This window comes from Tangfeifania diversioriginum (assembly GCF_900141875.1).
In the GTDB taxonomy this organism is placed as follows: Bacteria; Bacteroidota; Bacteroidia; order Bacteroidales; family Prolixibacteraceae; genus Tangfeifania; species Tangfeifania diversioriginum.
In genome coordinates this window covers 57,672-115,342 of the sequence record NZ_FQZE01000012.1, presented here as the reverse complement: position 1 = coordinate 115,342, position 57,671 = coordinate 57,672, and the positions used below count along the sequence as shown (strand labels likewise).

The 57,671-nt window shown below is 42.3% G+C and carries 47 protein-coding genes and 1 tRNA gene (2 of these 48 cut by a window edge); 23 read left to right on the top strand and 25 right to left on the bottom strand.

Annotated elements, in window-relative coordinates:
- From BUC07_RS09580 to BUC07_RS09555, 6 genes are all read left to right on the top strand, one after another.
- A protein-coding gene (locus BUC07_RS09580) for a response regulator transcription factor (protein ID WP_073168802.1) crosses the window boundary here: on the top strand, positions 1-623 show its 3' portion. The gene continues 19 nt to the left of window position 1, outside the view; only the last 623 of its 642 coding nucleotides appear in the window; its start codon lies beyond the left edge, outside the window; it ends in the stop codon at positions 621-623.
- A gap of 110 nt (positions 624-733) precedes the next feature.
- Positions 734-2,047: an alginate export family protein gene (locus tag BUC07_RS09575; RefSeq protein WP_073168801.1), complete on the top strand. Its 1,314-nt coding sequence runs from the start codon at positions 734-736 to the stop codon at positions 2,045-2,047.
- Between the two features lie 123 nt (positions 2,048-2,170).
- On the top strand, positions 2,171-3,112 hold the full coding sequence (locus BUC07_RS09570) for a PstS family phosphate ABC transporter substrate-binding protein (RefSeq protein ID WP_073168799.1): 942 nt from the start codon (positions 2,171-2,173) through the stop codon (positions 3,110-3,112).
- Positions 3,113-3,156: 44 nt separating this feature from the next.
- Complete coding sequence (pstC, locus tag BUC07_RS09565) at positions 3,157-4,044, top strand: phosphate ABC transporter permease subunit PstC (protein ID WP_245792682.1); 888 nt, start codon at positions 3,157-3,159, stop codon at positions 4,042-4,044.
- The gene (locus tag BUC07_RS09560; protein WP_073168797.1) at positions 4,041-4,895 is read left to right on the top strand and encodes a PstA family ABC transporter permease; all 855 of its coding nucleotides are present in this window, start codon (positions 4,041-4,043) and stop codon (positions 4,893-4,895) included. Before pstC ends, BUC07_RS09560 begins: the two co-directional genes overlap by 4 nt.
- Entirely contained in the window at positions 4,892-5,734 is an 843-nt protein-coding gene (locus tag BUC07_RS09555) for a phosphate ABC transporter ATP-binding protein (protein WP_245792681.1), read from the top strand. The genes BUC07_RS09560 and BUC07_RS09555 overlap by 4 nt, the downstream gene beginning before the upstream one ends.
- Before the next feature lie 308 nt (positions 5,735-6,042).
- Here the strand turns inward: BUC07_RS09555 and BUC07_RS09550 are convergent, their stop codons facing one another.
- Positions 6,043-6,315 carry a type II toxin-antitoxin system RelE/ParE family toxin gene (locus BUC07_RS09550; RefSeq protein WP_139279528.1) on the bottom strand — a complete coding sequence of 91 codons (273 nt, stop codon included), beginning with the start codon at positions 6,313-6,315 and terminating at the stop codon, positions 6,043-6,045.
- A gap of 2 nt (positions 6,316-6,317) precedes the next feature.
- Positions 6,318-6,518, bottom strand: coding sequence for a hypothetical protein (locus BUC07_RS09545; protein WP_073168795.1), 201 nt, complete (start codon positions 6,516-6,518; stop codon positions 6,318-6,320).
- 540 nt (positions 6,519-7,058) lie between these two features.
- Between BUC07_RS09545 and BUC07_RS09540 the strand changes: the two genes are divergently transcribed.
- The 7 genes from BUC07_RS09540 (at position 7,059) to BUC07_RS09510 (ending at position 12,188) form a co-directional block, all read left to right on the top strand.
- Positions 7,059-8,453 carry a tyrosine-type recombinase/integrase gene (locus BUC07_RS09540; RefSeq protein WP_073168793.1) on the top strand — a complete coding sequence of 465 codons (1,395 nt, stop codon included), beginning with the start codon at positions 7,059-7,061 and terminating at the stop codon, positions 8,451-8,453.
- Between the two features lies 1 nt (position 8,454).
- On the top strand, positions 8,455-9,225 hold the full coding sequence (locus tag BUC07_RS09535; protein WP_073168791.1) for a hypothetical protein: 771 nt from the start codon (positions 8,455-8,457) through the stop codon (positions 9,223-9,225).
- A gap of 112 nt (positions 9,226-9,337) precedes the next feature.
- On the top strand, positions 9,338-9,631 hold the full coding sequence (locus tag BUC07_RS09530) for a helix-turn-helix domain-containing protein (protein WP_073168790.1): 294 nt from the start codon (positions 9,338-9,340) through the stop codon (positions 9,629-9,631).
- Between the two features lie 6 nt (positions 9,632-9,637).
- Entirely contained in the window at positions 9,638-10,993 is a 1,356-nt protein-coding gene (locus BUC07_RS09525) for a hypothetical protein (protein WP_073168788.1), read from the top strand.
- Positions 10,983-11,297: a hypothetical protein gene (locus tag BUC07_RS09520; RefSeq protein ID WP_073168786.1), complete on the top strand. Its 315-nt coding sequence runs from the start codon at positions 10,983-10,985 to the stop codon at positions 11,295-11,297. Before BUC07_RS09525 ends, BUC07_RS09520 begins: the two co-directional genes overlap by 11 nt.
- Entirely contained in the window at positions 11,284-11,526 is a 243-nt protein-coding gene (locus tag BUC07_RS09515; RefSeq protein WP_073168784.1) for a hypothetical protein, read from the top strand. The genes BUC07_RS09520 and BUC07_RS09515 overlap by 14 nt, the downstream gene beginning before the upstream one ends.
- Positions 11,527-11,549: 23 nt before the next feature.
- Positions 11,550-12,188, top strand: coding sequence for a hypothetical protein (locus tag BUC07_RS09510; RefSeq protein WP_073168783.1), 639 nt, complete (start codon positions 11,550-11,552; stop codon positions 12,186-12,188).
- Between the two features lie 153 nt (positions 12,189-12,341).
- Here BUC07_RS09510 and BUC07_RS09505 read toward each other — a convergent pair.
- A tRNA-Met gene (locus BUC07_RS09505) sits at positions 12,342-12,415 on the bottom strand.
- Between the two features lie 296 nt (positions 12,416-12,711).
- On the opposite strand from BUC07_RS09505, the gene BUC07_RS09500 reads away from it, so the two are divergent.
- From BUC07_RS09500 to BUC07_RS09475, 6 genes are all read left to right on the top strand, one after another.
- Positions 12,712-13,089: an START-like domain-containing protein gene (locus tag BUC07_RS09500; RefSeq protein ID WP_073168781.1), complete on the top strand. Its 378-nt coding sequence runs from the start codon at positions 12,712-12,714 to the stop codon at positions 13,087-13,089.
- 153 nt (positions 13,090-13,242) lie between these two features.
- Positions 13,243-14,739 (top strand): LptF/LptG family permease, encoded by a 1,497-nt coding sequence (locus BUC07_RS09495; RefSeq protein WP_073168779.1) that lies wholly within the window; start codon positions 13,243-13,245, stop codon positions 14,737-14,739.
- Positions 14,714-15,916, top strand: a complete 1,203-nt coding sequence (locus BUC07_RS09490; RefSeq protein WP_073168777.1) for a glycosyltransferase family 4 protein — start codon at positions 14,714-14,716, stop codon at positions 15,914-15,916. The genes BUC07_RS09495 and BUC07_RS09490 overlap by 26 nt, the downstream gene beginning before the upstream one ends.
- Complete coding sequence (locus tag BUC07_RS09485; protein WP_073168775.1) at positions 15,913-17,097, top strand: glycosyltransferase family 2 protein; 1,185 nt, start codon at positions 15,913-15,915, stop codon at positions 17,095-17,097. The genes BUC07_RS09490 and BUC07_RS09485 overlap by 4 nt, the downstream gene beginning before the upstream one ends.
- 103 nt (positions 17,098-17,200) lie before the next feature.
- Positions 17,201-18,430, top strand: coding sequence for a bifunctional 3,4-dihydroxy-2-butanone-4-phosphate synthase/GTP cyclohydrolase II (locus BUC07_RS09480; protein WP_073168773.1), 1,230 nt, complete (start codon positions 17,201-17,203; stop codon positions 18,428-18,430).
- A gap of 146 nt (positions 18,431-18,576) precedes the next feature.
- Positions 18,577-20,118, top strand: coding sequence for a sulfatase family protein (locus tag BUC07_RS09475; RefSeq protein WP_073168768.1), 1,542 nt, complete (start codon positions 18,577-18,579; stop codon positions 20,116-20,118).
- Between the two features lie 9 nt (positions 20,119-20,127).
- Here the strand turns inward: BUC07_RS09475 and BUC07_RS09470 are convergent, their stop codons facing one another.
- The 8 genes from BUC07_RS09470 to BUC07_RS09435 form a co-directional block, all read right to left on the bottom strand.
- A complete protein-coding gene (locus tag BUC07_RS09470; RefSeq protein WP_073168709.1) occupies positions 20,128-23,610 on the bottom strand; it encodes a discoidin domain-containing protein in 3,483 nt (1,160 codons plus the stop codon).
- Between the two features lie 293 nt (positions 23,611-23,903).
- Positions 23,904-27,218, bottom strand: coding sequence for a DUF5107 domain-containing protein (locus tag BUC07_RS09465; RefSeq protein WP_073168707.1), 3,315 nt, complete (start codon positions 27,216-27,218; stop codon positions 23,904-23,906).
- 14 nt (positions 27,219-27,232) lie between these two features.
- On the bottom strand, positions 27,233-28,624 hold the full coding sequence (locus tag BUC07_RS09460; protein ID WP_073168705.1) for a sugar porter family MFS transporter: 1,392 nt from the start codon (positions 28,622-28,624) through the stop codon (positions 27,233-27,235).
- Between the two features lie 148 nt (positions 28,625-28,772).
- Positions 28,773-30,926, bottom strand: a complete 2,154-nt coding sequence (locus BUC07_RS09455) for an alpha-galactosidase (RefSeq protein WP_073168844.1) — start codon at positions 30,924-30,926, stop codon at positions 28,773-28,775.
- A 27-nt stretch (positions 30,927-30,953) separates the two neighbouring features.
- Entirely contained in the window at positions 30,954-32,102 is a 1,149-nt protein-coding gene (locus tag BUC07_RS09450) for a DUF4998 domain-containing protein (protein ID WP_083578189.1), read from the bottom strand.
- A gap of 22 nt (positions 32,103-32,124) precedes the next feature.
- Positions 32,125-33,300 (bottom strand): DUF5000 domain-containing lipoprotein, encoded by a 1,176-nt coding sequence (locus BUC07_RS09445; RefSeq protein WP_175552507.1) that lies wholly within the window; start codon positions 33,298-33,300, stop codon positions 32,125-32,127.
- Positions 33,301-33,333: 33 nt separating this feature from the next.
- Positions 33,334-35,229, bottom strand: coding sequence for a RagB/SusD family nutrient uptake outer membrane protein (locus BUC07_RS09440; RefSeq protein WP_073168842.1), 1,896 nt, complete (start codon positions 35,227-35,229; stop codon positions 33,334-33,336).
- Between the two features lie 13 nt (positions 35,230-35,242).
- Positions 35,243-38,458, bottom strand: coding sequence for a SusC/RagA family TonB-linked outer membrane protein (locus tag BUC07_RS09435; RefSeq protein WP_083578188.1), 3,216 nt, complete (start codon positions 38,456-38,458; stop codon positions 35,243-35,245).
- A gap of 276 nt (positions 38,459-38,734) precedes the next feature.
- Between BUC07_RS09435 and BUC07_RS09430 the strand changes: the two genes are divergently transcribed.
- Positions 38,735-39,649: an AraC family transcriptional regulator gene (locus BUC07_RS09430; RefSeq protein WP_083578187.1), complete on the top strand. Its 915-nt coding sequence runs from the start codon at positions 38,735-38,737 to the stop codon at positions 39,647-39,649.
- A 155-nt stretch (positions 39,650-39,804) separates the two neighbouring features.
- Here the strand turns inward: BUC07_RS09430 and BUC07_RS09420 are convergent, their stop codons facing one another.
- The 3 genes from BUC07_RS09420 to dapB form a co-directional block, all read right to left on the bottom strand.
- The gene (locus BUC07_RS09420; protein WP_073168697.1) at positions 39,805-40,155 is read right to left on the bottom strand and encodes a lipopolysaccharide assembly protein LapA domain-containing protein; all 351 of its coding nucleotides are present in this window, start codon (positions 40,153-40,155) and stop codon (positions 39,805-39,807) included.
- A 79-nt stretch (positions 40,156-40,234) separates the two neighbouring features.
- Complete coding sequence (lepB, locus tag BUC07_RS09415; protein WP_073168696.1) at positions 40,235-41,578, bottom strand: signal peptidase I; 1,344 nt, start codon at positions 41,576-41,578, stop codon at positions 40,235-40,237.
- Positions 41,579-41,588: 10 nt separating this feature from the next.
- A complete protein-coding gene (gene dapB / locus BUC07_RS09410; protein ID WP_073168694.1) occupies positions 41,589-42,305 on the bottom strand; it encodes a 4-hydroxy-tetrahydrodipicolinate reductase in 717 nt (238 codons plus the stop codon).
- 499 nt (positions 42,306-42,804) lie between these two features.
- Here dapB and BUC07_RS09405 point away from each other — a divergent pair, with 499 nt between their 5' ends.
- The 3 genes from BUC07_RS09405 to BUC07_RS21300 all read left to right on the top strand — a co-directional run bounded on the left by BUC07_RS09405 (position 42,805) and on the right by BUC07_RS21300 (position 44,354).
- Entirely contained in the window at positions 42,805-43,260 is a 456-nt protein-coding gene (locus BUC07_RS09405; protein ID WP_073168692.1) for a hypothetical protein, read from the top strand.
- A 77-nt stretch (positions 43,261-43,337) separates the two neighbouring features.
- On the top strand, positions 43,338-43,670 hold the full coding sequence (locus BUC07_RS09400) for a PadR family transcriptional regulator (RefSeq protein WP_073168690.1): 333 nt from the start codon (positions 43,338-43,340) through the stop codon (positions 43,668-43,670).
- 42 nt (positions 43,671-43,712) lie between these two features.
- The gene (locus BUC07_RS21300) at positions 43,713-44,354 is read left to right on the top strand and encodes a PspC domain-containing protein (protein ID WP_073168688.1); all 642 of its coding nucleotides are present in this window, start codon (positions 43,713-43,715) and stop codon (positions 44,352-44,354) included.
- Positions 44,355-44,415: 61 nt separating this feature from the next.
- Here BUC07_RS21300 and BUC07_RS09390 read toward each other — a convergent pair whose 3' ends face one another.
- The 11 genes from BUC07_RS09390 to BUC07_RS09340 all read right to left on the bottom strand — a co-directional run.
- On the bottom strand, positions 44,416-45,081 hold the full coding sequence (locus BUC07_RS09390; RefSeq protein WP_073168687.1) for a BON domain-containing protein: 666 nt from the start codon (positions 45,079-45,081) through the stop codon (positions 44,416-44,418).
- A gap of 41 nt (positions 45,082-45,122) precedes the next feature.
- Positions 45,123-45,830, bottom strand: coding sequence for an SDR family NAD(P)-dependent oxidoreductase (locus tag BUC07_RS09385; RefSeq protein WP_073168685.1), 708 nt, complete (start codon positions 45,828-45,830; stop codon positions 45,123-45,125).
- Positions 45,831-45,899: 69 nt separating this feature from the next.
- A complete protein-coding gene (locus tag BUC07_RS09380) occupies positions 45,900-46,421 on the bottom strand; it encodes an HdeD family acid-resistance protein (protein ID WP_073168683.1) in 522 nt (173 codons plus the stop codon).
- 119 nt (positions 46,422-46,540) lie between these two features.
- On the bottom strand, positions 46,541-47,320 hold the full coding sequence (gene otsB, locus BUC07_RS09375) for a trehalose-phosphatase (RefSeq protein ID WP_073168682.1): 780 nt from the start codon (positions 47,318-47,320) through the stop codon (positions 46,541-46,543).
- A gap of 166 nt (positions 47,321-47,486) precedes the next feature.
- The gene (locus tag BUC07_RS09370; RefSeq protein WP_073168680.1) at positions 47,487-48,773 is read right to left on the bottom strand and encodes an outer membrane protein assembly factor BamB family protein; all 1,287 of its coding nucleotides are present in this window, start codon (positions 48,771-48,773) and stop codon (positions 47,487-47,489) included.
- 168 nt (positions 48,774-48,941) lie between these two features.
- Positions 48,942-50,972: a transketolase family protein gene (locus BUC07_RS09365; protein ID WP_073168678.1), complete on the bottom strand. Its 2,031-nt coding sequence runs from the start codon at positions 50,970-50,972 to the stop codon at positions 48,942-48,944.
- Positions 50,973-51,073: 101 nt separating this feature from the next.
- Entirely contained in the window at positions 51,074-52,246 is a 1,173-nt protein-coding gene (locus BUC07_RS09360; RefSeq protein ID WP_073168676.1) for a phosphoglycerate dehydrogenase, read from the bottom strand.
- A gap of 274 nt (positions 52,247-52,520) precedes the next feature.
- Entirely contained in the window at positions 52,521-53,354 is an 834-nt protein-coding gene (locus BUC07_RS09355) for an endonuclease/exonuclease/phosphatase family protein (protein ID WP_073168675.1), read from the bottom strand.
- Entirely contained in the window at positions 53,351-54,307 is a 957-nt protein-coding gene (locus BUC07_RS09350) for an alpha/beta hydrolase (RefSeq protein ID WP_139279527.1), read from the bottom strand. The genes BUC07_RS09355 and BUC07_RS09350 overlap by 4 nt, the downstream gene beginning before the upstream one ends.
- 375 nt (positions 54,308-54,682) lie before the next feature.
- Entirely contained in the window at positions 54,683-56,473 is a 1,791-nt protein-coding gene (locus tag BUC07_RS09345) for an NADH-dependent [FeFe] hydrogenase, group A6 (RefSeq protein WP_073168671.1), read from the bottom strand.
- A 19-nt stretch (positions 56,474-56,492) separates the two neighbouring features.
- A protein-coding gene (locus BUC07_RS09340) for a complex I 51 kDa subunit family protein (protein ID WP_073168669.1) crosses the window boundary here: on the bottom strand, positions 56,493-57,671 show its 3' portion. The gene runs 6 nt beyond the window's last position; 1,179 of the gene's 1,185 nt are visible here — the last part of the coding sequence; its start codon lies off the right edge, out of view; the stop codon is at positions 56,493-56,495.

Here is a 57,671-nt window from a genome sequence, read left to right as displayed (position 1 = left end):
ACCTGGTTGATGACCATTCCCTTTTTAGGGAAGGTTTAAAATTATTGCTTTCAAACCTCGATTTTATTGGGAAAATATTCGAAGCAAACAATGGGGAAGAATTTATACAGGGACTAAAAGACAATCCTGTTGATATTGCTTTGCTCGATATTGAAATGCCGGTTATGAACGGAATTGAAGCGGCAAAAAAAGCCAGGCAAATTCAGCCGTCAGTTAAAATACTTGCGTTATCCATGTATTCTGACAAAAATTATTACCTGAGTATGATTGATGCCGGAGCTTGTGGCTTTTTGCTCAAAAATTCCAATTTTGAAGAAGTGGAAAAAGCCATTACCGATGTTTGTAATGATAAAAGTTATATATCCATAGAAATCCTGAACGACATTCTGAAACACCCGGATAGAGCCAGTTTTAACGTATTTGATAGTGAATTAACCGAGCGGGAAACAGAGATTTTACTTTTAATTTGCAGGGGGTTTACCAATAGCGAAATTGCCGCGCGGCTATTTTTAAGTAAAAGAACTGTTGACAAACACCGTGAAAATCTTTTACAAAAAACACAATCGAAAAATACGGCCAACCTGGTAATTTACGCCATAAAAAACGGGTTGCTGCAAATTTGAAAAATAGTTTCCTACGTTTTTAAACGTAGTTTGTAATTTACGTTTTTTGACTGTTTATTTATCGATTAAGCCAAAATACTTTTGTAACGTAAGTTTATAATGCAAAAGTTATGTTTGGCATCAATAATCGTTTCGGGGTAATATCCGGTTCAGGAAAAGCAAAATCAAGTTCAAATAGCAGCTATATTTTTACCTTATTAATAGTCTGTTTACTATCAAAAGGCGGATTTGCCCAATTTACAATTGATGCTCAATACCGAAACCGTTTTGAACTGCGCGATGGGTATAAAAAACTTGCTGCTGAAGGAAGCACCCCGGCAGCATTCATCTCTCAACGCACACGCATTTCATTCATTTTCGAAAATGAAAACTTAAAATTAAAGTTTACCCCTCAGAATGTAAGGGTTTGGGGCGATGAACAATTGAGCAGTTCTACGGGAGTTTTTGGCGATTACGCTTCGCTCGATTTGTTTGAGGCATTTGTTCAGCTTAAAACTGGGCAAAACGGCTGGTTATCTGTTGGCAGGCAGCAACTGGTTTACGACAATCAACGTATTTTTGCGGCCCGAAACTGGAATCAAAACGGAATTGCATACGATGCGGTAGTTTACAAGTTGAAAACTGAAAGCATTGAATTTCATGCAGGGAGTAGTTGGAATTCGACCGGTGAAAACGCTTCTGATAACTTCTATAATCCAAATCGCATTAAATCACTAAACTTTATTTGGGCAAAGCACCAGTTGACAGAAAACTGGAACCTTTCTTATTCGCATGTAGCTTCCGGGGTAACAAAGTCGGAAACTGAAAACAAACTGTTTTTTCGGCAAACAACCGGAGTTTATTCAACCTACAAACAAGATGGATTAACAATTTCAGGAAACCTTTACTATCAATTCGGGAAAAACAACACCGGTAAAAAAGTGAGCGCCTGGCTGGCCGATGCCGATTTTTCCTACACAATTGGAAAGATTACCCCGGGAATTGGAGTAAGCTATCTTTCGGGAAATAAACACATAAACGGGAAAACCGACCATCTGTTCGATGTTTTATATGGTGGCCGCCACCGGTTTTTTGGAGGGATTGATTACTTCAGCAGTTTTAATTCTCATACCAAGCAGGGAGGTCTGGCTGATTATTATTTCTATTTTAACTGGAAACTAAGTGCAAAAATCAGCCTGAAAAATACCGGGCATTTTTTTAGCCTGGCACAAACCAATGAAAATACACCAATCAGTAAAAATCTGGGGTATGAAAACGACCTGGTATTAAAACATAAGTTTTCAAATTGGGGTGCTTTGGAGAGCGGCTATTCGTTTTTTCTGCCAACCAACGCTTTAAAAACCATTCAAAACGTGCCGGAAACTAAATTTTCGCAATTTCTGTATCTGCAATTAACGGTAACACCGGTATTATTCAAAAACTAACGTGTATTAAACAGTAAAATATTCGAATATGAAACGAGCATGTAAAATATTTACGCCCAAGGTGATGATTAAAATTCATGCGAGTTCCATACTATACCTTAATAAATAAACAATATTAATAGTATGAAAAGAACAAAAAATGCTTTGATTTTAGCCGTCATCATTCTGTTGGCTGCCTGCACATCAACAAAAAAGAAAGAGCAAACCATTAGTCTTTCTGGAGCTTTTGCTTTGTATCCGCTTGTTGTAAAATGGAGTGAAGAATATCAAAAGGAAAATCCGGAAGTGCGTTTTAATATTTCTGCCGGTGGCGCTGGTAAAGGGATGGCCGATGCGCTTTCGGGCACAGTTGACCTGGGCATGTTCTCACGTGAAATTTTGCAGGCTGAAATTGACCAGGGCGTTTGGTGGGTTGGTGTTACAAAAGATGCAGTAATACCAACTGCAAACGCTGCCAATCCTGTGGTGGAGACGCTCTATAAACGTGGGATTACGCGCGAAGAATTTCGGGATTTATATATCGAGGGGAAATATTCCAATTGGAACCAGTTGGCAGGAATTAAAATCGATCTGCCAATTAATGTTTTTACCCGCTCCGATGCCTGTGGCGCCGCTGGCACATGGGCAGCGTATCTCGCAGGGAATCAGGAGGACCTGAGAGGAGTTGGCGTATTTGGCGACCCCGGCCTGGCCGATGCAGTGGTGAAAGATGAAAAGGGAATAGGTTTTAATAATACCATTTACCTGTACGATTTAAAAACGGGAAATAAAAACCCGGGGATAGAAGTCATTCCGATTGATGTAAACGAAAACGGAAAATTAGATGCGGAAGAAAATTTCTATGACTCGTTTGACCGGGTGCTGGCTGCCATCGCCGAAGGGAAATACCCTTCACCACCGGCTCGTGAGCTTTATTTGGTAGCCAATGGAAAACCTGCGAAACAGGCGACTCTCGATTTCCTGAAGTGGGTGGTGACTAAAGGACAGAAATTTGTACCTGGAGCTGGTTATGTTCCTTTAACGCAAGAGAGACTGGATGAACAGGTTGCCAACTTGGACAAATAATAGCATTTGATAATACGTTCGAATTGAACAATAAGGTGAAAAATATGAATAGAAAAAGGAGGTTAACAGATATGTTAGTTAACATCTGGATGCGGGGAGGTTTGTATATTTTACTGGCTATCCCTGTGCTTATTGGTGTCGGTTTATATTGGAAAGCTGCCCCGTTACTACAACATCAGTCGTTAATTAGCCTTCTTTTCTCATCAAAGTGGTTTCCAATGAAAGGAGAATTTGGCTTTTTACCTTTCATCTTCAGTTCGGTTTATGTAACCATCCTGGCTTTTATTCTTTCAGCGCCACTATGTTTATTTGCAGCCATTTACCTCACGCAATTTGGCAAGCAGCGTTTGTTGAATTTTATGCTCCCTGTTATCGACATTCTTGCCGGAATCCCATCGGTAGTTTATGGGGTTTGGGGAGTACTGGTTATTGTTCCGTTAGTCGCCGATAAAGTGGCTCCGTTATTCGGCACAACCAGTTCGGGGTACAGTTTGCTTGCGGGTGGAATTGTTTTGGCAGTAATGTGTATTCCTTATATGCTGAATATGCTTATCGAGGTTTTTCATACTATTCCAGTCGGTATGAAAGAGGCTTCATTGTCGCTTGGTGCTACCCATTGGGAAATGGTAAAGCATGTCATCATTCGGAAAGGTTTCCCGGGAATTATTTCAGCTTTTGGATTGGGAATTGCCAAGGCATTTGGCGAAACCATTGCTGTTTTAATGGTTGTTGGGAATACAATGAATATCACCCTTTCTCCTCTGAAATCAGGTTATCCACTGCCGGCATTAATTGCCAATAACTATGGCGAAATGATGTCGATTCCCGATTACGATTCGGCGCTTATGTTTGCCGCTTTATTGTTATTTGTTGTGATTCTGATTATCAACCTGTTCTTCAGATATTTTATTCATAAAACAGAAAAGATATGAACCGGTTGAAACTTATTGAAGAATGGATTTTTAAAATTATCTCTTTTATAGCTGCCTATTCGGTTGTACTAATATTGTTATACCTTCTGATTGTCGTTTTCAAAAAAGGAATTAGTGCATTGTCGTGGGAAATTGTATTTTCAATGCCCGAGGGTGGATATTATTTTGGCGGTGGCGGTGGAATTTTAAATGCCATTGTGGGTTCTTTTTATCTCTCCATCGGAGCCACGGTATTGGCTGTAATTATTGGGCTTCCGGCAGCGTTGTTTATCAATGTCCAGTTAATCAGGTTAAAACGTACTCAGAACACTATTCGCTTTTTTCTTGACGCGTTGTGGGGAATCCCGTCGATTGTTTACGGGGCATTTGGTTTTGCCGCAATGCTGTTTTTAGGTTTAAATGCCTCGCTTTTAGCCGGAATAATAACTGTGGCGCTATTAATCACCCCGATATTGGTGAGGGCCTTTGACGAAGTTTTAAAAACCATTCCGGTTGAACTTCAGGAAGCTTCCTTTTCGCTGGGATCAACCCGTACCGAAACGGCTTTGAAAGTGCTGTTCAAACAGGGCTTTGCAGGTTTTATTACAGCCCTGCTTCTTGCTTTTGGCCGTGGAATTGGCGATGCAGCATCGGTGCTTTTTACAGCAGGATTTACTGACAATATTCCGGTAACTTTTGACGAACCTGTTGCAACACTGCCCCTTTCCATATTTTTTCAATTAAGCTCTCCAATCGAGGAAGTACGGCAACGTGCTTATGCAGCGGCAATTGTTTTAACGGTAATTATTTTAATTATAAGTGTTTCGGCAAGGCTCCTTTCAAAACGATATTCAAAAAATAGTATAAAATGAAACAAATGGCTTTTACATATCAACCAAATCTTTTATCAGAAAGCGTTACCATGGAAAACCAAACAGAAGTGGCAGAAATGAAAAAAGATAGTCCTATCATCGAAATAAAAAATTTAAATGTTAAAACCAGTGAAGGGAAAATCCTTAAAGATATCAATCTTAAAATTCCTAAAAACAAAATTGTTGTTTTACTGGGGCCATCGGGTTGTGGGAAAACCACGCTGCTTAAAAGCTTAAACCGGCTGACGGATTTATATAAAGAGCTAAAAGTTTCGGGACAGATTATTATTGATGGTCAGGATATTATGAAAGCCGGTCAAAACCTTGCAGTTATGCGGCAGAAGATGGGGTTGCTATCGCAAAGGCCTTTCCCGCTGCCGGCATCAATTTATAAAAATGTGGCTTACGGTTTAAAGTTAAAAGGAATACGTTCAAAAAAATTAATTTCACACAGCGTGGAAACAAACCTAAAACGGGTAGGCTTGTGGAATGAAGTAAAAGACCGGTTGAAAAGTCCGGTTACCAGTTTATCGATTGGGCAGCAACAACGGCTTTGCCTGGCCAGAGGGCTGGCAGTGAAACCGGCCATCATTCTGGCAGATGAGCCAACTTCGGCACTCGACCCAATTTCGACCAAAATAATTGAAAACCTTTTTAAAGAGTTGAAACAGCATTATACCATTATCCTGGTAACACATGTTTTGAGACAAGCACTCCGACTGGCTGACCATGTTGTTTTTATGTATTATGGCGAAATTATTGAACAAGGCCATCCCGACGAAATTTTGAAAAACCCTAAAACCGCAATTCTTAAAAAGTATCTGGTGGATGGGAATTAATAATTTGCTTTTGACTATTTGCAGAAGTTAGCGTAGATTTTGAAGTGAGCCTTGCCATTACAAGGATTTTCCAACTAAAAAAGGGAACGCTGTTTATCAGTTTCCCCTTTTCCGGTAGCGAGAGCGAGAATTGAACCGCCGACCTTATGATCTACAGTCACAATATCTCCTTTCCAATCGAGTATGATTCATGGATTAAGTTGAAAGGTAGCTTTATAGGAAAAAATAAAGGGATTTTTTTCCACCGCCGGGATAAGCCCGTACATTTAGACAGTATTTTCCGAATTTCTTTAGTCTATAAAAAGGAATCAGAATAAGTCCGAATGAGTACCGGTGGCCATAAATAGTAAGGTAAGTTCTTTGTCGCTTTGATCCCAAACAAGAAGCCAGTCGGGTTTTAAATGGCATTCCCATAAACCGGCATACTGACCGGATAAAACATGAGTTTTATATTTGGGTGGCAATTTGCCGCTGGCTTGCAGAATATCAATTGCATGTTCAAGTTCGGAAAGATTATACCCTCTTCTTTTGCATCGCTTGACATCCTTTTTAAATCTGTTGGTAAATCGGATGGAATACATCACTAAAGACATTTATTGATGAGGTCCTTTGCGTTTTTAGCTTCCCAAACACGGCCATGTTTAACATCTTCCAGGGCCTCATCCAGTCCTTTGCTTTTCCGAATTTCCGATATTGAAACCACTTCGTTTAATGATTCCAGGAGGGCTACCAGCTTTTTGCCGGCCTTTGTTTTTTCGTTAATGGTAATGGTGTATGTTGCCATAGCTAAAAATCTTTATTGCAAAAATAGTAAACAGCGTTTAAAAAAACAGTGTTCGTTTACTTAAAAAATTGATAAATGCCAATTTTGACGAAAAACCAAAGAGAACCAGACACGGTTTTAGGTGACCGAGGAACAGGGGGTAAGTGCAACTGTAGTTTCTTTCAGAAAAGCCGGAGTTTTCAGACATAAGAAAAAAGGGAAGCACAAAATTGACTTCCCTTTGTTTTCAAGTAGCGAGAGGCGCGCCAATTTTTATTAACTCAAATGTTCAAAAAATATCCTTCAAAGTTACTGTAAACAGACACTTTCATCGTTTTTTAATATTTCCTTTTTACCTCATTGTAAAATAAAATATTACCTTTGTAAAGGGAATGTGTACCGTATGTGTACCACTTTTTATTTTAATAAATATCAGTTAATCAATGAATTATAAAAACAGGTATATCGAACAAAATTTGAAAAACGGTACACATACGGTACACACCTCTTATAATAATCTGAATTACAGCAAAATAAACTAAAACATAAAATCCTATTGTCATGGCAAATTATAGTTTTACACTTCGTAATCAGTACAAACCCGGTACGGAATCAATTCAAAAGGAAATCAGGGAAACGACCGATGCAAAAAAGAGAAATCGGAAATTTGAATCTATACTTTCAGATAAACAAGTCCCTATTCGATTAACCATAGGTTTTGACCGTTCACATCGTTTTCACTGTAAAACCGGAATGAAAATTTTGCCTAAACACTGGGACTTTGAAAAACGACAAATGAAATGGCAGGCAGCCGGATCGCAGAATTTTAACAAACGATTGAATGACTTAAAAGAAAACGTTCAGAATTACTATGATGAATTAATGTTGCTGGATGAGAAACCCAGCTATGAACAGTTAAGGGAACTGATTCAGGAATATGTTACCACCAACACCAAACCCAGGTTTTCAGAGAAAGAAAAATCATTCTTTGAAGTGTACGATGAATTTTTGGAAAGGAAATCAAAGGAACTTAGCCACAAAACAATTCAGAAATTCAATAGCTCAAAAAAGATGTTGGAAACATTCATAGGTAAATATTACAAGTATTTCAATTTCGATAATATTGATATAAACTTCATTGACAAATATAAATCCTACCTGCTTTATGAAGCATACAACCAAAAAACAAAATCAAAAGGTTATCGGGATGACACCGCTGCAAAATATGTTGAAAACCTGAAAAACTTTCTCCGTTGGAGCTATGAACGTGGTTTTCATTCAAACGACATATTCCAACATTCACAGTTCAGGGCAAAAAGGAATTATAACCTTGACATTGTAACGATGACAATTCACGAACTGAAAAAGTTTTATGAATATGATTTGAGAGAAACACCCAGTTTGGAACGTGCAAGGGATTTATTTTGTTTTCAGGCCTTCACCGGGCAAAGGTGGGGCGACATAGAAAATTTTGATAGGAAAGATTTACACACTGACACATGGATATTTGAGGCACTGAAAACCAGAAAAGAAACGATTATTCCACTGGTAGGATATTCAGCCCCGGCAATGGATATTTTGAAAAAATACAATTACGAACTACCAGCTATCAGCAATCAAAAAACAAACGATTATTTAAAACTTGCAGCAGCCAAAGCAAAACTAAACCGGGATGTTGAAATAAACCGTTCACAAGGCAATAAAAAACTGAACATTACCAAACAATTGCATGAGGTTATTTCTACTCACATGGCACGACGTACAGCCGTTTCAATCCTGTTAAACGTGTACCGTGTGCCGGTAAATCAGGTAATGGAAATTACAGGGCACACCGACTATAAAACCCTGAAACGATACATTGACAAAGACCGGGAATCATTGAGGACAAATTTAGAAAAGACACGCAGCGTTACCGATATTATGAAGGTAGTTAAACCGGAATCCAAAACTGCTTAAAATGGAATTGCTGAAAAAATACTTTGCTGGACATTTCCCGGACGACAAACAGTTTTGGAAAACTTTAAACGAAACAAGTCCGGTTAAAGATGAGGTGGAAAAACTTTGCGCTGAACATGGTATTTCAAAAAATACCGAAATCCTTAGCAAGCTATATTTTGTCGCAAAGGTTGTTCGTTTCCGTTCAGAGAATGTTACACCCAAACATGAGAATAAAAAAAACATGCAGTATAAAAGGGAATTGTTCAATCTTTTTATGCACCTGCTTAAAAAAAGAAGTACAACCACCACCGATAAACCAATATTTCAAACCCTCATTGCTAAAGAACACCACCGGAGCCACTATATAACAGACCCCGTTTTATTATCGCAGTATGAAGATTTTATTTTTGATACCGTTTCTGAAATGTTCATCGGGAAAAAGTGGAACCAGCTAAACCAGCATATTGAGTATGAAGGCAATTTTATTGATGAATCATTCCGGGTTAAAAACGATGAGAGAGGCCAAATAATAACAGAGGTGCAACAATGGTTAAATGAATTCGGCACACCCGAAAAGGGACTATTACGAAATCAATCATATTTCACTGGCTTGTTTCTTCGCAGCGTGAAAAAATTCATCAAAAGGGAAACGGATAGGAAATATGAATCAGATCGGCAACTTCATTTCTTTATGGGTAAACTTTGCGTACTCATTGGAATTCTGCACCCCGGCGACCGGGACCAAATTATCAAAGAAATTGAGAACAAACTACGTGCTGTAAATTCCTAAAAAATAACTACCTAAATAAACAAAAAAAAAATTGTATTACTTAGGTAGTAGTTTGTTTGTCAGGTGCTTACATTGAATTTATCTTTGGTGTAAATATTTAAAAAAATGACAAATGAATTTAACCGAATTACTTGAAAATCCTGCCAACAGTTTACGATTAGAGGTAAACGGTGAAGCATTACAGGACTTCGCTGTTCAAATTGCTGAACGTACCGCAAACCGTATCATTAAGGAAATCCAAACCCCGGACGATCCTATCAGTGAAAAAGAAGTTTGCACCATGTTTGGAAAAACCCGACAAACGTTAAGTAAATACCGCAAATGTGGTAAATTGAGATACCACAGGATCGGACGTGAAATTTATTATTTCCCAAAGGAATTAAAAGAAGACATGGCAAACTTCTAAACAGGCATGATTGTAGATTATCTGAAAATACATGACTTACCAGTCCCGGCGGATGAAATCCTGAACAATGACCGGCTGACATTTCCGCTTTCAAACGTCGCCACCACCGGCGAAATGATGAACCGGGCACAAGTGGCACACTGGAAAGAACTAAAGTTTGTGGTTAAAGGTGAAAAAGTCAGCATGAAGGGCAGCCCCCACAAGCACAAAGAAGGCGGCAGCAATTACCGGGACTTTTATCTGAATGATGTTAAGGAAACCATTGAGAAACTCGCTGAAACGTTCCAATTTGACGAACACAGGGCGTTTATTAATTTTATCGAAGTTGGTGTGAACATACCTTTGAATGACGATCCATCTAAATTGATAAAAACCCTGGTAATATACCGGAACAATCCATTTACACCGCTGCACGTTCAGGGCAAAGGGTTTGGCCGCAAATGTGAAACTCAAAGATTCACTATCAAAGTTTATAACAAATCATTACAGTATGGTTTACCTTATCACTTATTAAGGTTTGAGGTTAAAATCCATCGGATGAGGTATTTAAAAGAAAAATATAACTTGACCGGGTTAACACTTGCAGACCTGAAAGACCCGGCAACCTACGTACCATTAAAAAAAATGTTGCTGGATGTTTGGAACGGTATTTTATTATTTAATCCTGCAACTAAACCGGAATCAATTACAAACCCTAAAGACCGGCAACTATTCATTGAAGGCCGTTATCCTGAATTCTGGCAGGGATTGAATAAATACCAACGAACCCGAAAAAAGAAACGATTTATTGAACTTGCAGAGGGCGGAGAAATCAGCAAACAAATTGCTGAACTGATTGAAAAAAAATGCAACCTTCTAACCACTTTTAAACCTGAACCATTGAAAAAGAAAATGCAACCTTCTAACCACTTTGCAGAAACTGCAAAAAATGAAAAAATGCAACCTTCTAACACTACAATAAACAGTTATTTGGTTGCTCACTGTATAGTAACAGGACTTGAAATAAAACACCCTTCACCCTCAAAAAAATACCTCACACAAACAGACATAAAATGGTACTTTGAGAATGAGTATGGCAACTACCAGAAAAAACTCGAATCATTGTTAACCAAAAAATGGAAAACCCGAAATCAGTGTGAACCACTGGAAGCATGGTTTTCTGAAATTGCGCACAAAATACGGTGCAAATTAAGCAACCCTCGTCGGAACCCGGAAAACAACACATGGAATAGTTATGAGAATGTGGAAGGAAAAGGACTGAAACTTTGGCCGACCGAACAACTGGCCGATCCGGAAAAACTGGAATTGATAAAAAACAGACTTTCTGTAAACAACAAAAATTATCAAAAGTATGGGACTTAAAAAAGGAATGACCAACAACCCTAAAGGCCGACCGAAAGGAACCCGGAACCTTACCACCACAGAGGCCAAAGGGATTTTAAACGGAATTCTTAAACAGAATTTCACCCCGGCAAAGGTTAACCGGGACTTGAAAGAATTGGAACCCCGGCAACGACTGGACATGCTCACTAAATTATTATCCTTCACTTTGCCCCGGCCCACTGAAGGGACGCTGGATTTGAATTTTCAGAACCTTACAGACGAACAGTTAAACTATATTTTAGAAAACTTACTTCAAAAATCACAGCAAAATGATGAAGATTAGAGACCTGCCAAAAGAGGCTAAACTGCAAATCCTGAAAAAAATTAATTCAGGTGAAATGAAAGTTAAAGAAGGCATTTTTTTAGAAAACGGAGCCGAAAATGGAATGATTGTCATTACTCACAATGAGAAATACTATTCCGACAACAGTTTGAAACACGAACTATCACAGGAATTCATAAATAGTTACCCCGGCGGCATAGTCTTTATGCCTTGCAACAATCGTAAATAATTCACTTTTAAATAATTCACGACATGGAAGAAAAGAAAGAATTACTGTTCACAGACACTTACAAACAGAAGGCACTTGAAATTGTACACAACAAAGGATTGAGAATCTTACAGCTAATCAACCACCATTACAAAAATTTATCAATCGGGAACCTGAACCGCAAACGGCTGGAAGAAATTCTGCAAGGTAATTTTGAGACCATTGAGAAGAAAGTTTGGCAAACCGCTGAAAAAGATTTGCAGAACTACCAATCTAAATTTATTTCCGATGCACTCCGCAGAGAAGTTAAACAAGTACTGGAAGGATTTAAAGAACAGGCTGGACAACTCACAAAGAAATTCAGTGAAGCACGTTTTTTTGGCAGCCGGGATTTACCACTACTTGCAGAGAATTTCACAATTAAAAACGGTGAAATCCTTTTGACTGATGCAGACCTGGACTATCTGAAAAAAGAATATTGCAGCGTTTTTCTGGAATCCATTGAGCAGCGTAAACTGTGGGAAAAATTAAAACAGGCACAACTGCAGTTGCAGGAAATCAAAGATACTTTGAATGAAATGGAAGTTGATACACCCCTGTTTTTTATACAAGGTGTGGAACCTGGTTTTATTTCCGAAACCGAAAACGAAGTAATTTTGCACCCTGAAGAAATGGTTTTTTAAGGCGACATTACGCAACACTATAAAAAGGGAAAAGGGCGGCAACATTGTCGCCTTTTTTTGTACCCAAACATGGGAATGTGTACCGCATGTGTACCGTTTTAAAATAAAAAACCTGCAAATATTTCATTTACAGGTCTTTATTGTTTAAAAATGTAGCGAGAGGCGGACCCGAACCGCCGACCTCATGATTATGAATCATGCGCTCTAACCAGCTGAGCTACCTCGCCATTATTTCTTTACTGAACTTTAAGGATTGCCCCGCCGACCTTCCCGATTACAAATCGGGGCGCTCCCCGCCCGGATGACTCCGTTCGGACGGGGAACCAGCCGAGCTACCTCGTCATTATTTCAAATTTTTTAAAGCCTGGATTTGTTTCCCTGCCTCAAAATTTCGAGGTGCAAATATAGTATTTATTTTTTTTCAGCCTGATATTTCGTCTAAAAAATACTGCAAATAAAATAAGGGATTTAGCAGCCTGTTGTTTCTTAAAAACAGAATAACTATATTGCCAAAAAACAGGACATGGATGATAAAGTGAAAATTCAGCTTGAATATGTAGTTAACTGCTCTCCTAAAGTTTTGTATAACAGGTTGAGCACAGCATCGGGGCTTGCTGAGTGGTTTGCCGACGATGTGCGCGTTCAGGGCAAAAAATTTACTTTTATTTGGGAAGGTTCGGAACAATCTGCCGAAATTTCACTGCGTAAAGAAAACAAGCTGGTGCGTTTTACATGGCTCGACGGCGAAGATTCCTATTTTGAGTTCCGAATTTCGCAGGACGAACTGACCAACGATGTTTCGTTAATTGTTATCGATTTTGCCGAAGAGGATGAACGGGGAGAAACTACAGATTTGTGGAATTCTCAAATAGCCGATTTAAAACATATTCTGGGTTCATAAAATCATATGTTCTAAATTATTGCTTAATCAAAACCCTGAACTTATGCAAATGTGAAGTTTTAGACTTCAAAAAGATAACTTAACTTTTTTTTACTTTCAGGATTCTTAAAATACCTTAGTTTTGTACACGTTTCGGTAAAAGAAACTTTATATATGAAGCGGCTGCACTGGTACATAATAAAATCTTTTCTGGGGCCATTTTTTATGACCTTTTTCATTGTAGTATTTATACTGCTGATGCAGTTTTTATGGAAATATGTTGATGATTTGGTTGGGAAAGGGCTCGATTTTGCCGTGTTGGGCGAAATGATTTTCTATGCCGCTTTTGGTTTGCTCCCTTATGCATTTCCGCTGGCCATGCTGCTCGCATCGCTTATGACTTTCGGATCGCTGGGTGAAAATTACGAGCTGGTAGCCATGAAATCATCAGGTATTTCGTTACACCGGATTATGAAGCCCCTGTTCGTAATCGCCATAATTATTTCTGCTACAGCATTCTATTTCTCAAATAATATTTTACCACACACCAACCTGAAGTTTACAACTTTGCTGTGGAGTGTGAAACAGCAACGCCCCGAGCTTGTGCTGCAGGAAGGTGTATTTACCAATGAAATGGATGGCTACAGTATTCGCGTGGGAAGTAAAGACAATAACACAAACATGCTGAAGGACCTCCTCATTTACGACCATACCAACAACAAAACAAATGAGAGTGTTACTGTTGCCGATTCCGGTTATCTGCGGATTACAGAAGACAAAAAGTTTATGGTGCTGAATCTTTATAATGGCGTAAATTATTCGGAAACCGCCCGCAGCAGAAAAGAGCAGGACAAATTCCCATTCAGGCGCGACCGCTTTGATGAACAAACCATCAGGGTAAAAGTACGTGGGTTTGATTTTAACCGGCGTGACGACCGTATTTTTAAGAATACTTACCGGATGCTGAATATTGATCAACTCAGGTTCATGGAAGATTCGCTTGGCAACGATTACAAAAAGAGGCTGAATAAATTTATCATGGAAATCAACCTGAATTCGGCTACTATTTCCAAAATTTACAACTTAACAGTTTCGCACGATTCGCTTAAACGCGATATTCAGATTCAGCCCGATTCAATTTTTGATTTCGATGAATTTTTTGAACGCCAGGATAATTGGGTGAAAGCTGAAATCACGCAAAGTGCCCTGAGTGCTGCCAGGGGCAATGTGCAAACCCTCAATATGTACGACGACCAGCTTTACAACCGGAAAAAAACACTCAACAAGTATTCCATGGAGCGGCATAAAAAATATACCCTTTCGCTGGCAGTGCTTATCTTCTTTTTTATTGGAGCCCCATTGGGGGCCATAATCCGGAAAGGTGGTTTGGGTATGCCTGTTGTAATTTCTATTTTAATGTTTATTGCCTATTATATCATATCGATGACCGGTGAAAAATCGGCCCGTGAAGATGTTTGGGATATGGCGGGCGGAATGTGGTTTTCTACCTTTGTATTTTTACCCCTGGGGATTTGGCTTTCCTATAAAGCAGCTACCGATGCGGCACTTATGAGCGCCGAAACATACAGTAAATTATTCAGTAAATTAGGGATTGATAAGTTAACCCGAAAGTTTAGCAAAAAAAATGAAGATACTTCAGGTAACCAATAAAGTACCATTCCCTGCAAAAGACGGCGGGGCCATTGCCTGCATGAACATGACCAGCGGTTTTGCACTTCTCGGCCATGAGGTTACCGTTTTGGCAATGAACACCGTAAAACACCACATTGACAGTAATGAAATTCCAGAGACGGTGCAGGACTGGGCGCAGTTTCGCCTGGTTGATGTGCCGGCACATACATCGGGGTTTGCAGCTTTATTCAATTTGTTATTTTCAGGAAAACCTTACAATGCTGTGCGTTTTATTTCAAAATCATTTTCCTGTGAGTTGAAAAAAGTTTTGCAAGAAAATGAGTTTGATGTGGTGCAGCTCGAAGGATTGTATGTTTGCCCCTACATTCCGCTTATCCGCAAGTATTCCAAAGCAAAAATAACTTATCGTGCCCACAATATTGAACACGAAATATGGGAACGTACTGCAGCGCTTTCGAAAGGAATAAAGAAGATCTACCTGAAAATTCTGGCCAAACGCATAAAAACATTTGAAAAAGGATTTTTGAACGATTATGATTTATTGGTACCAATTACCGAGCGCGACGGGGAAATTCTTAATCGGTTGGGGAATAAGAAACCGGTGCATGTTTCTCCCACAGGAATCGATACCAACGTCCTTTTCCCGCATTCGAAAAATTTGGAGCATCCGTCTCTTTTTCACATAGGATCGCTGGAGTGGGCTCCCAATCAGGAAGGATTGATTTGGTTTATTGAAAAATGCTGGCCGTTGATCCATCAAAAATTTCCGGATTTGAACTTTTACATTGCCGGCCGGAATGCACCCGATTGGCTGACGCGCTATTTTAATGCGCCTAATATTGTTTTTAAAGGTGAAATACCGGACGCTTACCAGTTCATGAATTCAAAATCGATAATGGTTGTACCCCTGTTTTCGGGCAGTGGAATGCGAATTAAAATTATTGAAGGAATGGCCCTCGGGAAACCAATTGTTACCACTCCAATCGGTAATGAAGGCATCTCGACAACTTCGGGCGAAAATATTCTGATTGCCAACGATGAAATTGAATTTGTGAATGAAATCGGGCGACTGGTAAACGACCAGGGACTTTACGACAGGATTAGTCGTAACGCCATTGAGTATATCCACGAAAAATTTGATAACTTAGCCCTTGCCGGTGCTTTGGCCCGGTTTTATAAAGAGCATACCGAATGATTTTGAAGCTATTTTTCTGGCTGCTTTTATTTCTTCTTTTTTACACCTTCGTGGGGTATGCATTGGTTTTGTATGTAGCGGTTCAATTGAGAAAACTCTTCCTCGGCAAAAAGAAAAAAAATACAAATGATTACGAGCCCGAAGTGTGCCTTTTTGTAACCGCTTACAATGAAAAAGATTATGTTGCACAGAAAGTGGAAAATTCGTTTCAGCTCGATTATCCCAAAAATAAGGTGCAGTACATTTGGGTAACTGACGGCTCAGACGACGGAACACCCGAAATACTAAAAAATTACAGTAATCTTGAAGTTTACCATCAGCCCGAACGGCGTGGGAAAATGAATGCCATGAACCGCGGGATGCAATTTGTGAAGGCACCTGTTGTAATTTTTTCCGATACCAATACACTGCTAAGTAAAAATACTGTTCGCAGTATTGTGGCCGAGTTTGCCAACCCGGAAACCGGTTGCGTGGCCGGCGAAAAACGCATTATTGAAAAACCATCAGATGCTGCAGCAGCTGCCGGAGAAGGGTTGTACTGGAAATTTGAATCGTGGGTAAAAAAACTGGATGCAGAATTAAATTCCGCTGTGGGAGCAGTGGGCGAGCTTTTTGCCATCAGGAGGGAGCTTTTCGAAGAAGTGGAAACGGATACCATTCTCGATGATTTTATTATTTCGTTGCGCATAGCACTGCGCGGCTACAAAATTTCATACACACCTGATGCCTACGCAGAAGAAACGGCTTCATTAAATGTTAAAGAAGAATTAAAACGGAAAATCAGAATTGCCGCCGGAGGAATTCAGGCGCTTTTCAGGTTAAAATCGCTGCTGAACCCTTTTCAGCACGGGGTGCTGTCCTGGCAATATGTGTCGCATAAAGTGCTGCGCTGGACCATCGCACCTCTTTCGTTGTTTTTACTTTTCGTATTCAATGCTTTTATCGTTTGGCAAAATAATGCATGGAGTCAACCTGATTTTTACACCCTGTTTTTCTGGTTTCAGGTGTTGTGTTATTTGCTGGCAGCTATAGGGTGGTATTTCGAAAACCGGAAAATCAGGTTTAAAATCCTTTTTATTCCCTACTACTTTTTATCCATTAATTATGCCGCATTAAGAGGAATTTTAAGATACTTCAGGGGAGGTCAGCCTGCAGGGTGGGAAAAATCAAAAAGAGCATAAGTTTATAATTTTTCAGTGTTATTTTTAATCTGTCCGGCGACGGATATCATTCTTTTCTCGATATTTTATTGTAATTTTGCAGCTGATTTAAAGAAGATATTTCATGACTGATGATATTAAACTGAATACAATTCCCGAAGCAGTTGCTGCTATTAAGAAAGGCGAACTGGTAATTGTGGTAGATGATGAAGACCGCGAAAATGAAGGTGATTTTATTTTTGCCTCTGAATTAATTACCCCCGAAGTTATTAATTTCATGACCATTCACGGGCGTGGTTTAATTTGCGTTTCCCTCACCGAAAAACGCTGCAATGAGCTCGATCTGGATTTAATGGTTGGGCAGAATACTTCGTACCACGAAACCCAATTTACTGTTTCAGTAGATGGCATCCACCCCGATGTTACTACCGGTATTTCGGCCAGTGACCGGGCAACTACTATTAAAATGCTGGTGGACAGAAATACCAAACCAGCCGAACTTGCACGGCCGGGGCATATTTTCCCGCTAAAAGCAAAAGACCGGGGTGTATTACGCCGTAGCGGCCACACCGAGGCGGCTGTTGACCTTACCCGCCTGGCAGGGCTTTATCCATCCGGAGTTTTGGTTGAAATAATGAACGAGGACGGAACCATGGCGCGCCTGCCCGAACTCATGAAACTGGCCCAAAAATTCAACTTGAAAATCGTATCGATAAAAGACCTGATTTCGTTCCTTTTTCAAAGCGAAAGTTTAATTGACAGGGGCGAAAAAGTCAAACTTCCCACGCAATTTGGCGAGTTTTCGATTATTCCATTTCGGCAGAAATCGAACGGCGCCGAGCATGTGGCACTGATAAAAGGCGAATGGGATGTAAATGAGCCAATTATGGTCAGAGTGCATTCTTCATGCATGACCGGAGATATTTTTGGCTCACTGCGTTGCGAGTGTGGCGACCAGTTACATAAATCGATGGAGATGATCGACAAAGCCGGGAAAGGCGTAATTGTTTACATGATGCAGGAAGGCCGCGGAATTGGTTTGCTGAATAAAATTGCAGCCTACAAGTTGCAGGATCAGGGAATGGATACCATTGATGCCAATATTCACCTGGGATTTAAAGCCGATGAACGCGATTATGGCGTAGGCGCACAAATTTTGCGTAACCTGGGGGTTACCAAAATGCGCCTGCTTACCAATAACCCGGTGAAACGCGTTGGCATAGAAGGTTTCGGGCTTGAAGTTGTGGACACACTGCCCATTGAAATTGAGCCCAATGAGCATAACCAGAGATACCTGAAGACAAAACGCGACCGAATGGGGCATCACCTGCGTCATTTCAATTACGACCAGTAGAAATTGTCTCTTCTTTGAAAAATAAACTTCTGGAATTTTTTCAAAAGTTGGTTTTTCCTTTGATTATATTTTGCAAATAATATTAGTTTTGTTTCGCGAAGTAATAATCAATGTAATTTATTCTAAGTTTTTAAACCATCAGAATTATGACCCGGAATTTAACCGTGATTTTAGCCCTGTTTTTTATTGCCCAGACCTCCTGTAAACAAACCGAAGAACCAGTTGAACAGCCCAATATTTTGTTTATAATGACTGATGATCATTCTTTCCAGACCATCAGTGCCTACAGCGATAAACTGATTGAAACACCCAATCTCGACCGGATTGCCGATGAGGGAGTTATTTTTACGAACGGTTTTGTGGGGAATTCCATCTGTGCGCCCAGCCGCGCTACGTTGCTTACCGGAAAACACACGCATGTAAATGGTCAGATTAACAACCGGGTTACATTCGACGGTTCACAGGTAACCTTTCCAAAGCTGCTGCAGCAAGCGGGCTACCAAACGGCCATGATTGGCAAATGGCACCTTAAAAGTGACCCAACCGGTTTCGATTACTGGAACATACTGCCGGGCCAAGGCGAATATTATAATCCCGATTTTATTGAAATGGGCGAGAAAAAGCAGGTGGAAGGTTACTGCACCACACTAACTACCGATTTTGCGCTGGACTGGCTCGATGGAAGAGACAGTGAAAAGCCGTTTTGCCTCTTGCTTCACCACAAAGCACCACACCGCACATGGCAGCCCGATACAATTCATTTCGATGAATTCAGGGGAAAAACCTATCCGGTACCGGATAACTTTTTTGATGATTATGAAGGACGTACAGCAGCGGCAGAACAAAAACTGAGCATCCGGGAAAACGATATGGATATTCGGTACGACCTAAAAATGCAGGATGAGCGAATTGAATCGCGCTTCCCGGGAATGGATCACACGGCCCGGATGAACGAAAAACAAAAAAAGGCATGGGAAGCCCATTACAATCCGATTAGAGAGGATTATCTTGAACGAAACCTGCAGGGTAAAGAACTGGATATTTGGAAATATCAGCGCTACATGCAGGATTACCTGGCCTGCATTCGGTCGGTTGACGAAAATGTAGGCAGGGTACTCGATTACCTCGAAGAAAACGGACTGGATGAGAATACACTGGTGGTTTACACGTCCGACCAGGGGTTTTACATGGGCGAGCACGGCTGGTTCGACAAACGGTTTATGTACGAAGAATCACTGCGCACTCCACTGCTCATGCGGCTCCCCCGTGGATATTCTGCAAAAGGAGAGGTGACAGAAATGGTTCAGAATATAGATTACGCACCCACTTTTCTCGATTTTGCTGGTGTGGAGATCCCTTCCGAAATTCAGGGAAAATCAATGAAACCACTTCTTGCAAATGAGGAAAATGTGGAATGGCGCGATGGCATTTATTACCACTACTACGAATTTCCGAATGAGCACATGGTGAAACGTCATTACGGCATCCGGACAGACAGGTACAAACTCATTCATTTTTATTACGATATTGATGAATGGGAATTTTACGACCTGGCAACCGACCCGGATGAGATGAATAATTTGATTGATTCGCAGGAACATGCCGCGCTCATCGACAGCCTGAAAACTGAGCTTGTCAAACTTCAGGAGAAATACAATGATAATGATACCGATCGCTCAACATATTAACGCAGCCGATTATTCCACAACAAATTTAATCCGGTAGGTGGTAGCTGAGTTCTGGTTTTTTAGCAGCATGAGATAAATCCCCGGCTCAAATCCGTTCAAACTGAATGAATGTTTCGGTGAAACATGGCTGAAACGGCCGGCATCCACAATTTTGCCCGTCAAATCTATCATTTTGTAGTTCCATTGTGGAGAACCCTGTCCGGCGGGCAGTTCTACCGTAATTTGCTCATTGGCCGGAATGGGGTAAGCCCCTGTTTCAGCCAACTGTTGCATTTTACTTGTGGTACTGTTTTGGGAAATACAACCCACAAAATCCAGTTCAGCAACAGTGGTAAACGGATTTCCGTTTTGTTCTGACAACGACCTGAATTTCACAAACTGGCCGGATTGTGCTTCAAAATCAATTTGCTTCCTTCCTGCGCCTGACTCGAAAGCACCTTCAGCAACGGCCTCGCCCCAGTTGTTGGTGTTGTTCGAAACATACAGTTCAAAATTTTTTACGCGTCCGTTAGCACTGCTTTGCCTCGGCAAATAGTTCAACTGGCTGATTTGATAATCACGGCCGAGATCGATTTGAATTTCGTGTGGCTGCCCCGGTTCACTGTAGTACCATTCGGTATGCCAGAATGAATCAGGATCTCCGTCGAATGCATTGGCAGCTGCCCCGTCTTCTCCAACAGTCTCCTCGCTGTCAACATAAACCAGCGACCAATCTTCTTTATTCAGTTCAGCTGGGTTTCCGCAATCGTTCACCGACGGGCAGGTGGTTGTGGAAACCATTTCATGAATTGTTTTCGACCAGGTTTCGCCATCCTGTTCAACCGTGAGGGTTACATCATAAGTTCCGGGATTTCCCAAAGCTACTTTGGGGTTGCGGATGCCGGCATCGCTTATGTAGGCTGGTTCCGGTGTGATTTCCCAGTTCCATTGGGCACCTTCATGGTTTAAAATGGAATGATCGTTAAAATAGAGCGTATCCTCCATGCAATTGTAGAAAGGCTTTTCCACCCACGGATTTACAATTGGCTGAAACGTGGTTTCTGCGAGGGACGATTCCCAGATGCCGGCATTCCCGGCAACGCGCACTTTGCTGTCGCGGTAAAACGGAAGCGCCAGGTTCACAGTCATGCCGGCAGGGTAGTGGCTGTTGAATTCATTCCAGTAGGGTTGCCCTTCATAACGGTAAAACACTTTCGACCGTGAGCCGTTTTTTGAGTTGGTAAATAAATAGACCAAATCTGTTTCGTCAGGAGTTGGCTGAATAACCATGCATTTGGTATATTCGTTGAGCCCGCTGGTATAATCGGTCCATGTGTCGCCACCGTCTTCCGAAACAAAAATTTTACCGGCATCGGCCGACCACATTCCATTTTGCAGGCACACATAAATTTTGTCTTCGTTAAAAGGCGAAATCACGAAAAACAGTTTTCCTCCCCACGACAAATCGCCGTACTGGCCATTGGTTAAAGCAGATTTGTGTTCCCACAATTTCCCACCGTCGTTACTGCGGTAGAGGCCTTTTCCAACCACATCGGCATAAAAAACGTCCGGATTTTTATGGCTCACCTGCAGGTAGCGCACCCGGTCGGGAAACTGGTGCAAAAGGTCGAAGTTTTCGCCGGCATCGGTGCTTTTCCAAAATCCATTTCCTTCTCCCAAATAAAGCGTTCCGTAATAATTGGGATGATGAACCAGGTTGCTGCGCCTTCCGCCATATTCATCCATATTGGGAAATTTGCTGAAAATAAAGCGTCCTTCGGGCAAACTTTCGGCTGTTTTGGGAAGAATCCAGCCGTTTCCCAGATCATTAAAAGCCACGTGCCGGCTTTTCCCTTTTATCACCCAGCCGGTAGGCGATTCGGCACCACCCATGCGAAGTGCTTTTTCGTCGTAAAAATCGGCAATTGCCGTGTTGCCGTTATGGTAGCGTCCGCCAACAATCAGGTCTTCATTCCATCCCTGGTCGAATCCCCACATATCGGAACCCACAATTCCTTGTGTGCGCGACGAGTAGTTGGCCAAATCGGTAAAGTAGTCGGTGGAAAAATTCATCCCCCCATCGGTAGCCACCCAGGTTTCCCCATTGGGAAGAATCTGCATGTCCTGAATATCGGGGTGAATGGGGAAATCACCGCCGTACCCGCCTGTTTTTGAGAAGTTGTAACCTCCGTCAGTTGATTTAAACAGGGTACATGTTCCCCAAAATACAAGATTTTCGTCGTTGGGAGAAGCCTCAAGAACCAAATCGAAGTAGCCCTGACCGTTGGTAAAACCGCCGAGACCTCCTTTCTGTATGGTTTGCCCTTTTTTTGTTTCTTCCCAGCTGAATGTTCCATTGGAGTTTTCACCTTTTATGATAAATGGTATTCCCTCTCCGTTTTCCCTTGCCAGAAGTGTAACATAAAGCAACGATGGATTGGCTGGTGTAACAGCAAGCAAACCTCCCGATTCTTCGGGGTAGGTGGAAGGAAAATTGTCATCAACGTTAAACGAGCGCCCTGTATTTTCTGAAACGATTACCTGGAAAACTCCTGCAAGGTTTTTTGTTAAAGCATAGATTACCGACGGATTATCAGGTTTAAATTCTACGTCCCAAACTGCGTTGCTCCATTTTCGCGACCAGTTTTCACCGCTATCTTCAGTCATAAAAAATCCAGAAGATGATGCAGCGATTATAATGTCAGGGTTTTCGGGGTGAATTTTCAGGCGTACCGCACCAAATTGTTCAGAAGGTTGCAGCAATGGCATCCATGTTTGGCCGCCATCGGTTGTTTTGTGCATCTGATTTCCGGCAGAAACATAAACGGTGTCGGCATTTTCGGGATGAATGGCTACGGCTGGTGCACCACCACCAAACGGATAGTTTTTTCCCAGAAGTTCCCAGGTCAACCCTTTGTTTATGGTTTTACTTATGTAGCCGGTTTCGGTACCGCAATACAGGACATCGGGATTGGTTTTCGAAACGTCGAATGCATACACATTGGCCTGCCACGGGCACTGTTTCGGATCGCCTTCGGGCGTTTTAAAAGCTTCGTTCAGGTTGGTTTCGTTTTGCCAAAACGTTTCTTTTGGTCCGAGAAACTGCCAGTTGGATGGATCTGATTGTGCCGATTTTTGAGAAAAGAGTGCTTTTTGCTGTTCATTGAACTGCTTCTTCCGGTAAGTTTCCACATCCGGTAAAATTATTTCCCCATCTCCATCGGCATAGTTTTCAATGACTCTTCTCCACAACTTGTAGTATTTGATAACTGGCGATTTTTCATTGCTGTTTTTGAGCCTGTAACTGTTGAAATCATTTTCTATTTCATGAAGATTTACCGGAAATTCGTAAAGCATTTTTTTCCAGCCGGTGTAAGTTTCGTTGAAAGCCGGTTTGTAAACTTTATCAATTCCCGGGAGGTCATCGTAAGGAGTAAACTGAGTTTGGGAATTAATACTTTCTACACAGCAAAAAATCAATACTACGAAAAGGGAAAAATGAATTTTCAACATATCTTTATTTTCAAAAATCAGGAGGCAAAATAAAAGAAAACCCGCTAAAAAACGGGCTTTCTTGTAAATTAAATTGAGTTAAATCTTGAGTGAATTAGAATTCTTTAAGAGTGAGCAATGTAAATGAATTAAATCATTTACTTAAAGATATAATGAAGATTTGTGTTGTCAAGTTTTTTTTAATCTATTTACATTTTCGTTGATAATTTAAATTATGAACAGAAACACTATTCTGTTACTTTGGTCTTAATAAAGTACTTCCCAAAAATCAATTATTTTTCATCATAATCAGATTAAAACTTCCCCCTAGCCATGGCCAGGTGAATCTGCGCGCCTGGATGAGCCTGATCCAGTTTTATCACTTCCGATAAATATTGAATCGCTTCTTCAGCCTGCCCTAAACCGAGACATCCCAGTCCGGCCAGGTATTTACAATGAATCCGGTTACGCGCATCCAGGTCGGCATCCCAAATCAGCAGGTCGGGCAGCGACACGGCGAAATAATCGATTTTGATGTGATCATCGATATGTTTCAACCCAAAATTGATAAGTTTGTTGAATCTGATTTCTGCCTCTTTTTTCCGGCCCAGTTTCAAAAGTGCCAGTCCTTGGTAAAAAATGGTATCGGGCTGCGGGTCGTTGTAAAAAACGGCGGCAGCCGGTTCGCTCATCCCGTTCGATGCCATTTCCCAACACCGAGTCGCCTCCTCCGTTTTCCCATTTTTTTCGAACGCTACACCCATCCAGTAGTTTATGTCGTTCTCCTGTCTCACAGTCAATTTTCCTTCACCGAGGTTTTCGGGATACACTTTTACTTGTTCCAAAAGTTCCAGGGCTTTTGTGTATTCTCCGTTTTTTATAGCTTTTTTCGCAATCTCGGTTAAACTAAAAACATACTGGCCCGACACTTTTCCTTCGCCGCCTTCCCACGGATGGAATTTCCGCTTCATCAGCAGTTCAAAAGCTTTTTCAAACTGTCCCAAAAGGTTGTTCAACGTCACCCGTTCGAGATACAAATCATCGCGGTCTTCCACAAGGGGCAGGTGCTTTTCAAGCATTTCCAGCCGTGGTTCCGGCTTTCGATTCAGCCGCTTGTACAACTGATCCAACTCAAACAAAATCCGGGAGTCGGTTTCATCGAGCGCGAATGCAGCTTCCAACTCTGCCAAAGTTTTTTTACCGTCCTGCTTTTTGTTGAAATAAGCCAGCGCCAGGTTTCTCCGGACAGTCGGTAAACGGTCGGTAATATTTCTTGAGGTTTCCCAGCAGGAAATGGCCTCATCGTAATTTTTGGCATCGTACCAATAATTACCGAGATAAAACCACGCTTTAAAGTCTTCGCTGTTTTTTTCAACAGTCCAGGTCAGCGCTATCAATGCTTCCGGCTGGTTGGGGAAACAAAAACCGGGACTGGCCTTTGCCGCGGTTTCCAAAATTTCCCTGGACTTTTCTTCCATCCCGGCTTTGTAAAAAAACCAGGCATTGAAGTAAAAGGCCAACGGGTAAACATTCCCGGTTTGTTCACGGATGCCTGTTTCGATAAACTGAATGGCTTCGTCGTTTAAACCGGCAAACGCATAATCGAGGGCAAATTCGATGTAATTGTGGATGTTTCCCCGAATCAGGCCGGTTAACTCAGCCCTGACAGAGTTCGAAACCCTGTCAGGGCTAAAGAGCTCTTTCTCATACAACACGCCAAAGTTGAACCGGTCCAGTTCAAGCGATTCATCAGCCAATCGACGAGCTTTTTCCAACCGATCCAATTTACGGAGAATTGCCACTTTCAGATGACGGGCTTTGTGGTTGTGCATGTTTCTGCTGAGTGAACGGTCGATGAGATCGAGCGCTTCCTCCCAATTTCGTTTTTTCATAGCAAGCCGCGCCAGTTGAAAGTAACCGCTGTCCTGCCAGGCTGCATTCCACACCGACTTGTAAAATGCACCGTACGCTTCTTCATCCTTCTCCTGGTAAAGCAATGCCAGCCCGAGATTAAAAAAAGGTTCGCCGTCAACCGGATTGGGATTACGTTTAGTGAGGGTTTGAACGGCAGTGCGGAAATATTTTTCGGCTTTGGCAAACTGCCCCCTGCGCAGGTACCACAATCCCAGCGCATTGTTACACCGGCTGTCGCCGGGGTCGCGGTTCAGTGCCTCCTCGAAATACGGACGCGGATCGTAGGTGGCATGACGGTATTGTTCGAGGTGCAGACCGGTGAGGTACAACTGCTCGTTGCTTTCAATGTCCTGCGGCTCTTTGGCGGCTTTGGCCGGTGCCGGAACCTCTTTTTCGCTATTCGGTTCGGGACACCAGTCAACCAAAACTTTCCCTTCGACTGTTTTTACGGCAACATAAAGTTCTTCCGTTTTCACACCGAAAGGCAATTCCACCGTTTTTTCAAACGAAGTATCCGGGTGGAAATCGAATGATTCTTCCACTAAAATCCGATCACCGCAAGCCAGCAACACTTTCCCGGCAGGATAGGAAGCCGTGGTGTAAGCTTTAATCGTTGCCTTGCCATTTTCGACTTCAAGATTTACCATCGCCTCTTTGGTGGCATTTTTTACCACACCCAAATCACGGTAGGGCATAAAATACTGGCTGAACGACTTTTCCTCTCCAGGCATCAACCACGAAAAATCGGGCTGGTTGTCGGTATAAACACCGCACATCAGTTCGATGTAGGGGCCGTCTTCATCAGTGAGGTTGCGGTCCCAGGCGTGGCCGAAATCGCCGTTCCCCCAGGTCCACTGTTTTTTCCCTGGCGAGATGTGATGGTTGGCCACATGCAGCAGTCCGCCTTTGGAATCGTGTTCATAGCCGCCCACAAAATCGTATTTCGAAGTGATGGCCATGTACGAGGTTGGCACCGGGATATTTTTGTAGCGGGAAATGTCGGTGCCGGGCGAATAATCGACTTTATAATACGTTCCTTTTGCGATGGGAAATTCCGAAACATCGCGCTTGCCATGGTCGAACACGGCGTGCACGTCGGGCGGGAAAACCGACTGGTATTCGTCGTTCACTTTCACCGCCGGGTTGGCCCACCACAAAAAGGTTTGCGGATGGTTGGTACGGTTGTAAAGTTTCACCTTGATTTCCAGGTAGGCTTTGTCAGGATAAAGCGTAAAACCCGCCATTCCGCGGGTGCGGAACATGCGTTCCACTTCGCTGCACCAAACTGTTATGCTGCCATCGGGGTTTTCCTCGATGGTATAATCCACCGGTTCGAAGGTGGAGGGCCGATGGTGCTGGGGCCAATTGAATTCGATACCGCCTGAAATCCAGGGGCCGGTGAGGCCAACCAGCGCCGGTTTAATCACCTGGTTGTAATAGACAAAATGCCGGTTTTTGGTTTTATCGAAAGCCATCTGAATGCGCCCGCCCAACTCAGGCAGGATCATTATTTTTAAATAATCGTTTTCCAAAAAAACGGCATTCCATGCTTTATCCTCTTTTTTATCCAAAATTTTCTCAATCACCGGATGCGGATATACTACACCGCTGCTACCCTGGTAAACACGCTTTCCCAGAAACATGGGGTTTTTCTCCGGTTCTCCAATTCCGTAGGTTGGGATCACAACCTTTTCATTCCAGGCTTTTACAATCATCTTGTAATCTATTCTTAATTGGTAATACTTTTTTCTATCTCTTCCAGACTTCTTCCCTTGGTTTCAGGAAGTTTTTTCAGGATAAACAAAAACCCTGAAATACTTATGACGGCATACAGCCAAAACGTTCCCGATGCATTCAGCGCTTTATTCAGGAGGGGGAACGTGTAGGTGAGCCCAAAAGAAGCTAACCACAGTGAGGTGGTGGCCAGTGCCATGGCAGTACCGCGCACCCTGTTGGGAAAAATCTCGGAAAGGATCACCCAGGTTACGGGCGCCAGTGTGAGCGCATAGGTTGCGATGGCCAAAACAACCAGCGTTAAAATGACGAATCCCTGGATTCCGAGATGATAGCTTCCGCCCAAAACAACATAAATGACAGCCAGGCTCAGCGAACCAAGCAACATTAGTTTGCGGCGGCCCCAACTGTCAACCATGCGCATGGCCACCAGGGTAAATACCAGATTCACCGAGCCGGTAATTACAATATTCAACAGCATGTCGGAAACAGAATAACCGGCAGAAGTAAAAATCTCTTCGGCGTAGTTGAAAATGACGTTTATTCCACACCACTGCTGAAAAGCTGCCAGCACAATTCCGAGCACCAAAACAGGCCGTATCCTTTTTGCTTTCAGCATTTTCCAGTCGATTTTATGCGATGCGTCTTTTAATGTTTCGGCAATGTTTTTTTCTTCGTTCAGGGAATATTCAGTGCCTCCAATTTTTTCAAGAATTTTTAACGAAGCCTCTGTTTTTCCTGTTTTTGCCAGAAAACGCGGGCTTTCGGGAATTAAAAACGCGAGTAAAAAGAAGGAGACTGCCGGTATGGTCTCTGCCCAGAACATCCAGCGCCAGCCCGTTTGTCCGTTCCACGACTGCCGGATAAATTCGTCAGTTGCCCCGTCGGGAACTTTTTCGGCAATCAGGTAATTGACGATTTGCGCCGCCAGGATGCCGATCACAATGGTTAACTGGTTCACCGCCACCAGCCTTCCGCGAATGGGAGCAGGCGAAACTTCTGCGATGTACATGGGCGAAGTGGCCGAAGCAATACCGATGGCCAACCCACCCAGCAGGCGATACACGATGAACGGAGTAAACATGCTGGCCGCACCTGTTCCGATGGCCGACAACGTAAACAGCGAAGCGGCAAATATCAACGGCACTTTTCGTCCAAAACGGTCGGAAAGGTAGCCAGAAAACAAGGCGCCGAACAGGCAGCCAATCAGCGCGCTGCTCATGGCCCACCCTTGCAGGCCGGGCGATTGCGTGATATCAAAAAAACGTTCGTAAAAAGGTTTGGCCCCGCCGATGACCACCCAGTCGTAACCGAACAGCAACCCGCCCATGGCCGAAACCAACGTGATTCCGATAATAAATCGTTTGTTGAATTTTACTTCTGTCATAGTTGCTTTGTTTTAGGCATAAAAATAGCGCATCGTATTATTTTAACTATAGTCTTTTTAAATTTACAGACCTTTAGTTTATGCTGAGCAGGCACCCAAACAATTTGGTGGTCAGTACAAATTTGAAAAATTACCGCTCCTTTTTTTCTTATTGTTTCGTTAGTTTAAATATTTTACTTTTAAAAGCGCCCGCCACAGGAAAAACAATTCCTTTATCCATAAGAAGTTGACCGGTAAAAGGGGTTTCCAAGCCTTCGATTTTATACAAAGCATCAGCTTGTAATCCCCTCAGTTGAATCTCTTTTGAACGTTTCGTCTCGGAAATCGCATTATTCGGATATTCAGCCAGGTTATATACAAAAACAATGGATTCAGACTTATCTTTATTGACATATTGTAATACGCTACTGTTATTTTCGTAAGGGGAAATTAACCTGTAGTGGTCTCCAAACTGCACCGTTTCACGTATTTCTTTATAGCTGAAAATTTTTTCTTTTGCAATCGCCTTTTCCTCTTCTGTCCACTTGGTAATATCGTAACCAATACCCAATACGCCACACATTGAAACGTTGAACTTAAAGTCCAAAGGATGATTTTGACGATGCCAGTCTTCACGTGTTACCCAACTAATCATTGTATTTGCCGGAAAAGCATTTAGATAAGAATGTTGAATAAAAATTCTGTCCACAGGGTCAGTATTATCACTTGCCCAGTTGAAATCCATGCGAGACAACATTCCCAAATCAATTCGTCCACCACCACTGGCACAGTTTTCAAACCAAACATCGGGGAATTCCTGACGCAAAGATTCTATCAGACGATACAGATTTTTCACATATTTAATACGTACACTGCGCTGTTCATCAGTATTTGCAGAAGGGAATCCCGGATCCGTCAACGATTTGTTCATGTCCCACTTAATAAATTTTATATTGTTTTCCTTTAATAATTTATGGAAGCTGTTGTACAGGTATTCGTAAACATCCTCGCGGGCCAGATTCAACATCAGTTGATTTCTGCCTGTGTGGCGTGTACGATTTGGGTAGTGATAGACCCAGTCCGGATGTGCCCTGTAAAGGTCACTGTTAGGATTTACCATCTCAGGTTCAATCCAGATGCCAAAGTCAAGGCCCATATCATTTATTTTGTCAATCATTGGCTTCAGGCCATTGGGAAATTTATTTTTATCCACAGTCCAATCACCTAATCCTGCATGATCATTTACTCTGCCTTTAAACCAGCCATCGTCAATCACAAACATTTCTACGCCTATCTCTTTAGCAATTTTTGCCAAAGCCAGCTGGTGTTCCTCGTTTACATTAAAGGCGGTAGCATACCAGCTATTGTATAAAACAGGGCGTAACTCATTGCGATGCTTTTTTGGCAAGATTTGTTCCCTGGTATAAGAAGCGAGGTTTTGCGAGACACCTTCCATTCCTTTTTCTGTATAACCAGCAAGCATTTTGGGAGTAGTAAAAATTTCTCCGGCTTTAAGATTTATATCCTGATCCCAGAAGTTTATGCCGGAAACTACCTGCACTTCACCATAGGCTGATTTTTCAAAATCTACACGCCAGTTTCCACTGTAAATTAATGAGCCATACCACACTTTTCCATTGTTTTCACTCTTTTCTCCTTCAGGACGGATGGCAAAAAAGGAAGAACCGAACGAACGGAAATCTTTTACTTGCAATGTTTTTAATCCCTGAGTAAGCCGGGTTTCATTGGGTTGAAACTCATGTCCCCATGTGCCGGAAAGATGGGTAAGGTAATAATTGTCTTTCGGCAAGAAAAAACTTCCCGATTGTGCATTTTCAATTTTAATAATCTCATTTTTCCTTTTTCCGGTGTTTTTTACTTCGGTCCATTTTTCAATGAGATCGTATTCGGGAAGCACGCGGATGTATTCAGTCACCATCAGTGGATAAAACACATCTTTCTGTTTGATTATCAAAGTAGAATATCCATCAATTGTAGTGATATTTGCATCAACAAAAGTAAGTTCAATATCTCTTACACCGTCGGCAAAAATTACCTCAAGCATTGGTGTTGTATTTGAATATCCTCCACGAACAGGCAATTCATCTTTCCATTGATTTTTGAGGTGTTTGACATCCTGGACCCTGTTCCCAAAGTAGGTCATATTTATAGAGCCGGCATCGGTTACTGATATTTGGTAAAGAGATGAATTTGTATAGATTGACCAGGCAGTATTGTCATTATTTTTTTCAATAACATTAGATTGAGCAAAAATAACATTTGCCAGGCTAACTAAAATGATTAGAATGATTCCTTTTTTCATGAAAATAATTTTATTTATTATATACATTTATTCCTGAATTACTTGTCCGTAAACATTTATTTCAGACAGAAAAGCAAAACTATCTGGTCCTTCAACAGCTTCATACTTTATAAATTTGCATTCGGGCAGAGATGAAAAATAATACATTTGTCCATTATCACTTTGTGAATCAAAGTCGAAGGGTCCCCAACTTTCAAAATTAATTCCATCCAGACTGGTATAGATTTTAAATTTGGTTTGTCCATTTCCGTTACCTTGTCGCCTGAAACATTCAACTTTATCAAATTTTACCATCTTTTTCATATCAACTATGAAATAATGCGGATAATCAGGTACATCTCCCGAATACTGACTATGCCAAAATGTTCCAATATTATCATCAATTGCAAATGATGCAAGGTAGCTTGGGGCAGCTTCACTTGAAAAGTCAGTAATTTCCCAATCTGCTTTATCAATTTTTTCACTTTGGAACTCGATGAAATTTGGTAGTAAAGTCGATTCAAACTGCGAAGTGAATGTATCAATTGCATTTGGTTCCGGAATATAAAATGAACGGTAATCCATTTCTCCTTCCGATTTCCAGTCTCTGATTACAATCCTGTCATCTTCTGGCAGCAGCATTTTCGTAGTAAGTTCGTCTGAGGTATTTTCATACGCTACTTCTGTTCCAACATATCCTTCTCCCTGGGTTCCCCATGTTACTACAACAGAATCGATGGTGCCCCCGCCTTCAATCGTTGACACCGGGCGGTTGGTTAACGAAGATTCATACACATCGCCGTAAGCCGAGCCGGTTACCTGTTTTTTTACGGAACGGTTTCCGTCCCTGTCGATGTTGTAGGCATAAAACAGGTACGATTTTTCATCGAGATTGTCAATAGTAACGTAAACTGAGTCAACGGGCGTATTCAGTGAAACATCCAACGACTGGCTATTCATTTCGCCGGCATCTTCCCATTCAACAATGCTTCTTTGAATGTTGTTGCCGTTATAAACCAGCCATTTCAGCTGAATGCGGTTCCTTCCCGGCATGGTTTGGAGGGTATCAGGAACATTGGCGTAAATAATTTCGCCATCCTTAACGAAATCTGCATGGACGTCTTCCATTTTGTCGCACGACATGAATGCCATTGCAGATATCAGGAATAATATTGTTGTTTTAAAAATGTATTTCATATTAAATCGTTTTAAATTATAATTATTCGCTAATTACCTGTCCGTACAAAGTAATTTCTGCAATATGAATAAAACCAGTTAAACCCCAGGTTTCATTCACCACAATGCGAATGTATCTTACCGGCGGATCTTCAAGTGTAAATGCATATTCATCGCCGCTTTCAAAATGTTCCTGGTCTTCTTCCGCTGTACCGCCTTCTTCCGAAGGACGCGAGGCAACATAGTCGCGGATTTTGGTCCAGCCTTCCCAGCTGCCGTCTGCAGGCGGTCCTTCTGCCGTCCCCCATATTTCGAGGATTCGTGGATTCCCATGTCCGTAAGCATAACCCCCATCTTGGCGTTGAAATAAAATGAACCGGCTTAACTTGGCAGTTATTCCCAAATCAAGGGTGAAATATTGCGGCCAGCCTGTACCTGCATAGGTGTGGCTTATTGTATTTAAGTTATCGTCGTACATCCATTCATAACGCATTCCCCAGGCATCCATATCAGCGTCCCCAGGCAAAACAATCCTGTTGAATTTCTCTTTGTCGAGTTTTTCTTCAAACATCGGAGTCATATTCATTCTTACAGAATCGGAGAAATTGTCCCAACGGTCGCGAATAACAATTCCGAAGTTTCTTTCTTCCGGCTCATAGCCACGAAGTGTATATTGCCCACTTGCTATACTGGAGTAAACAACATCAACCGGAAAGATTGCCCCGGTTGAATCGGAGGCCAGTATCAGGAATGACAACGGTGCATTGTTCGGGTTTTTCCAGGTGTATTGTACCCCGCCAAATGCGGGTACCATTTCAATAGTTTGCTGAACGGAATGCACATCAGGTGTTAAAGGTTGAATTGTTATATTAACGGGATCGGAAACATTTTCACTCCGGTCAACAGTATAGAGCGTTACTGTGTGTTCGTTTGTATCTCCGTAGCCTTCCACTTTTACCGCATTACTATAGATTGAACTTCGGGTTTCATATTGTTCGCCGTCGCTCAGCGTGTATTCAGCTTTCACATAAAGCAGATCGGTTTCGTCAGGCAAATTGTAGGTAATTGTTGCCCCTCCGGGTTCATTTTCCACAACCGGTGATAATATAGGTTGAGGTGCTTGCGAGTCGGAAGTCAGTGGCTCTTTCTCGATTTCTTCGCAGGCATTAAAGAGCAATGCCGATGCGATGAGTATATTAATTATTGATAATTTCTTCATTTTTAACGAATTTAAAATTTTCATCATTCATTATTACCATCCCAGGTTTTGAACCAAGTTAGGGTTTTTAATCCTTTCTTCTTCTCTGATGGGCCAGAAGTAATCTTTGAATTCGAAGCGCGGTGTAAATATTGTGGTTACGTTGTAGAATTCCAGTCCGCGTCCGCCTATATTCCAGCCCTGAATAGGACGGTTCATATATTGCTCTGCTAATTTCCAGCGACGCAGGTCCCAGAAACGCTGTCCTTCAAAGGCGAGCTCAATCATGCGTTCCTGACGGATAATTTCGCGCATGCCTTCTTTTGTAGTTGATTTTGAAGGCTGGCTGGAGTACTGCGACCAGCTTTCAACTACACCATTCAGACCAGCACGTTCACGAACTCTGTCGATGTATTCATAAACTTCATCATCCGGTGTCGATTTCACTTCGTTTAATGCTTCGGCATAAAGCAGGTAAACATCAGCCAGCCTGATGATTGGGAAAGGAAATTCATAATCAGCCGCATAAGAGTTGCCTGTAAAAGCATTTAACGGGCTGATGAGTTTTTTAGCCCAGTAACCCGTAATCGAGAATTCACCTTGTTGACGTTTGGTAGCCAATTCGCCGGCACGACATCTTACAGTATAGTATTCCGGGTCGAGAACATAAGTGCCACGGTCGAACGCGATAGATGCATAAAAGCGTGGTTCGCGGTCGAAGTGCAGAATAGCTGTTTGTTCACCCGAGCGTACATAGTCGTTTTCTTCAGTCAGTGCAGTTCTCAGTTTGTACCGGTTTTCGTAATCGAAATTCAGATCTTCATTTATCGGCACTCCGTTTTCAGAATAAAACAATTCGGCCATACGCAAAGTAGCACCATAAAGCTGGGTTACCGGGTTAGCCGTTGTAACCTGAATAAGTAACGGCTGCATCATTCGCTGATAGTTCCACGAAAAGGTAAAGTTTGTTGCTCCCCAGATAACTTCCGGACTACCTTTGCTGGTTACTATCGAGCGCAATGTAAGTTCTTTCATAATTGCGTCGGAATGTTCGTACCGGCTGTTATACTGCTCATAAAGTTTTAATCCAGCCATTTCGCATGTTTCAATTGCTTCCAGTGCAGCATCGGCAACTTTTTGCCATTTGCTCACATCATAATCGGGATTAAAAAGCTGACCCCCACGATTGTCGGTCAGGCTCGAAAAATCGGAATTGCCGTTGAACAGCGGGCTGGCAGCTGTAGCCAAAATACGTGCTTTCATAGAAGCCGCAACCGGTTTTGTAATTCTTCCCATTTCGGTGGTTTCCGAGGTTACCTGAATGGGCAAGTCGGGAAGTGCCTCGTCAATCAGGCTCACAATGTAATCAACCACATCGTCCACCGGATCGCGGTAAACTTTGACATCTTCCGTGTCAACATAAATGGGCAGGTTTTCCCTGATGATTGGAATGGGACCATACATTTTAAGCAACCAAAAATGGTAGTAAGCTTTCAAAAATTTAACCTCTGCAATCCACCGACTTCTTTCCAAAGTTGATATGTCGCGAACTTTTTCAATTTCTTCCAAAAAAATGTTGCAGTCACGTATTGCAATGAACATGTTAATATTTCTTCCATGTTGCCTTAAGCCATCCCAAAAGTTTAGATGAGGTGTATTGGTGTTTTGATATCCTTTTGCTATAAACATTGTTTCAATATTGCCGCCATCCACTTCCTCATTCAACCAAGCTTCGTCACCCGAAAGTAACCCTGGGTTAAGCCATGGATTACCAAATTCAGGTAAGTATGAGTAACATGTTGCTAAAAATTTCTCGGCATTGTACCTGTCGGCAAAAGCGTTATCAATGGTTGCGACGTTATCCGGAACTACGTCCAGGTAGTCGCAGGCTGTACCAGGGATTAACAGTAATACGATGGTAACAATTTTTATAAAATCTTTTTTCTTCATGGTAACTTTCTTATTAGAATGAAACTTGTAACCCTGCATTTAAAACTTTCTGGATAGGATATCCCAGGCCATTGCCTCCCATTTCCGGATCCCAGAGTTTGAATCGACTGAAGGTGAGTAGGTTCGTGCCGCTAATGTAAATTCTGAAATTTTCAATTCCATACTTTTGGAACAAGCTCCTCGGTAAAGAATATCCCATTTCGGCCGATTTAAGCCTTAAAAATGAACCGTCTTGCATAAACCAGGTATTTCGTTGCAGGTTATTGTCTTCGAATGAATCGGAAAGACGTGGCCACAATGCATAAATATCACGGTTGCCTTCTGACCAGTGGCTGTCGGCATAAGCCTGCAGCAATGCGTTGTTTTTCTCGTAATCGGCATATGGGTCACCATTCCAGCTGTAGTTCACAAAAGGCGAGGTAGCGTAAGCATCTATCCAGAAAGACGAACGAGCCGACCCCTGGAAAAAGAAGGAGACATCAAAATTTTTGTACCCGGTAGATGCACCAAAACCGTAAATAATTTCAGGCGTGGTAGGATGACCGATTGGCACCCTGTCGAGCGACGTAATTTTGTCGTCGCCGTTTACATCGCGGTATTTAATATCGCCGCCCATGGCAATACTTCCAAGTTCCTGCAACGGTGAATTGGCTACTTCGGCGTCGTCAACAAACAGGCGTTCGGCAATGTATCCCCACTGTTGGGTAATGGGCTGTCCCACACGCGAAAGCCAGGGAGTAGCACTGTAATCAGGTTCTTCGTATTTTTCGAAAATACCCCGTGCGTAGGTGAAGTTACCCCGCGCAGTAATCCATAAGTCGTTGCTAAAGTTGTGCATAATATCTACCGACATGTCAATACCCTTGCTCGAAGCTTCGCCAACGTTGGCCTTTGTATTTGCCTGAAGCCCGAATGTTGAGAATGAAAGACGGTCCATAAGAATATTGGTCCTGTATTCTTTAAATATATCAACATCGAACTCAATTTTATCGAACAGGGTAAATTCAGCCCCAATATTTGTTTTAGTAGCTGTTTCCCATGTAATTTTATCGTTGGCATACCTCGAAATGGAAACCCCGTTGCGTGAGTAACCACCGTCGGCCCCCCAGGCATAGCCTCTTCCTCCATCGTTCAGGTTTACATTCGATAAGTAGAAGAACCTGTCATTCTGCGAACCGATGGCATCGTTACCTACCAAACCGTGGGTTGCCTTTAATTTGAATTCGGTAATTACGTTTGATAATGGTTGCCAGAAATTTTCTTTTGAAATTAACCAGCCAAAACCGGCAGAGGGGAAGAACCCGAACCGTTCGTTTTCAGAAAAACGCTCGGTACCGTTGTACCCAAAGTTGAATTCAAGGAAATATTTGGTGTCGTATGCATACGTGAAACGACCGGAAATACCGAGGTTACGGAAGGGAAGTGACCGCTGCAGGTCGCCGGCATTTCCGTAGAGCGATTGTCTCATAATACCAACGAGCAGACCGGTAACAGTATGTTTTTCAGCAATAGTACGATCGTAGTCGAGGGCACTTTCAGCATAAAACGTTGATGAAACGATTTTCTGTCCTTCCTGGTAATCTAAGTATTCCCGTCCTTCTTCTGAGTTCAGCAACTGAAGTTCGTATTCATCCGTGCGGTTATTATAATCTGTTACATTATAAAAGAACGGGTTATAATTACGTGTTACATCGAAATAAGCATTTCGTGTGGTGTTACCCAATAACCTGAACCGCAGGCCTTCTGTAATGAACTTCAAATCCTGTTTTAATTCAATTTGTGCAAGCATCAGCGACTGGCTGTATTCTTTATAACCTTTCACCATTTCAGCATACGGGTTAATGTAATTCCCGTTTCCGTAATTACCGAACAGAATATGATTGGTATGCTGGTATTTTTCGCCGGGCGGATAATAAGCCGGGAACAGGACAGGATTGGAACGGACAATTGCCTTGTAGGTTTCGGTACCTCCCTGTATTGGCCCGCGGTAATCGTCGAATGTTCCGTGAACGCGAACAACCGCCTCTGTGGTTTTAGTCAGGTCGATGTTGATGTTGGAACGGATTAAATATCTTTTTAAATCGATATTGGAGTTGAAGTCGTTGCGTTGGTCAACATCCAGCACACCATTGTCTTTTGTAACACCACCTGACAGGTAATAACGTGCTACTTCCCCTCCACCGCTGATGTTGAAATTCAGGCGTTGGTTCATGGTGTAATCTTTCAGCAATTCAGATTGCCAGTCGGTAGTTGGATACACATACGGATTGGTTCCGTTTATTGTGTTTTCAACTTTGCTTAAAGAGTAAGGGAGCAGTCCAAGCGGATCGCGGGTTTTAACCGCTTCGTTATGGAGCTGCATGTATGTTATGGGATCAGCAAGGTCAATGTTTTGTGTGGGTTGCGATATAGAGTTTTCAAACCGGATGTTCACCTTTGCCTTTCCTTCGCGCCCCTCTTTGGTTGTAACCAAAATAACACCGTTGGCACCACGCGCACCGTATAAAGCCGTAGCGGTGGCATCCTTCATAATCGAGAATGCCGCAATATCATCGGGATGTAGACGGCTTAAGTCATCGGTAGAAAGTTCAATCCCGTCAATTAAAATAAGCGGATCCTTTTTGTACCCGAAAGTAGTAACGCCACGAATAAAGAACTCGGCATTATCTTGTCCGGGTTCGCCACTCCGCTGGTACGAAATAATTCCTGACATTCGTCCTGCCAGGGCTGTGGTCAGGTTACTGGCCGGTACCCTGAGGTCTTCAGGCTTAACCGTTTCAATGGAAGCCAAAACGCTCTCTTTTTTCTGCCGTGCAAATGCAACAACGGTTACATCATCCAGCTCTTCGGTTTTTGGCTCCATGGTAACATCAATAATGGTTTTGTTCTCCACATCAATTAACTGGCTTTCCATCCCGATAAACGAGAAAACAAGTTTATCGGACGGTGCCGCATTGATAGAGTAAGTACCATCATTATCAGTAATTACACCTCGTGAGGTACCCAAAACCGTAATGGTTGCACCTGGCAGGGGCAACCCTTCAGTATCCAAAACTTTTCCGGAAATCTCTGTTTGCTGCCCTGCTTCGGAAATGGATTCCGAAATCCCAGGGTATGCAAAAAGATTAGTGGAAAAAAACAGCATCACAATTAAACCCGCGCAAAACACTGCAACAAAATTTAACTGTTTTGCTTGTTTTAGAAAACAAAACAGACTGATTTTTTTCATAGTAACTACATTTGATTTTGTCTTATATAAAAGATAGTTTTCATTATAGTGCAATGATATTCTAATCCTATTCATTTAACAATAGAAAATTATGGGAAAAAATGGATAATTCTATTTTATATAGAAAATGTTAAAAATGAACATGGAACCTATTGCCAAAATTTTGCTGGATTTAATATATATTTGAAGTCCAATAAAGAAATTTAGCAAATCTGGAAATCCTATTTTTGCAATGAGTTTTAAATCAGTAATCTGTAAACAAATAATAAAGACAGAATGATGAAAGTTAAAAAAATTAACACAGAGCCTGTAACCGGAAAAATGGACAGTTTTTTTGGAGACAGAAGTATTGTAATGCCAACCAAAATATTAAATAAAATAAAGTCAAATCCCTTAACAAAAGCCCTTTACATAACCGACATTGGGTTTTATCCTTATGCGCTTCACCATTACCGGACAAGAAAATCGGGTATTCATGAAAATATTCTTATCTATTGTATAAGCGGCAGCGGGACCATTCAGGTTCATGGACAATCTTATTTAATAAAACCCAATTCCTATTTTGTCATTCCGGCTCACCGGTCACATTCTTACTGGGCTTTTGAAAATGATCCCTGGTCAATTTACTGGATCCATTTCGGTGGAGCGAAAAGTCATCGTTTCGAAAAGTTTTTCGGTGTCCCGATGATGCTAAAAACTGTAACAACCTCCCGGGTGGATGACCGAATCAACCTCTTTAACGAAATACTGACCTCTCTGGAACTGGGCTTTTCACAAGAGAACATTGAATTTGCCAATTTATCGTTAAGCTGTTTGCTTGCCTCTTTTTTTTATGTGGAAACGTACCGCGCTTCGAAAGGTTATCATAGTAAAAATCCGGTCGAACAGGCTATCTTTTTTATGCAGGAAAACCTGAACAAGTGCATCAAAATTCAGGATATTGCCAACAAGGTTCAGCTGTCGGAATCTCATCTTTCCAAAATTTTCAGGAACAGAACAGGATCATCGCCTTTTGATTATTTTATCAACCTGAAAATGCAGGAAGCCATTCGCTTGCTGACCAATAAATCGATGAGAATAAAAGAGGTGGCATTTGCGTTGGGTTACGAAGATCCCTTTTATTTTTCGAGGTTGTTCAAAAAACATATTGGAAAAAGTCCGGGGGCGTTTGTTAAAACCACAAAAAAATAGCGCTGCAATTAAACTAGCACAAAACACTGCAACAGAGTTTAACTGTTTTAAAACGGGCTTTCTTTTAAAAAATATCATGAGGATTTATATTGTCAAACTTTTTTCCAATCAGGAGGTTGGAAAATTTATTGTAAGTAGGGAGATGTGTTGGATTTTTATTCTTTAAAAAAAGAAGTGTCTTCCTCTTCTTCATTTACATCGAGTTCTATCCCTTCGGGGCCGGTTTTTTCAGTTTCGATTGATTTTTCTTCTTGCAGTTCCTTTTTCAATTTTTCGGTTGTTTTGTTCTGCTTTTTATTCTCTTTTTTAAGCTTCCATATTCTTGGATAAAAATAGAGAGCTGAGATGATATACCCCAGCAGAACACTTGAAAGTAGCACTAGAACCAACGGTGCATTGGGGATTTCCCAGAAAAAAGCGGTTATGGTAATCTCGAACGAATTTTGAAGCGTAAAAATGACCAGTAAAATGGCCAGGATAAGGATGATGATTATAACTGCGCTCATTTCAATAATTTTTTAGCAATATAAAAAAAGGATAGCAGAAATTTGCTATCCTCTTAAAAATAAGTTATGTCCAATTTATTTAATGAATTGTGCGAAACATTCTGCGCAGGCGAATTTTTTGCAGCAGTGAACGGTCTTTGTCGAGCGAAAGCCAGATAAAGCTTGCTTTCCCCACCACATGGTCTTCGGGAACAAAACCCCAGTAGCGCGAGTCGGCCGAGTTGTGCCGGTTGTCGCCCATCATCCAGTAGTAATCCATGTCAAAAGTATAGCTGGTTGTTTCTTCACCATTAATATAGATGGACCCGTTTGTTACTTCCAGGTCGTTGTTCTCGTACGCATCGATAATGCGTTCGTAAAGCGGAAGATTGTCGGGTGTTAGCTGAACGGTTTCGCCTTTTGACGGAATGGTAAGCGGCCCGAAATTATCCACATTCCAGGGGAAATTTTCGTCGCCGGGAAAAACGGCAGGTTCCCAATCGCCCGGTTCTTCCACAATTTTTTCCACTGAAGTCACATTGGCAAAATTTTTTAGTTTTTCCACATTCTCATCGGTAAGCGGGAAAACATAGCGCTCGCTTGAAAAAACAGTCCGGTCGTCTTCGGCAATATGGAGGCGATCCAGAGCTCTCGGGTTGATTGATGTCCCGTTTGTACGCACGATGTAGTTGTGTTGAACCCCGTCAAAATGTTTTTGTGGTTTTCCGTTAACGGTAACCTGGCCGCGTACCATCTGAATTTCATCTCCCGGGATACCAATGCAGCGTTTAATGTAGTTTTCGCGTTTATCAACCGGGCGGGCCACAACTTCGCCAAAACTGCGTGTGTCGTTCCAAACCCGATCTCGTCCGTAGGTGCGAATTAACTGGTAATAACTCTGATTTTGAACATTAAGCGCCACCGTGTCGCCTTCGGGGAAATGGAAAACGACCACATCATTGTTTTTTACATCGCCAAAACCTGCCAGCCGTTTGTAGGGTTGTTTAATCCACTCCACATACGATTTTTTGGTACGTGTAAGCGGAAGTGTGTTGTGAACAAACGGAAACGACAGCGGGGTGTTCGGCGTTTTGGGGCCGTACGCTACTTTGCTCACAAACAGGTAATCGCCCACGAGCAACGATTTTTCCATTGAAGAAGTTGGAATGGTGTAGGCTTCAATAAAAAACATGCGGATAAAAGTAGCGGCAATTACGGCAAAAATGATGGCATCAACCCATTCAACAACTTTTGTTTGCTTTCCTCCCGGCGGGTTTTTTTTCTTCCAGAAAGCCCAGTGGACTTTTTCGGTGATGTAAATATCGAAAATAACGCCGAGGCCCAGTAACCACCAGAAACTTCCGAGCCAGATTACCCAAAGGGTGTACAGTGTACCAACACTAATAAATTTGAACCATTTGTTGGTAAGAATTTCTTTAATCATTAAAATATTTTTAAAGTTTTAACATGTCTTTCATGGAAAGTATTCCTTTGTTTTCATTGCTGAATTCGGCTGCCAGGACTGCCCCAAGAGCAAAGCCTTTGCGGCTTTTGGCGCTGTGGGTAATTTCTATGTAGTCCACATCCGAATCGTATTTAATGGTGTGGATGCCGGGTACTTCGCCCTCTCTTTCTGATTTGATAGGGAACTCGTTATCTGATTCTGCTTTTTCTTTCGACCATTGTTTTATTTCGGGCAAAATTTCAATCATGTCTTCGGCAAGGCTGATGGCAGTTCCGCTGGGTGCATCCAGTTTGTGGGTGTGATGCACTTCGGTCATTTCGGGTTTGTATTCCTGGCGGGAAGCCATCAGTCGGGCAAGTTGCCTGTTCAGTTCGAAAAACAGGTTTACGCCTACCGAAAAATTGCTGCCATAAAAAAATGTGCCGTCGGTTTCGCGGCATTTTTCATAAACCTCGTTTTTGCGATCGAGCCAGCCGGTGGTTCCGCTAACTACCGGAATTCCAGCTTCAAAACACTTGAAATAGTTTTCCACTGCCGAATCGGGAATCGTAAATTCAATGGCACCATCACATTTGCGTAGGTTCTCAACTGTCAGATCGTTTTGGTTGTCGATATCAATAATGAGCTCAATCTCATGTCCGCGCGAACGGGCAATTTTTTCGATCTCTTTCCCCATTTTTCCGTATCCTATCAGTGCTAATTTCATACTATCTGAATTTTGACATTTAAATAATCTGACAAAGATAAAATATTACACTAATGTAGCCAGCCTGGTCTGAAACTTAAAATAATTTCGACCAACAAGGCAGTGGGAGAGGTGAAAGCAAAAAGGAGGAGCTTTCTGAAAAGTTGATAGGGAATTCACTCCAATGTCCAAATTTCAAAACCCAATATTCAAATCTCAGATAGATTTCAATTATCCAAACAGATTAAATTCCAATTCTTGTTGAAATTTTTTTCAATAATAATAGTCTGTTAGACAGCGTTTTAATGAAAAGTGATAAAATTTTTTCAAAAAAATCACTACTTTGTATTGCATGGTTCTATTTTTTGTCATTATATTTGTATAGCAAATAACAAGGCAAAAAACAGTAATAGTTTAAAAAAAGTTCTATATAGAGTGTAACGAATTAAAAATCGCAGCGTCTTAATAGCGAAACAGAAAAAACAGAAACAAAAAAAATTAAAAAACAGGAGGATGAGTCATGAAAACAAAAATTGAATCACAGGAAAGCAAAAAAGTTCAGCACGTAACTTTAACAATGGCATTAATTTTTGCTAGCTTAATTATTATAAGTGTAGCAGTAAATGCCCAGGAAAGTATGAAATCTTATTATGCATCGAACGCAGAAGGTTACACCGCACTTTCAGCAAACGAGCCACGGCTGGCATCGGCTACTGAAGCAAGTTTTAAGGCTTCTGACTCGTTTGCTGCTCTTTTGGAAATTGAAAGTGAAAATTCGCTGGAAGTTGAAGAGTGGATGGTTAATGAAAGCAATTTCGGAACCTTTATTTCACTGGAAGCAGAAACCGATGAACCTTTGGAACTGGAAGAGTGGATGACTGACGAGGCCAGGTTTTACACTACGTTTGAAATAGCTGAAGAAGCTGAGGATGAACTGAAAGTTGAAAACTGGATGCTGAACGGCAGTCTGTTTTAAAAGGATGGAACTGCTTATATGCACAGCGGTAGATATTAGGGAAAAAGCCAGGAAAAACAATTAAAAATTCAAATCAAATGAAAATAGAAAATGCAAAAGCACAGATGAGGAAGGGAGTACTGGAATACTGTATCCTCCTGGTCCTTAACGGAGAGCCGCTTTATGCCAGCAGCATAATAAAAGGGTTGAAAGATGCCAAAATGATTGTAGTTGAAGGCACGCTTTACCCGTTGCTCACCCGTTTGAAAAACGATGGTTTGCTGGCCTACCGCTGGGAAGAATCGACACAGGGACCACCCCGCAAATATTACGAACTTACTGAAAAAGGCCGAAATTTTTTGACCGAGCTGGAAGGATCGTGGACGGAATTATCGGATGCAGTGAATAAAGTAAAACAGATGAGAGCCTGAAATTTTAAAAACAATTTTTAACTTGTAAAAAAATAACCTGAGATGAAAAAGACATTCACAATTAATTTAAGCGGCAGGGTATTTCATATTGAAGAAGATGCCTACACCGTTTTGCAAAAATACCTGGTCAACCTCCAGAATTATTTTGGCAAAGAAGAAGAAGGAAAAGAGATTACATCGGATATTGAGGCCCGGATTGCCGAAATTTTCAGTCAGAAAACGGAGGATGGAAAAAATGCGGTGACCCTGGAGGGTGTAAACGAAGTGATTGAAACAATGGGAACACCCGAATTTTTTGAAGAAGAAATTGGAGATGAAGAGCCGCTGGTCGGACAAAAGAAACCTAAAAGAAGGCTTTATCGGCATCCTGACCAAAAAGTTTTGGGCGGCGTTTGCGGCGGAATTGCCGTGTATTTTAACATGGATGTTGTGCTTGTTCGCATCATTTTTGTATTGCTGGCTTTTGTAACTACCGGAGCGGCTGTGCTGGCTTATTTAATACTTTGGATTGCAGTGCCCAAAGCCGTTACCACCGCACAACGCCTCGAAATGATGGGAGAGGAAGTAACCGTGAAAAACATCGAAAAATTTATTAAAGAAGAAGTGGATTCAGTAAAAGAAAGCTACAACAAGTTCACCAAAACTGAAACTTTCAAAACTAAAGAAGAAAGTACTGCTTCATAAATGGTGCAGGTTTATTTCCAGAGCAAAACCCGGCAACAGAAACCAGAAGCAAAAACTGCGATTACCCGATTGTAATTTCATTTACTACATCAACCACTCCGGCGGTGTTGATTGCCTGGTCGAGAATTTCGTCTCTGATTGACTCCGTGGTTACCGAGCCGCTCACATAAATTACACCATTTTCAACTTCAACAAACAGTGAATCTTCTACTATCAACGGATTCCGCTCAAGTGCCCTTTTCAGGTCTTTTTCAATAGCAGCATCTGAACGGACTGATGACGGCTTGACTTTAATGTTATTCACCACATCCACAACTCCTTTGGTGGCATGAATCATTTTTTCGGCTTTGGTTTTTTCCCACGAACGCGAAACAGTTCCCGATAATGAAACAACGCCTTTGTCGGTTTCCACTCTGATGTTTACCGGATTAATATCGCTGTTCCACTTCAGCATATTCTGGATATTTTCGGTCATTTCAAAATCGTTGGGAATATCCTGCTTCGCTTCAAATTTCACGGTAAGCTGATTGTCAATTTCGAAGTTCCCGGCCACCGACATGGCTTCGCGTGCCGCATCAATTTTTGAGCTGTAGCTGGGCACGCTTCCGGTTAATATCACTTTTTTGTCTTTAATTTCTACCTGAACTTTGTTGGCATCAATGGCATCGTTCCATGCGAGCTGTTCAACAATGTTTTTCTTAATTACTTCATTCGATTGTGGTTTCATACACTCTGTTTTTGTTGTTTTTTTTGAAAAATCGGCCGGAATTACATGTTTCTGACATCGAGAAAAGAACCGCTTTCGTATGCCAGTGTCTTTTCAATTCCCCGGGCTACGATTTTTGCCGCTTTGTCGGGAGGTGGCATTTTTTTAGTCCCTTTGGATGATTGCAGCTTTTTCAGCACCGGGAATTTTTCCAGTTCTTCCAGGCTGTAAATGTAATCCTGCATGTTGGTATCGATAAGCCCCGGTGCCAGTGCGCAAAAGTGTGTTTTTGTAAATTCTTTTGCATAAAGGTCGATGAGCATGTTGAGCGTGGCTTTCGACAGCGAATAGGCATTCCAACCGCGTGATCCGCTAACCGAAGCTCCCGATGAAATGGCAACAATCTGGTCAACTTCTTTTCCCTGGTTGAAAAGTGCTTCAATCAGTATTTTATTGGCCCACACATTCACATCCATTGTTTTTTTGATTTCTTCGAGTGGGGTGTCTTTCAGATCTTTTATTTCGTTTAAAATTCCGGCATTTAAAATTACCAGGTCAAGTTTAACAATACCTTTCAGAAAAGAGTACAGGTTGGTCTCCACTTCCCTGAACATGGTTAAATCCTGGGGCAGAAGATTAAAGTTGGGATTGCTTTTTAAGCTACTGTTTACTTTTCGGCTAATCCCGTAAACCTTGTGGCCTTGCTCCAGGTAGTAACCTGCCAATCCAAAACCAAGGCCCGAACTTGTTCCTGTAATCAGTATGTTCATTTTAAATTCTGTTTTGTTGAGTTCGAAATTATGAAATTCATTATGAAATCAAATTCTCATTATTCATAGTTAACGAAAAATTCTGGCTGAATTGATAATGGAATAGAGCCCGTAAGCCAGGGCGTAAAATCCAATTAAAATGGTAACAATGCGCGTGCTTTCAAACGGATTGAGCACAATTAAGATTCCGCTTAAAAGTGACAAAATGCTCAAAATTAAAACAAAAATATTTGAAAACGGGGGCAGCATTTTTTTTAGATAGATTGTTAAAAAATAGAGGCCGGTTATTAGGGCCCAAATTCCAATAATGGTAATAAAAACAGTAGCTACCAGCTTGGGGCGTGCTAAAATTACAATGGCAATAATAATTCCCACAAGGCCTTCAATTAGTATCAGGTACCAATTGTTGTTTGCGTTTTTCCCCCGTATGGCGCCCACTGTTAATGAAATGCCGCCTATTAAAATTGAAATGGCAAAATAAATGCCCAGTGCCGCAATTGTTATCCCGGGAAAAAATAAAGTAACCAGCCCGAAAATGATAGCCAGGATACCATTTAAACTGATTAAATAATGTCTTAACTGCTTTTTCATTTTTTTGTTTCAATTTAAGAAGAAATATTTGAACGTTACTATTATAACTTAAAATTATGAGACTGATTAAAGCTGCCGCACTTTTTATCCTGCCTTCTTCCGGTTGAAAGAACCCTGCGTTAATTCATTGTTTTTGCCAGTGTTTGCAGAAATTCTTTCACCTGGCTAACATCTTTCAGCTTGTACTTTGCTGCTGTTGGTTTTCCGTGCTCACCAACCAAAATGCCAATTCCGAAATCTTTAATGGCTTCAAAACCGTCTTCATCGGTAATGTCGTCGCCAATGTAAATCGGAATAAATTTGTTTTTGTCGGCAGCTCCCAGTTTGTCCATAATCCAGCGCAATGCTTTTCCTTTATGCCAGTCCACATCCGGTTTTACTTCAATAATTTTTTTGCCTTCGCCGGTTTTAAATTCCGGAAATTTTTCAACAATTTCTTTCACTTTTCCGATTATGGCCGGCACATTTTTTTCTTTCGCATTGCGGTAGTGCACACCAATGGCGTAGCGTTTTCTGTCAATCTGAATTCCACTGTCAATAGCCGGAAACACTTCCTGCATGAGCTTTTCAATTTTATCGAGTTGCGGAAGTATCTCACTGGTTTTTTCATGTTCGTTGTACAATCCATCCGGTCCGGAAATCCGAAAGCCGTGGCTTCCGGCATAGATGAGGTTGCCGAGATTAACTTTACTTTTCAGGTCGTCCATATCGCGGCCGCTTACTACAGCAACTTTAAATTTTTTGGCGCATTCCCGCAAAACGGTTTTCATCTCGTCAGAAATGATGGCATCTTCAGGGCGTTTCACAATAGGCGTGAGTGTGCCGTCGTAATCCAGAAACAGCACCGGCTCTTTTTGTCCGAGCAGTTTTTTTATTTCTTTTTCCTGTAAAATCATCATAAGTTATTTTTTTGCTGAAGTACAGGAAAAGAGTGTGCCAAATGCACGAATTTATGTTGTCGGTTGAAAACCAGGCAAAATTATGGCCTGCAAATATTTAATGTGTGGCGCTGCTACGCAAAAGTGGGGAGCAAATCAACATGTTTAAGTGGTTTAATTGTTGCTTTCAATTTCCACCAACATCAACACACACCATTTTTTCCATGTCGCGAGCTATAAGTTTGCCGCTGCTGAAGGCCATTGGCGACCATGCTTGAGATTTGCCCGAGTCGAAAAACGAAACTTTGCCCAGCTCATCGTATCTATCTGGCGACGGATTTATGAAGTGAATGTCGCCGTTTTTCCCGTTTTGTGCAATTAAAATGTCATTCACCCGAATCAACGAACCCATTTCAAAATTGGGCGTGTCACCCTGTTCCCAAACAAGCTTGCCATCCATTGTCATGCAATACAGCTGATTAGGGCGGCCGTTATTGTTCAGGTAGATGTGGTTATCAACTACTATTCCGGGGTGCATTTTACAGCCTGCTTCTTCGGTGAAAAAGAGTTCATTCACGCTAAAATTATTGCCCTCTTTTTTGATTTCCAGCATTATTGAAACCGGCTGGTAATTGTCGTTGTAGGAGCAGTCGGTTAAGAACAATCTTGTATCATCAACAACCGTGGCAGGCGAAATTGTGTTAAATGATTTCAGGCCGTTGTAACTCCATAACTCCTCGCCGGTTTGGGCATCGAACGAAACCACTTCGTGTGAAAAAGTTGAATCTTTGCGGTCGTATGGACTAATCATTACCACCTGGTCAACTCCTCCGAAGCTGGCCAAAACAGGCGAGACATGGAAATTGTGTCCGGTGAGCGGACGGCTTTGCCAGGCGATTTCACCGGTTAGTTTATCAAAAGCTACCACACCCGCTTTTGGCGACTGCGGGGCAACAATTACCCAGTCGTTATAAATTAACGGCGATTGCGAAACGCCCCAGTTGGGCAGTTTTCCATCAAATTTTTCAAGAATATTGAGCGACCACACGGGTTGCTGTGTTTTCTTATCGAAACAGTGAAAATGGCCATGTGGGCCAACACTCCAAATATAGTTCTCGTCAACGGTTGGAACGGCCCTCGATCCAGGGTAGGGGAGTTCACCTTTGGCCTGGTAAGAATAATTCCATTTCTCATCGCCGGTATTTAAATCGATGCAGCGGAGAATATCCTTTTCGCCTTTCTCGCGGTCGAGGACAAAAACCTCGTCGCCGAAAATACTGGCTCCGCCATAGCCCGGCCCCAGCGGGAACGACCATAACTCTTTCGGGCCATCTTCCGGCCATGACTCAAAAATTTGTTCACCTTCAATTGTTGCATTCCGGTTGGGCCCGGTATATTGGTGCCAGTTGTTTTGTTGCTTCGAGCAACTTGCTGAAAGAAGTACAATAACGGTAAGTAATAGCAGGTTCTTCATTTTTTATAGTTGAGATTGTTTTTCCCAAAAATAGAAATTTAATTCAACCCCCAATGACTTGTTGATATATGTTAATGCTGGTTTGTAGCTCCCTCATTTAGAGTCATAAAAAAAGAAGCCATCCGGCTAAGGACAGCTTCTTCAATAAAAACTATTTTGAACGCTTTTTTAAGAAAGCATTTCTTTTACCTGTTTGTACACATTTTCGCCGTTAAAGCCCAGTTTTTCATCCAGCACTTTGTAAGGAGCAGAAAATCCGAATGTTTCCATTCCCCAAATCGAGCCGTTTTCGCCAACCAGTCCGGTGAGCGTTTCCGGTAATCCTGCCGTTAGTCCGAAACGTGGAATTCCTGTGGGCAGCACACTTTCCTGGTAGTCTTTTGGTTGGTTCCTGAACAATCCTTCGGAAGGGGCTGAAACCACCTGCACGTTCAGGTTATCTTTTTCAGACAGAAGTTTAGCACCGTCAACCAGCGACGATACTTCTGAACCGTTGGCTACGAGAACCACATCTGGTTTGGCTTTTGGTTTCAGCACAATGTAGGCTCCTTTTTCGGTTTGCAGTGCCGATTGATACGGATCACCACTGGCCGGAATGTTCTCAATATTCTGGCGCGACAGTATCAATGCTGTGGGTGTAGCTGTATTTTCAACAGCCATTTTCCATGCCGCTGTGGTTTCGTTTCCATCGGCAGGGCGCAGCACCAGCATGCTGTTTTCACCGCTGTGGTTTTTCAGTTTTTCCAACAGCCTGATTTGGGCTTCCTGCTCCACTGGCTGGTGGGTGGGGCCATCTTCACCAACGCGGAATGCATCGTGTGTCCAAACGTATTTTACCGGAAGTTCCATTAATGCAGCAAGGCGCACGGCTGGTTTCATGTAATCGGAGAAAACGAAGAACGTTCCGCAAACCGGGATAACGCCGCCGTGCAACGCCATTCCGTTGGCCAGGCAGGCCATGGTGAGTTCACTTACACCAACCTGGAGAAATGAACCACTGAAATCGCCTTTTTGCAATGGTTGGGTTTTTTTCAGGAAACCGTCGGTTTTATCGGAATTGGAAAGGTCGGCCGAAGCCACAATCAGGTTCTCAACTTTGCCTGCCATTGCTGCCAGCACAGCGCCTGAGGCTCCGCGGGTGGCTACGTTTTCTTTTTGTTCTACTGAAGAAAAATCAAATTGAGGCGCTTCATCAGTAAAGAATGTTTTCAGTTTTTGGGCCAGCTCCGGATTTTCTTTTTCCCATTTAGCCTGCTGTGCTTTTTTGTCAGCTGCGGCTTTTATCAGTTCTTCTTTTCGTTTGTTGTAAAATTCTTTAACTTCTTCAAAAATCTGAAACGGATTTTCGGGGTTGCCACCCAGGTTCTCAATGGTTTTTTCAAATGATCCTCCTGCTTTCGACAGTGGCATTCCGTGAGTTGAAGTCTGGCTTTCGAACGAGCTGCCATCTTCAGTAACAGCTCCTTTCCCCATTACTGTTTCGCCAACAATGAGTGTGGGTTTTTGTGTTTCGGCATTGGCTTTTTTCAGGGCTTCCCTGATTTGGTCCTGGTTATTGCCGTCAATTGTAAGCACATTCCAACCCCAGGCTTCGTATTTTTTTGCCGTGTCTTCAGCCGTAACCACATTGGTTTTTGTGGAAAGCTGAATTTTATTTGAGTCGTAAAACATGATGAGGTTTCCGAGGCCCAGGTACCCTGCTATCCGGCCGGCACCCTGCGATACCTCTTCCTGGATTCCGCCATCGGATATGAAAGTGTAAATTTTGTGTGCCATCCAGTCGCCAAAGCGGGTTGTCAGGAACCGTTCAGTAATGGCAGCTCCAACTGCCATGGAGTGACCTTGTCCCAGGGGACCCGAGGTGTTTTCAATTCCCCTTGCCACATCTTTTTCAGGATGGCCGGGTGTAACGCTGCCCCATTGCCTGAAGTTCTTTAGATCATCCATGGTGAATGTTCCGGCCATGGAAAGCACGGAATAAAGCATGGGCGACATGTGTCCCGGATCGAGAAAGAATCTGTCGCGATTGGGCCATTCCATATCTGACGGATCGTAGTTTAAAAATTCGGAGAAAAGGATGTGGATGAAATCAGCACCTCCCATCGCACCACCAGGGTGCCCCGATTTGGCTTTTTCGACCATTGCGGCCGACAGAATACGGATGTTATCAGCTGCTTTTTTGTCAATTTGATTACTCATGTTATTATTATTTTAGTTTTTATTCTGTAACAGAGGTTCAGCCCAAAAATAACAAAAAAAGAGGAACCCGCAGGCTCCTCTTGTGCAGTGTTAAAATATTCTTATTTCTGAATTATTCGGACCATGAAAACTCCTTCAATTGATTTTAGCTTGGAAATGAGCTGTTCATCAATTTTGGATCGGGTTACATCAATAATGTTGTAGGCAATGTTATCACGCTTTTTATTCAGCATGTTATCAATGTTTAACCCTTCGGAAGCCAGCGCACTGGAAATCTGGCTGACCATGTTGGGGATATTTTTATTGCCAATTAATATTCTGGCCCCGTCGTTTCTCTCCATAAATGCCTCGGGAAAATTAACCGAGTTTTTTATGTTACCGTCTTCAATAAAATCTTTTAACTGATTTACCGCCATAACGGCGCAATTTGTTTCCGACTCTTTTGTTGACGCGCCAAGGTGCGGAATGGCAATGACCTTGTCCATATTCAGGGTTTCTTCGTTGGGGAAATCGGTCACATAGCGTGAAACTTTACCTGCGGCAATGGCTTCTTTTAAATCGCTCCGGTTTACCAGTCCGCCGCGTGCAAAATTGAGCAGGCGCACGCCGTCTTTCATCATGTTGAATTTTTCTTTGTTGATGTATCCTTCGGTTTCGGGGGTGAGCGGGATATTTAGTGTCACATAGTCGGCCTGCGCCAGTATTGGCTGAATGCCTTCCACCCAGGTTACCTGGTTGCTCAGTTTCAGTGCTTGCTGAACTTTCATATAGGGGTCGTATCCGATTACGTTCATTCCCAGGGTCTGGGCAGCATTAGCCACGAGCACTCCAATGGCTCCCAACCCAATTACTGCAAGCGTTTTTCCTTTAATCTCCTGGCCTCCAAAATTCTTTTTCCCCTGTTCAATCGATGCCGGGATTTCGTCTCCTTTGTCAGCCAGTGTTTTGACCCATGCTGCTCCGTCGATAATGTCTCTCGAGGAAAGTAAAAGGCCTGCAATTACAAGTTCTTTTACCCCATTGGCATTGGCGCCGGGCGTATTGAAAACCACAATCCCTTTTTCGGTGCATTTTTCAACCGGTATGTTATTTACTCCGGCACCGGCACGGGCAACAGCTTTTAACGAGGAGGGGAGTTCCATGTCGTGCATTTTAAAGCTGCGAAGCACAATGGCATCAGGATTGGGAATTTCGCTTGCAATTTCATAGTTGTTGAGGGGAAACAATCTAAGACCGTCGGGATCGATTTTATTTAACGTTTGAATTTTGAACATAAGTATTTGACTTTTTGAGTTGTAAATCTATTGATTTGCTAAGGAACAAATATCATAAATTTATACCAAGTAGTTCAATGGAAAGCGGTAAGATTTCAATATAAAATTAACATTAAGTAGTTTTTGCGGGGGTAAAAGTTTTATTTCTTCAGTTTGAAGCTGCTTATACAATTAAATTGTAACAATATTGGTCATTAATAATGAACTGTCCTGATTTTCGAGCAAGAAGGTTAAGTATGAAAATCCCTGATTTTATCCATTGTTAAGGAACTCTTTATTTTAGCTGCACCTTGGCAATTATTGGTAAATGATCCGAGGGAAACCGGTTGTCTTTAATTTCGCTTAAGGCAGCATATTTTAAAACCTCGATGTCTCCTTTCACAAAAATATAATCAATCCGACGGCTGCTTAAATCGGCGTTAATATCAAACCCGTTATACGTACCTACAGGTCCGTAGGGAGATTCTTTTGTTACTTCGCGGCTGTCACCCAGGTAATCTTTGAGCATTTTAATGGGTTCCTGGTCGGGAGTGAGGTTAAAGTCACCCGTTAGAATTGCCGGGGTGTTGGCGGGTACCATTTTTTGTATTTTTTCGCGAATAAGTGTAGCTGAATTTTTCCGGGCTTCCACGCCCACATGGTCAAAATGGGTATTGAAAACCATAAATTCTTTACCTGTATCTTTCGATTTAAAAATGCCCCAGGTAACAATCCGGTTGAGTGCTGCATCCCATCCAGTGCTTGGTTCTTCTGGTGTTTCTGACAGCCAGAAAGTGCCGTGGTCCAGCAATTTGTATTTTGATTTTTTGTAGAAGATAGGATTGAATTCGCCCCCTTGTTTACCATCCTTGCGGCCCACACCAAACCATTCGTATCCGGGCATTTTATTTTCAATATCTAAAATTTGGCCGTGGAGGGCTTCCTGCAAACCAAAAATGTCAGCTTCGTGAAATTTCAATAATCCGGTGGCCATTTCAATCCGGTTGGGCCATGCGTTTTCTCCGTCACTTGGGGTGTTGAGCCTTATATTGAAAGAAACGATGTTCATTGGTTGCGAAAGTAAAACGGTTGGAATTAAAAGCAGAAAGATAAAGATTGTTTTTTTCATTGTTCACAGAAATTAAATTGTTCATATTCCGGTTTTTGCTGAATTCCCTGCACCACAGTGTGACGGTTTTCAGCGGTACCGCTGAGCACAAAGTTAAAACAAAAGTTTACAATTTCATCAAAATAATCGCTCATAGGGTTGCTGGCCATTTCGTGTCCGCCACCGCAGGTAGTGTGTAGCCAGTGTGGTATTTCAAGCTGTGCCAGTTTTTTTGCAATAGTATGCGAGCCGTGCAAAATTATGTACCCAGGTGCATTGGGTTTGCAGTAATGATGCGGTGCCGAGGCATAAGGTACCAGGTTGTCGTCAGTTCCGTGAAAAAGCAACGAAGGAACGGCCGAGTCCTCAAAAATTATAGAAGTGTCAGGAATTGCACCGGCCATACCGATTACCCCGGCATAATCAACCGGGCCCGATTCGAGTCCGTAACAAAAGGGGGGCTGGTAGGCTGTTATCAGTGCCGCTTCGGCTCCGGCACTGCTGCCGGCAAGTATTATTTTTTGCGGATCAATCTCAAACAGGTGTCTGTTTTGAATCAGGTAATAAGTTGCATCCTGAATATCTTCCATCGCTGCATGGAATGTATTTAGCTTTTCTGTGGCCGGGCAGTTGCAGCCAAAACCACCTTTTTTACTTTTTCGAGTCAGCCGGTACGAAATGGATGCCGTTACGTAACCCAGTTTTGCCAGGCGGCTACAAAATTTTACGTTCTTTTCGTGGTCCCGTTCACCTCCCTGAAAACCACCACCGTGAATGTACATAATTACAGGCCGTTCAATTTCCGGATCGTTTACCGGCATGTAAATATCCATGTCGAGGTTTTGTCCGTCTTTTGAAGTATAAGTATGAGTTTCTGTAACTATTTCATCGGTAATTGGAGCGAGGTATCGTCCCTGGGCAAAGGCGGAAAAAGTTATTCCCCAGAAGAGCATTAACATTGACGTAAATTTCATAGCACCGAAAATTTTGCCGAATATAATGAAATAATAAAAAAAAGGGACCCTACTCTTCGGATCCCTCTGTACAAATGCCCTTTTTAAAACCAGATAAATCAATTACGATTAAGTAATTTAAAGTTTATCTTCCCTAAAATTTTTAACTAAACTACAATGCCGGAATTTGCAAGAACTGATCCTGTTTTTGTAAGTTGTTTATTTGTAGTGTTTTGTTGTTCGGATTATGACTTCTTATTTTCTCTAAATGGGAAAGGTTTTTTGAATTGGGATAGTTTGTTCTTTGGTTGAAGAAAACTGAAAGAGCAAAATAATGATCAAAAAAAAATCCGGTGCCACCCTGGCACCGGATTTTTTTTTGAGAAGTAATTGATATTAATAATGTTTCCGTTTCGTGTATTTTGTATGTAGCAGATGATGTGATTTTTCACCCAGTGGCTCAATCAGGAAATCTTTATAAAGTTTTTGTATTTCCGGATTTTCGTGCGACTTCCGGAGCGGCAGGTCGCCATCTTCGGCATAAATGGCTTCGGTGCGTTTTCTCCTGATTTCAGGGTTGGTAGGAATAGGTTGTCCGCCACCACCGAGGCATCCGCCCGGGCAGGCCATAATTTCAATAAAATGGAAATCTGCTTCGCCGGCTTTTACTGCATCCATCACTTTTTTTGCGTTTACCAGTCCGTGGGCCACTGCACATTTCAATTCCACCCCATCGAGGAATGACCATTCCTTGAGTGGTTTTTCTATTTTGATAGTGGCTTTCCGCACACCTTCCAGGCCCCTCACCGGCATGATGTTCAGGTTGTCGAATGGCACGTCGCGGCCGGTAACCAGCTCGTAGGCTGTGCGTAATGCGGCTTCCATAACCCCTCCGGTAGCACCGAAAATTACACCGGCACCGGTTGATTCGCCCATCAACCGGTCGAATTTTGCAGGTGCCAGCTTTTCAAAGTCCAGTCCGGCCTGTTTGATTAAAATAGCCAGCTCACGGGTGGTCAACACATAATCCACGTCGCGGTAACCGCTGTCGTGCATCTCGGGGCGGTTAGCTTCAAATTTTTTGGCCGTACAAGGCATTATTGAAACTGAAACGATGTTTTCGGGATCAAGGTTCCGGGCTTTGGCATAATATGTTTTTGCCAGTGCCCCAAACATTTGCTGCGGCGATTTACAGGTCGATAAATTATCGAGGTATTCCGGGTACAGATGCTCGATGTATTTAATCCATCCCGGCGAGCAGGAAGTTGCCATCGGAAGTTTCACATCCGGATCTTTATCAACCAGCGCTTTTTTCAGGCGCGTCAGCAGCTCGTTCCCTTCTTCCACAATTGTAAGGTCGGCTGTGAAATCGGTATCGAGAACCGAATTGAAACCTAACCGCTTAAGGGCAGCCGCCATTTTGCCCGTTACTCTTTCTCCTGGTTTCATACCGAGTTCTTCTCCCAAACCAACGCGTACCGCCGGTGCTGTTTGAACAACCACGTGTTTGGTTGGGTCGGCAATGGCTTCCCAAACTTCTTCAATGTAATTCTTTTCAACCAGGGCACCGGTGGGGCAGTGGTTTACGCATTGTCCGCAATTGGTGCAAACCACATCGTTCATCGGTTTTTCAAAGAAAGTGGCTATTTTCATTTTATCGCCCTTGTAGGCCACAGTGAGTGCATTTACACCCTGAAGTTCGGAGCAGGTCCTTACGCAACGCTGGCAGCGGATACATTTGCTGTCGTCTTTCATTATCGACGGTGAAAACATATCGATGGTATAATTTTTCATGGGTGCCAGCTCCAGAAAGTCCTGGGTCATGATTTTATATTCCGATGCCAGTTCCTGCAGTTCGCAGCTTCCATTGCGGTAGCATTTTGTGCAGTCGGCATTGTGTTCCGACAGCAGAAGTTCAATAATGTGCTTTCTTGAATTTCGAACTTTCAGACTGTTGGTTAATATTTCCATCCCGTCTTCGCAAGGAGTTGCGCAGGCTGCCGAAAGCCTTTTCTGACCGACTACCTCAACCACGCAAACCCTGCAGTTTCCTGCAACACAAAGGTCTTTGTGGTAACACAATGTTGGAATGCGCACGCCTTGTTCCTCGGCTGCCTCAAGTATTGTTTTCCCTTTTTTTACGTCAACAGGATAACCGTTGATTGTAATATTGATATTTTTTGCCATTTTTTTCTGATTTTCAATTTTAATAAATCATCTCTTCCCTAAAATTTTCAACAATAGAAGAGAAAGAATTTGCAACAGATTGTCCTAATCCACACTTTGCCGTGTACTGCATGGTTTCCGTCAGCCTCAGCAGTTTTTCGAGGTAAGAAGCTGGTTTTTCACCGCGTTTTACCGCTTTAATCCCGAGCAGCAGTTGTTGGCAGCCCACCCGGCAGGGGGTGCATTGCCCGCACGACTCTTCCCTGAAAAACTCGAGGTAATTGTCGAGCACGTTGAACATGGAGCGTGAACTGTTGAAAAGCATCATGGAGCCACCTGTTGGCAGCGAAATGCCAACAAGTTTTCCCTGGTAGCCGATTGCCGTGTCGTTAAATTTTTTACGTGGCACCAAAAATCCTGATGCACCGCCCACCTGAACGGCTTTGGTATCACCATCGCCAAATTCATACACAAAATCCTGCAGGCTCATCCCCAGTTCCAGTTCGTAAATTCCCGGCTTGGGCGTGTCGCCCGAAACAGAGAACAGTTTTGTTCCGCGCGAGTACTGAACGCCCAGGTCGTAGAATTTTTTTGCGCCGTATTCAAAAATGGTGAAGGTGTGTACCAAAGTTTCTACGTTGTTTATAACCGTTGGGCCATCCATGTACCCGGCCTGGGTTGGGAATGGCGGTTTGTTACGTGGCTCTCCCCGTCTGCCTTCCATTGATTCCATCAGGGCGGTTTCTTCCCCGCAGATATAGGCACCGCTTCCCATAAAAATTTTGACTTTAAAATCGAGATTGGTCTCTTGGCAGTAGTAATGGAACTCCTCGATGGCCTTGTTTAGTTCTTCTTCGAGAAATTTGTATTCGCCACGCAAGTAAATATATCCTTCTTTTGCCCCGGTTACATAGCCGCAAACAGCCATTGCTGTAAGTACTTTGTAAGGGACGCGAGAGAGAATTTCACGGTCTTTGAATGTGCCGGGCTCCCCTTCGTCGGCGTTGCAAATCACATATTTATTTTTTGCTTTTGCCTCAGCGGTGAGTTTCCATTTCAATCCGGTGGGGAAACCGGCTCCTCCTCTTCCTTTCAGTTCCGAGCTTATCAGTTCGTTTATAATTTCTTCCGGTTTCTTTTTTATGGTAGTGGCCAGGACTTTCTCCCAGTTGTTTTCATTTTTAAAAATGAAATCCACCCTTTTTAATTGATATGAGTA

What these genes read in the sequence shown, in the direction of transcription:
- BUC07_RS09575 (WP_073168801.1), top strand. Translation starts at nt 734, where the DNA reads ATGTTTGGCATCAATAATCGTTTCGGGGTAATATCCGGTTCAGGAAAA.
- BUC07_RS09570 (WP_073168799.1), top strand. Translation starts at nt 2,171, where the DNA reads ATGAAAAGAACAAAAAATGCTTTGATTTTAGCCGTCATCATTCTGTTG.
- pstC (WP_245792682.1), top strand. Translation starts at nt 3,157, where the DNA reads ATGAATAGAAAAAGGAGGTTAACAGATATGTTAGTTAACATCTGGATG.
- BUC07_RS09560 (WP_073168797.1), top strand. Translation starts at nt 4,041, where the DNA reads ATGAACCGGTTGAAACTTATTGAAGAATGGATTTTTAAAATTATCTCT.
- BUC07_RS09555 (WP_245792681.1), top strand. Translation starts at nt 4,892, where the DNA reads ATGAAACAAATGGCTTTTACATATCAACCAAATCTTTTATCAGAAAGC.
- BUC07_RS09550 (WP_139279528.1), bottom strand. Translation starts at nt 6,315, where the DNA reads ATGTATTCCATCCGATTTACCAACAGATTTAAAAAGGATGTCAAGCGA.
- BUC07_RS09545 (WP_073168795.1), bottom strand. Translation starts at nt 6,518, where the DNA reads ATGGCAACATACACCATTACCATTAACGAAAAAACAAAGGCCGGCAAA.
- BUC07_RS09540 (WP_073168793.1), top strand. Translation starts at nt 7,059, where the DNA reads ATGGCAAATTATAGTTTTACACTTCGTAATCAGTACAAACCCGGTACG.
- BUC07_RS09535 (WP_073168791.1), top strand. Translation starts at nt 8,455, where the DNA reads ATGGAATTGCTGAAAAAATACTTTGCTGGACATTTCCCGGACGACAAA.
- BUC07_RS09530 (WP_073168790.1), top strand. Translation starts at nt 9,338, where the DNA reads ATGAATTTAACCGAATTACTTGAAAATCCTGCCAACAGTTTACGATTA.
- BUC07_RS09525 (WP_073168788.1), top strand. Translation starts at nt 9,638, where the DNA reads ATGATTGTAGATTATCTGAAAATACATGACTTACCAGTCCCGGCGGAT.
- BUC07_RS09520 (WP_073168786.1), top strand. Translation starts at nt 10,983, where the DNA reads ATGGGACTTAAAAAAGGAATGACCAACAACCCTAAAGGCCGACCGAAA.
- BUC07_RS09515 (WP_073168784.1), top strand. Translation starts at nt 11,284, where the DNA reads ATGATGAAGATTAGAGACCTGCCAAAAGAGGCTAAACTGCAAATCCTG.
- BUC07_RS09510 (WP_073168783.1), top strand. Translation starts at nt 11,550, where the DNA reads ATGGAAGAAAAGAAAGAATTACTGTTCACAGACACTTACAAACAGAAG.
- BUC07_RS09500 (WP_073168781.1), top strand. Translation starts at nt 12,712, where the DNA reads ATGGATGATAAAGTGAAAATTCAGCTTGAATATGTAGTTAACTGCTCT.
- BUC07_RS09495 (WP_073168779.1), top strand. Translation starts at nt 13,243, where the DNA reads ATGAAGCGGCTGCACTGGTACATAATAAAATCTTTTCTGGGGCCATTT.
- BUC07_RS09490 (WP_073168777.1), top strand. Translation starts at nt 14,714, where the DNA reads ATGAAGATACTTCAGGTAACCAATAAAGTACCATTCCCTGCAAAAGAC.
- BUC07_RS09485 (WP_073168775.1), top strand. Translation starts at nt 15,913, where the DNA reads ATGATTTTGAAGCTATTTTTCTGGCTGCTTTTATTTCTTCTTTTTTAC.
- BUC07_RS09480 (WP_073168773.1), top strand. Translation starts at nt 17,201, where the DNA reads ATGACTGATGATATTAAACTGAATACAATTCCCGAAGCAGTTGCTGCT.
- BUC07_RS09475 (WP_073168768.1), top strand. Translation starts at nt 18,577, where the DNA reads ATGACCCGGAATTTAACCGTGATTTTAGCCCTGTTTTTTATTGCCCAG.
- BUC07_RS09470 (WP_073168709.1), bottom strand. Translation starts at nt 23,610, where the DNA reads ATGTTGAAAATTCATTTTTCCCTTTTCGTAGTATTGATTTTTTGCTGT.
- BUC07_RS09465 (WP_073168707.1), bottom strand. Translation starts at nt 27,218, where the DNA reads ATGATTGTAAAAGCCTGGAATGAAAAGGTTGTGATCCCAACCTACGGA.
- BUC07_RS09460 (WP_073168705.1), bottom strand. Translation starts at nt 28,624, where the DNA reads ATGACAGAAGTAAAATTCAACAAACGATTTATTATCGGAATCACGTTG.
- BUC07_RS09455 (WP_073168844.1), bottom strand. Translation starts at nt 30,926, where the DNA reads ATGAAAAAAGGAATCATTCTAATCATTTTAGTTAGCCTGGCAAATGTT.
- BUC07_RS09450 (WP_083578189.1), bottom strand. Translation starts at nt 32,102, where the DNA reads ATGAAATACATTTTTAAAACAACAATATTATTCCTGATATCTGCAATG.
- BUC07_RS09445 (WP_175552507.1), bottom strand. Translation starts at nt 33,300, where the DNA reads ATGAAGAAATTATCAATAATTAATATACTCATCGCATCGGCATTGCTC.
- BUC07_RS09440 (WP_073168842.1), bottom strand. Translation starts at nt 35,229, where the DNA reads ATGAAGAAAAAAGATTTTATAAAAATTGTTACCATCGTATTACTGTTA.
- BUC07_RS09435 (WP_083578188.1), bottom strand. Translation starts at nt 38,458, where the DNA reads ATGAAAAAAATCAGTCTGTTTTGTTTTCTAAAACAAGCAAAACAGTTA.
- BUC07_RS09430 (WP_083578187.1), top strand. Translation starts at nt 38,735, where the DNA reads ATGATGAAAGTTAAAAAAATTAACACAGAGCCTGTAACCGGAAAAATG.
- BUC07_RS09420 (WP_073168697.1), bottom strand. Translation starts at nt 40,155, where the DNA reads ATGAGCGCAGTTATAATCATCATCCTTATCCTGGCCATTTTACTGGTC.
- lepB (WP_073168696.1), bottom strand. Translation starts at nt 41,578, where the DNA reads ATGATTAAAGAAATTCTTACCAACAAATGGTTCAAATTTATTAGTGTT.
- dapB (WP_073168694.1), bottom strand. Translation starts at nt 42,305, where the DNA reads ATGAAATTAGCACTGATAGGATACGGAAAAATGGGGAAAGAGATCGAA.
- BUC07_RS09405 (WP_073168692.1), top strand. Translation starts at nt 42,805, where the DNA reads ATGAAAACAAAAATTGAATCACAGGAAAGCAAAAAAGTTCAGCACGTA.
- BUC07_RS09400 (WP_073168690.1), top strand. Translation starts at nt 43,338, where the DNA reads ATGAAAATAGAAAATGCAAAAGCACAGATGAGGAAGGGAGTACTGGAA.
- BUC07_RS21300 (WP_073168688.1), top strand. Translation starts at nt 43,713, where the DNA reads ATGAAAAAGACATTCACAATTAATTTAAGCGGCAGGGTATTTCATATT.
- BUC07_RS09390 (WP_073168687.1), bottom strand. Translation starts at nt 45,081, where the DNA reads ATGAAACCACAATCGAATGAAGTAATTAAGAAAAACATTGTTGAACAG.
- BUC07_RS09385 (WP_073168685.1), bottom strand. Translation starts at nt 45,830, where the DNA reads ATGAACATACTGATTACAGGAACAAGTTCGGGCCTTGGTTTTGGATTG.
- BUC07_RS09380 (WP_073168683.1), bottom strand. Translation starts at nt 46,421, where the DNA reads ATGAAAAAGCAGTTAAGACATTATTTAATCAGTTTAAATGGTATCCTG.
- otsB (WP_073168682.1), bottom strand. Translation starts at nt 47,320, where the DNA reads ATGATGATTTTACAGGAAAAAGAAATAAAAAAACTGCTCGGACAAAAA.
- BUC07_RS09370 (WP_073168680.1), bottom strand. Translation starts at nt 48,773, where the DNA reads ATGAAGAACCTGCTATTACTTACCGTTATTGTACTTCTTTCAGCAAGT.
- BUC07_RS09365 (WP_073168678.1), bottom strand. Translation starts at nt 50,972, where the DNA reads ATGAGTAATCAAATTGACAAAAAAGCAGCTGATAACATCCGTATTCTG.
- BUC07_RS09360 (WP_073168676.1), bottom strand. Translation starts at nt 52,246, where the DNA reads ATGTTCAAAATTCAAACGTTAAATAAAATCGATCCCGACGGTCTTAGA.
- BUC07_RS09355 (WP_073168675.1), bottom strand. Translation starts at nt 53,354, where the DNA reads ATGAAAAAAACAATCTTTATCTTTCTGCTTTTAATTCCAACCGTTTTA.
- BUC07_RS09350 (WP_139279527.1), bottom strand. Translation starts at nt 54,307, where the DNA reads ATGAAATTTACGTCAATGTTAATGCTCTTCTGGGGAATAACTTTTTCC.
- BUC07_RS09345 (WP_073168671.1), bottom strand. Translation starts at nt 56,473, where the DNA reads ATGGCAAAAAATATCAATATTACAATCAACGGTTATCCTGTTGACGTA.